Source organism: Nostoc sp. EspVER01 (assembly GCF_034530635.1).
Classification (GTDB): domain Bacteria; phylum Cyanobacteriota; class Cyanobacteriia; order Cyanobacteriales; family Nostocaceae; genus Nostoc.
Genome location: NZ_JAVRCS010000022.1, coordinates 25,042 through 82,712, shown reverse-complemented (window position 1 = coordinate 82,712; position 57,671 = coordinate 25,042). Strand labels below are relative to the sequence as shown.

Annotated in this window: 32 protein-coding genes, 1 other RNA gene and 4 pseudogenes (1 of these 37 running past the window's edge); 23 read left to right on the top strand and 14 right to left on the bottom strand. The window is 40.1% G+C overall.

All coding sequences use genetic code 11. The features are described from left to right. The 13 genes and pseudogenes from RMX69_RS18895 to RMX69_RS18835 all read left to right on the top strand — a co-directional run. Window positions 1–1,776, top strand: a pseudogene (locus RMX69_RS18895) (type I polyketide synthase) (its annotated part extends 924 nt beyond the left edge of the window); the annotation flags it as partial. A 318-nt stretch (window positions 1,777–2,094) separates the two neighbouring features. Further along, window positions 2,095–7,413, top strand: a complete 5,319-nt coding sequence (locus tag RMX69_RS18890; protein ID WP_322638365.1) for a non-ribosomal peptide synthetase — start codon at window positions 2,095–2,097, stop codon at window positions 7,411–7,413. Further along, window positions 7,410–13,283: an SDR family NAD(P)-dependent oxidoreductase gene (locus RMX69_RS18885; RefSeq protein ID WP_322638364.1), complete on the top strand. Its 5,874-nt coding sequence runs from the start codon at window positions 7,410–7,412 to the stop codon at window positions 13,281–13,283. The genes RMX69_RS18890 and RMX69_RS18885 overlap by 4 nt, the downstream gene beginning before the upstream one ends. A gap of 21 nt (window positions 13,284–13,304) precedes the next feature. Continuing rightward, complete coding sequence (locus RMX69_RS18880) at window positions 13,305–14,264, top strand: cupin-like domain-containing protein (RefSeq protein WP_289797491.1); 960 nt, start codon at window positions 13,305–13,307, stop codon at window positions 14,262–14,264. A 65-nt stretch (window positions 14,265–14,329) separates the two neighbouring features. Continuing rightward, window positions 14,330–15,118, top strand: coding sequence for an aspartyl/asparaginyl beta-hydroxylase domain-containing protein (locus RMX69_RS18875; RefSeq protein WP_289797492.1), 789 nt, complete (start codon window positions 14,330–14,332; stop codon window positions 15,116–15,118). Between the two features lie 269 nt (window positions 15,119–15,387). Next, entirely contained in the window at window positions 15,388–16,236 is an 849-nt protein-coding gene (locus RMX69_RS18870; RefSeq protein WP_289797493.1) for an aspartyl/asparaginyl beta-hydroxylase domain-containing protein, read from the top strand. A gap of 71 nt (window positions 16,237–16,307) precedes the next feature. After that, window positions 16,308–17,852: a condensation domain-containing protein gene (locus RMX69_RS18865; protein ID WP_289797494.1), complete on the top strand. Its 1,545-nt coding sequence runs from the start codon at window positions 16,308–16,310 to the stop codon at window positions 17,850–17,852. 22 nt (window positions 17,853–17,874) lie between these two features. Next, window positions 17,875–18,903 carry a TauD/TfdA family dioxygenase gene (locus tag RMX69_RS18860; RefSeq protein WP_322638363.1) on the top strand — a complete coding sequence of 343 codons (1,029 nt, stop codon included), beginning with the start codon at window positions 17,875–17,877 and terminating at the stop codon, window positions 18,901–18,903. Window positions 18,904–18,922: 19 nt separating this feature from the next. Continuing rightward, a complete protein-coding gene (locus RMX69_RS18855) occupies window positions 18,923–23,272 on the top strand; it encodes an amino acid adenylation domain-containing protein (protein ID WP_322638362.1) in 4,350 nt (1,449 codons plus the stop codon). 81 nt (window positions 23,273–23,353) lie between these two features. Further along, window positions 23,354–24,115 carry a class I SAM-dependent DNA methyltransferase gene (locus RMX69_RS18850; protein WP_289797497.1) on the top strand — a complete coding sequence of 254 codons (762 nt, stop codon included), beginning with the start codon at window positions 23,354–23,356 and terminating at the stop codon, window positions 24,113–24,115. Window positions 24,116–24,291: 176 nt separating this feature from the next. Then, window positions 24,292–25,746, top strand: coding sequence for an aspartate aminotransferase family protein (locus tag RMX69_RS18845; RefSeq protein WP_322638361.1), 1,455 nt, complete (start codon window positions 24,292–24,294; stop codon window positions 25,744–25,746). A gap of 38 nt (window positions 25,747–25,784) precedes the next feature. Further along, entirely contained in the window at window positions 25,785–26,012 is a 228-nt protein-coding gene (locus tag RMX69_RS18840) for an MbtH family protein (RefSeq protein WP_094347692.1), read from the top strand. A 574-nt stretch (window positions 26,013–26,586) separates the two neighbouring features. Further along, a complete protein-coding gene (locus RMX69_RS18835; protein WP_289797499.1) occupies window positions 26,587–26,988 on the top strand; it encodes a fasciclin domain-containing protein in 402 nt (133 codons plus the stop codon). 192 nt (window positions 26,989–27,180) lie between these two features. On the opposite strand, the gene sfsA is transcribed toward RMX69_RS18835, so the two are convergent. After that, the gene (sfsA, locus tag RMX69_RS18830; protein ID WP_322638379.1) at window positions 27,181–27,906 is read right to left on the bottom strand and encodes a DNA/RNA nuclease SfsA; all 726 of its coding nucleotides are present in this window, start codon (window positions 27,904–27,906) and stop codon (window positions 27,181–27,183) included. A 239-nt stretch (window positions 27,907–28,145) separates the two neighbouring features. On the opposite strand from sfsA, the gene RMX69_RS18825 reads away from it, so the two are divergent. After that, window positions 28,146–28,814 carry a 2OG-Fe dioxygenase family protein gene (locus RMX69_RS18825; RefSeq protein WP_322638360.1) on the top strand — a complete coding sequence of 223 codons (669 nt, stop codon included), beginning with the start codon at window positions 28,146–28,148 and terminating at the stop codon, window positions 28,812–28,814. Window positions 28,815–28,850: 36 nt separating this feature from the next. On the opposite strand, the pseudogene RMX69_RS18820 reads toward RMX69_RS18825, so the two are convergent. Next, window positions 28,851–28,972, bottom strand: a pseudogene (locus RMX69_RS18820) (DUF711 domain-containing protein); the annotation flags it as partial. A 244-nt stretch (window positions 28,973–29,216) separates the two neighbouring features. On the opposite strand from RMX69_RS18820, the gene RMX69_RS18815 reads away from it, so the two are divergent. Then, window positions 29,217–30,485, top strand: a complete 1,269-nt coding sequence (locus tag RMX69_RS18815; RefSeq protein ID WP_322638359.1) for a tetratricopeptide repeat protein — start codon at window positions 29,217–29,219, stop codon at window positions 30,483–30,485. Between the two features lie 297 nt (window positions 30,486–30,782). Here the strand turns inward: RMX69_RS18815 and RMX69_RS18810 are convergent, their stop codons facing one another. Then, the gene (locus RMX69_RS18810; protein WP_289797502.1) at window positions 30,783–31,619 is read right to left on the bottom strand and encodes a DUF4114 domain-containing protein; all 837 of its coding nucleotides are present in this window, start codon (window positions 31,617–31,619) and stop codon (window positions 30,783–30,785) included. 729 nt (window positions 31,620–32,348) lie between these two features. Between RMX69_RS18810 and argS the strand changes: the two genes are divergently transcribed. The 3 genes from argS to RMX69_RS18795 all read left to right on the top strand — a co-directional run bounded on the left by argS (window position 32,349) and on the right by RMX69_RS18795 (window position 35,346). Further along, window positions 32,349–34,103 (top strand): arginine--tRNA ligase, encoded by a 1,755-nt coding sequence (gene argS / locus RMX69_RS18805; RefSeq protein WP_289797503.1) that lies wholly within the window; start codon window positions 32,349–32,351, stop codon window positions 34,101–34,103. 171 nt (window positions 34,104–34,274) lie between these two features. Then, complete coding sequence (locus RMX69_RS18800) at window positions 34,275–34,838, top strand: Uma2 family endonuclease (protein WP_322638358.1); 564 nt, start codon at window positions 34,275–34,277, stop codon at window positions 34,836–34,838. A 37-nt stretch (window positions 34,839–34,875) separates the two neighbouring features. Continuing rightward, on the top strand, window positions 34,876–35,346 hold the full coding sequence (locus RMX69_RS18795; RefSeq protein WP_289797504.1) for a cobalamin biosynthesis protein: 471 nt from the start codon (window positions 34,876–34,878) through the stop codon (window positions 35,344–35,346). Between the two features lie 4 nt (window positions 35,347–35,350). Here RMX69_RS18795 and RMX69_RS18790 read toward each other — a convergent pair whose 3' ends face one another. From RMX69_RS18790 to RMX69_RS18755, 8 genes are all read right to left on the bottom strand, one after another. Then, entirely contained in the window at window positions 35,351–35,704 is a 354-nt protein-coding gene (locus RMX69_RS18790; protein ID WP_289797505.1) for a phage holin family protein, read from the bottom strand. A gap of 582 nt (window positions 35,705–36,286) precedes the next feature. Next, complete coding sequence (locus RMX69_RS18785) at window positions 36,287–37,276, bottom strand: peptidoglycan-binding domain-containing protein (protein WP_322638357.1); 990 nt, start codon at window positions 37,274–37,276, stop codon at window positions 36,287–36,289. A 91-nt stretch (window positions 37,277–37,367) separates the two neighbouring features. Beyond that, window positions 37,368–38,639: a M16 family metallopeptidase gene (locus tag RMX69_RS18780; RefSeq protein ID WP_289797507.1), complete on the bottom strand. Its 1,272-nt coding sequence runs from the start codon at window positions 38,637–38,639 to the stop codon at window positions 37,368–37,370. An 87-nt stretch (window positions 38,640–38,726) separates the two neighbouring features. Next, window positions 38,727–39,992 (bottom strand): pitrilysin family protein, encoded by a 1,266-nt coding sequence (locus tag RMX69_RS18775; RefSeq protein WP_322638356.1) that lies wholly within the window; start codon window positions 39,990–39,992, stop codon window positions 38,727–38,729. Window positions 39,993–40,157: 165 nt separating this feature from the next. Next, on the bottom strand, window positions 40,158–45,575 hold the full coding sequence (locus tag RMX69_RS18770; RefSeq protein WP_322638355.1) for an AAA family ATPase: 5,418 nt from the start codon (window positions 45,573–45,575) through the stop codon (window positions 40,158–40,160). 634 nt (window positions 45,576–46,209) lie between these two features. Next, window positions 46,210–46,393: non-coding RNA, 6S RNA (gene ssrS, locus RMX69_RS18765), on the bottom strand. 60 nt (window positions 46,394–46,453) lie between these two features. Continuing rightward, window positions 46,454–47,608, bottom strand: a complete 1,155-nt coding sequence (locus RMX69_RS18760; protein ID WP_322638378.1) for a 5-(carboxyamino)imidazole ribonucleotide synthase — start codon at window positions 47,606–47,608, stop codon at window positions 46,454–46,456. Continuing rightward, the gene (locus RMX69_RS18755) at window positions 47,605–48,096 is read right to left on the bottom strand and encodes a pentapeptide repeat-containing protein (protein WP_069070047.1); all 492 of its coding nucleotides are present in this window, start codon (window positions 48,094–48,096) and stop codon (window positions 47,605–47,607) included. The genes RMX69_RS18760 and RMX69_RS18755 overlap by 4 nt, the downstream gene beginning before the upstream one ends. A 753-nt stretch (window positions 48,097–48,849) precedes the next feature. Between RMX69_RS18755 and RMX69_RS18750 the strand changes: the two genes are divergently transcribed. After that, a complete protein-coding gene (locus tag RMX69_RS18750; protein ID WP_176726984.1) occupies window positions 48,850–49,173 on the top strand; it encodes a hypothetical protein in 324 nt (107 codons plus the stop codon). Window positions 49,174–49,543: 370 nt separating this feature from the next. On the opposite strand, the gene RMX69_RS18745 is transcribed toward RMX69_RS18750, so the two are convergent. Further along, window positions 49,544–50,023 (bottom strand): beta-lactamase hydrolase domain-containing protein, encoded by a 480-nt coding sequence (locus RMX69_RS18745; RefSeq protein WP_289800017.1) that lies wholly within the window; start codon window positions 50,021–50,023, stop codon window positions 49,544–49,546. 425 nt (window positions 50,024–50,448) lie between these two features. Between RMX69_RS18745 and RMX69_RS18740 the strand changes: the two genes are divergently transcribed. Both RMX69_RS18740 and RMX69_RS18735 read left to right on the top strand, forming a co-directional pair. Next, the gene (locus tag RMX69_RS18740; protein WP_289797509.1) at window positions 50,449–50,946 is read left to right on the top strand and encodes a GNAT family N-acetyltransferase; all 498 of its coding nucleotides are present in this window, start codon (window positions 50,449–50,451) and stop codon (window positions 50,944–50,946) included. Between the two features lie 119 nt (window positions 50,947–51,065). Beyond that, on the top strand, window positions 51,066–51,674 hold the full coding sequence (locus RMX69_RS18735; protein WP_289797510.1) for a TetR/AcrR family transcriptional regulator: 609 nt from the start codon (window positions 51,066–51,068) through the stop codon (window positions 51,672–51,674). 240 nt (window positions 51,675–51,914) lie between these two features. On the opposite strand, the gene xylB is transcribed toward RMX69_RS18735, so the two are convergent. Together xylB and RMX69_RS18725 are read right to left on the bottom strand one after the other, a co-directional pair. Continuing rightward, window positions 51,915–53,402, bottom strand: coding sequence for a xylulokinase (xylB, locus tag RMX69_RS18730; protein WP_322638354.1), 1,488 nt, complete (start codon window positions 53,400–53,402; stop codon window positions 51,915–51,917). Window positions 53,403–53,898: 496 nt separating this feature from the next. Next, window positions 53,899–54,147, bottom strand: a pseudogene (locus RMX69_RS18725) (IS701 family transposase); the annotation flags it as partial. Between the two features lie 167 nt (window positions 54,148–54,314). On the opposite strand from RMX69_RS18725, the gene RMX69_RS18720 reads away from it, so the two are divergent. Together RMX69_RS18720 and RMX69_RS18715 are read left to right on the top strand one after the other, a co-directional pair. Further along, window positions 54,315–55,325: a CHAT domain-containing protein gene (locus RMX69_RS18720; protein ID WP_322638353.1), complete on the top strand. Its 1,011-nt coding sequence runs from the start codon at window positions 54,315–54,317 to the stop codon at window positions 55,323–55,325. Between the two features lie 13 nt (window positions 55,326–55,338). Next, window positions 55,339–57,671 (top strand): annotated as a pseudogene (locus RMX69_RS18715) (hypothetical protein); the annotation flags it as partial.

Below are 57,671 nucleotides of genomic sequence, written 5' to 3'. Positions count from 1 at the left end.
AGCAGAATCGAACCCGACATGGTCAGTTATATAGAGGCTCATGGCACCGGCACAGTTTTAGGAGATCCGATTGAAATTGCCGCGTTAACTAAATCTTTTCGCGCCAGAACTCAGAAAAAGAATTTCTGCGCCATCGGTTCGGTAAAAACGAATATCGGCCACTTAGATACTGCATCTGGTGTTGCAGGTTTAATCAAAACTGTCCTCGCGCTCAAAAACAAGCAAATACCACCAAGTCTGCACTTTCAAGAACCATCACCCCAGATTGATTTTGCTAACAGTCCCTTTTACGTTAACAACAAGCTTTCAGAATGGAAGTCAAACGGACATCCTAGACGTGCAGGAGTCAGTTCCTTTGGTATTGGCGGCACTAATGCTCATGTGATTCTAGAAGAAGCCCCGGTAGTGCAGCAGGGGGGCAGGGGGGCAGCACTTCGGCTACGCTCAGTGACCGAGGGGCAGGGGAGGAAACATCATCTGTTGGTTGTTTCTGCAAAAACAGAATCAGCATTAGAGGCAGCTACGGCAAATCTGGCTAATCACCTCAAACAGCATCCCGATTTAAACTTAGCTGATGTTGCTTACACTCTGGGGGTAGGTCGTCGAGCTTTTGACTATCGTCGGATGGTAGTTTGTCAAGACCTTGATGATGCAATCAAAGTTTTAGAGACAAAGGATACGCAACGAGTTTTCACGCACTATCAAGAACCAGGTGAGTCAGAAGTTGTGTTTATGTTTCCCGGTCAGGGATCTCAGTATGTAGACATGGGTAGAGAGTTATACCAAACTGAGCCAATTTTCCGGGAACAGGTTGATTATTGTTGTGAACAACTTAAACCTATTTTAGGGTTAGACTTACGCACTATTCTCTATCCCAGCCAAGAACAGACCCAATGGGCGACAGAATTGTTGACACAAACTCATATTACTCAGCCGGCATTGTTTGCGATCGAATATGCTCTAGCACAATTGTGGTTATCTAGGGGAGTATGCCCTAGTGCAATGATTGGTCACAGTATAGGAGAATATGTCGCTGCTTGTTTAGCTGGGGTATTTTCTTTAGCAGATGCATTGATGCTAGTTGCTACTCGTGGACAACTGATGCAGCAACTACCTTCAGGAGCAATGCTGGCTGTAGCACTACCTGAGAAAAAAGTTACGCAGATGCTAGGTGATAAACTTTCCTTAGCAGCCATCAACGCACCAGAGCGCTGTGTAGTTTCAGGCCCAACCGCAGAGATTGAAGATTTACAAAACCGCTTAACCGAGCAAGGGATTGACTCTCGTTTTCTGCATACTTCCCATGCCTTTCATTCTCAAATGATGGAATCTATTATTGAGCCATTTACCAAGTTATTCACAAAAATCAATCTTAATCACCCAAAAATTCCTTTTTTATCTAACGTAACTGGCACTTGGATTACTCCAGAGGAAGCAACAGATAACAATTATTGGGCTAAACATTTGCGGTCATCAGTGCGCTTTGCTGATGGGATTACTGAATTATGTAAACAGCCAAATCGGATTTTTTTAGAAGTTGGATCTGGTCGCGCTTTAAGTACTTTAACTAAACAACAAGCTCAAGGACATTTGGCACTTTGCTCCATACGTCATCCTCATGACCAACAATCCGATGTTGCATTCTTACTAAATACTCTGGGACATTTGTGGCTGTGTGGAATACAAGTGGATTGGTCAGGATTTTATACCAATCAAAAATGTCATCGACTTCCTTTACCGACTTACCCTTTTGAACGACAAAAATACTGGGTTGAGTCTTCTATAAATAATGAGTTAAATCAATTGAATGTAAAAGATGCTCAGAATAATCAAAAGTTAGAGAATGAACAAATTAGTAGTTATAAAAATTATTTAGGAGATAAATCACAACATTTACTTGTTGAATCTAAGCAAAACAATATTCTCCATTTGAATAACAAAAATCAAAAACACGACAATCCTGCCAAAAAAATAATAGATCGTCAAATTTCTATTATGTTTCAGCAGTTAGAACTATTAGAAAAAGATATGTAGTTTCACACAAGAGTAACTGAACTTTTTAGTTCGTAGTAATGTCAAAAAACATAAAACATTATGAATGAAGATTCTCAATATAAAAAAATAATATCGACACTTAAACACATTATTAGTGAGTCATTGGGAGTGAAATCATCTGGAATAGATATTCATACTCCTTTTCTGGCAATGGGTGTTGACTCTCTAATTTTGTTGCAAATTAATCGTGCTCTTCAACAAGATTTAGGTATTAATATTCCTTTTCGCTTATTGCTTGAAGATTTATCAACAATTCATGCATTAGGAACTCATATAGCTCAAGAGCTACCTCCACAAAATCTGATTGTAGAGCCTTCTTTTCAGGAATCAACCTTTAGCCCAATACTACAAGCACATACTGAAAAGACTTCAGATACACAAAATTTGGAGCAAGAAGATGAAAAGTCTGTAACAGATACAGTACTCGAACAGGTAATAGAACAGCAGCTTCAGTTGATGTCTAAACAGCTGGACATTTTACAAAAAGCAGGTTCCTCGAAGAAGATATTACCTGTACAAAAAGCAATCCCATCTACCCCTATTCAGCATCAAGTAGAACAAGCTGCTCAATCTTTAATTAATAACTCTGATTTTTCAGAAAGTTCATCATCGATTCAAACTGAGTCTAATCAACAACTCATCACCCAAACAATTGAGCCTCTTCAGTTAGAATCAAAGACTCTATTAACTCTCCGTCAACAAAAACATTTAGATGCTTTAATTACACGTTTTGTCAAACTTACTCCCGAATCTAAACGACTTACTCAAGCTTATCGTTCCTACCATGCCAATAGCAGGGCGATAACAGGCTTCCTGCCCTCCATTAAAGAGATGTTATATCCTATTCACGGACAGCGTGGAGAGGGAGCCAAACTCTGGGATGTTGATGGCCAAGAGTATGTAGACATTTCGATGGGGTTTGGTGCGCTTTTATTTGGTCATTCACCATCTTTTATCATCGAAGCTATTCAAGAACAAATAAAGCAAGGTATATTGCACGGGCCACAATCGCGTCTCGCCGGTCAGGTTGCAGAGTTAATTTGTGAGTTGACAGGCGCGGAACGAGCAGCTTTTTGTAACGATGGCACAGAAGCGGTGATGGCAGCAATCCGCCTAGCACGGGCTACTACAAGACGCTCTAAAATTGCTTTATTTGCTGGTTCTTATCATGGTACTTATGATGGGATTTTGGTAAGAGGAGTAACAACCAGCGAAGGAACGCGGCGTTCTATCCCCAGAGCTATAGGTATTCCATCATACATTGCTGATGATGTTATCGTACTTGACTATGGGCAACCTGAATCCCTAGAGATTCTGAAAACTCATGCTTACGAACTGGCAGCAGTTCTGGTGGAACCGATACAAAGCAGTCGCCCAGATTTGCAACCAAAAGAGTTTCTGCTGCAACTCAGACAATTAACTCAAGCAACAGGAACCGTATTAATTTTTGACGAAGTAATTACCGGTTTTCGGATGCACCCAGGTGGGATTCAAGGCTTGTGGAATATTCAAGCAGATTTGACTACATACGGTAAAGCCGTTGCTGCTGGGATGCCAATTGGAGTTATAGCTGGCAAGGCAGCTTTAATGGATATCCTTGACGGTGGGATGTGGAACTATGGAGATGGGTCTTATCCTCAAGCGGACACCACAGTATTTGCAGGTACTTTCTTCAAACATCCTTTAGTAATGGCGGCGGCTTGGGCTGCACTCAACTATATTAAAAATAGTGGACCAAAATTACAGCAGGAGTTATCTGCAAAAACAACGAAATTAGCCCAGACTCTTAATAGTTACTTTGAACAAAAACAAGTTCCTATTCAAGTAGTCCATTTTGGTTCGCTGTTTCGTTTTATCGCCTCATCTCCTCTCAAGTTTGGTCAGTTGTTTTTCTATCATCTCTTAGAAAAAGGCGTTTATGTTTGGGAAGGACGCACATTTTATCTGTCTACGGCGCATACTGATGCAGATATTGAACACGTAATTGGGGCAGTCAAGGAAAGCGTAGTAGAAATGCAAGAAGGGGAATTATTGCCACCTGCCCCGATTTCAACAACGCTCAAAATTCCCCTGACAGCAGCGCAAAAAGAACTGTGGTTTTTGGCACAGATGGGAGATGAAGTTTCCCGCGCCTACAACGAATCTAGAACTATCCATCTGCGAGGGACTGGTAATTTATTGGCAGTGCGTAAAGCTGTTCAGGAAATTATCAATCGTCACGAAGCGCTGCGAACTACTTTTAGCCCAGAGGGGGATAATCAACTGATTCATCCCACTTTGACTATAGACATTCCTGTGAGTGACTTTTCAACTTTAGGTAAAAGTCAACGAGAAACACAGCTATCAGAATTATTAGCACGAGAAGCTCAACAAGTTTTCCATTTAGAAAAAGGGCCGTTGCTGAACTGTCATATCGTCAAGTTGCAGGAAGATCATCATCTTGTAATTCTGACAAATCATCACATTATTGCTGATGGTTGGTCAATTAGTATTTTATTACGAGAACTAGCAGTAATTTATTCAGCAGAATGCCAAGGTATTGCTAGCCAACTTCCCCAACCCATGAAATGGAGTGAGTATGCTCTGTGGCAAGTACAAATGCAACAGAGTCCAGAAATGGCAAAAGCTGAAGCTTATTGGCTGAGTCAATTTGCTAGTTCAGTGCCTGTTTTGGAATTACCAACTGACCGGCCTCGACCACCAATATTTTCGTACACTGGAGCGCGAGAAAATCTCAGCCTCGATTTCACTTTGTATAATTCTTTGAAAAGCTTAAGTCTACAACGTGGTTATACTTTATTTACGATTCTTTTAACAGCATTTTTCACCTTATTGCAACGATTGACGAATCAACAAGATATCGTTGTTGGTATTGCTTCGGCTGGACAATCTGCGATCGCAGGTGAATATCTTGTTGGCCACTGTGTTAATCTATTGCCTATACGCAGCCAAGTTATTGGCAACCCAGGATTTGCAGAGTATTTAAGTTCAGTTCAGCAGGTATTGTTAGATGCTTACGAGTATCAAATTTATCCTTTTATTAAACTAATTGAAAATTTAAAGTTACCACGAGATCCTAGCCGCACCCCTCTTTTTACCACAGGGTTTAATCTGGACAAAGCTCCATTAGAGTCCAAGTCTTTAAAACAAGAGTTTGAAATAGCTAAAAATTCTACCAGTGCTACTAAGCTGGATATTAATTTAAATATTCTTCAGACAGACAGTGAACTAGTAATAGAACTGGAATATAATACAGATTTATTTGATACCCAAACAATTCAGCGTTGGCTCGGACATTACGTAACCTTGCTAGAAGGTGTTGTCGCCAACTCAGAGCAACCCCTAAAAGAATTGCCTATATTGACACAAACTCAACAGCATCAGTTGTTGGTGGAATGGAATAATACTAAAGTTGACTATCCTGGTGAGTATTGTATCCATCAGTTATTTGAGGCTCAAGTAGAGCGATCGCCTGATGCAATTGCTGTAGTCTTTGGAGACCAACACCTCACCTATCGAGAGCTAAATAACCGCGCAAATCAATTGGCCCATTATTTGCGTTCACTTGGGGTCAAACCAGAGGTATTAGTAGGGATTTGTGTGGAGCGATCGCTTGAAATGGCAATCGGAATTTTAGGCATTCTGAAAGCTGGTGGCGCTTATGTGCCACTCGATCCAGCATATCCACAGGAACGACTAGCTTTAATATTAGATGATGTCAAACCTTTAGTGTTGCTTACTCAAAAGCATCTAGTTGCGGAACTCCCGACATCTGCGGCTAAGGTTGTATGCCTAGACGAATGCGATCTTTACGCCCAGGAAAGTCAGGAAAACCTCAGTAGCAATGTAATAGCCGAAAACTTGGCTTATGTAATTTACACTTCCGGTTCTACAGGAACACCTAAAGGCGTACTGATTACGCACCAAGCTTTAGTGAATCACAGTATTGCTGCCGCCAAAGCTTATGAACTGCAACCAGAAGATCGCATTCTCCAATTCGCTTCTGTGAGCTTTGATGTGGCAGCCGAAGAACTATTTCCATCATGGTTAAGTGGTTCAACTGTAGTCATCAGACCCAATCGGGTATTATTGTTTGCTCACTTTGGACAATTCTTGATACAGGAAAAACTAACTGTCATCAATTTACCAACAGCCTATTGGCATGAATGGGTGTCTGACTTGACTCAAACAACAGAACCATTACCGCCGACACTGCGCTTGATAATTGTCGGAACTGAGCAAGCTTTACCAGAAAAACTCGCACTTTGGCAAAAACTAGTAGGCGATCGCTCCCAGAGTCACTGTATCCGTTGGCTCAATGCTTATGGCCCGACTGAAGCAACGATTGGTGTCACCATTTATGAACCAGTTGAACCAGTTACCTATCCAGAGAAACAACCTGTTTATTGTGTACCTGTTGGTCGCCCCATTGCCAACACCCAGGTCTATTTGCTAGATAAACATTTGCACCCTACACCTTTAGGCGTACCAGGCGAGTTATATATTGGTGGTATTGGGATTGCCAGGGGCTACCTCAATCACCCTGAACTTACTACCGAAAAATTTATTCCCAACCCTTTTGCTGAAAAATCGGGAATGCGTCTGTATCGCACTGGCGATTTAGCCCGCTACTTACCTAATGGGAATATCGAACTTCTCGGACGCATCGACCAGCAAGTGAAAATTCGGGGCTTCCGCATCGAACTGGGCGAAATATCAGCGACATTGCAGCAACACAATAAAGTACGCGAAGCAGTGGTAATAGCTAGGGAAGACGAGCATGGTGATAAGTATCTAGTAGCTTATGTTAGCCCTCAGCCAGAACAGCCCATCATAAACACTGAACTGCGTGGCTTTCTTCAGGAGAAGCTACCGCAATATATGCTGCCCTCAAGTTTCATTATCTTGTCAACCTTGCCTTTGTTGCCCAACGGTAAACTCGATCGGCGATCGCTCCCTGCACCAGAAACTCTCCGCCCAGAGTTAGAAGCTGCTTATGTGATGCCACAAACTGAGATAGAACAAACTATCGCTACAATTTGGCAAAAATCTCTCAATATCGAGAAAATAGGCATTCACGACAACTTCTTTGAACTCGGCGGTCATTCATTACTTCTGGTGAAAGTTCATAGCCAATTACGCGAAATATTCCCAACCGATTTATCAATGCTTGATATGTTTAGATATCCGACTATTAACTCTCTTGCTGAGTTTTTTAGTCAAACTAAAAATCAAACATCATTTCTTAGTGAAACTAATATTTCAATAGAAAAAATTGCAATTGTTAAATCTCAGCAAAGAAAACGGTTGCAAAAGATGAAGTCGATAATGAGTAATCAAGGAGTTAATGAAAAATGAATATCCCCATAGCATCTGTTGAGCATAATGGTTCAGAAATAGCGATCATTGGCATAGCCGGACGGTTCCCTGGAGCCAAAAATGTTGATGAGTTTTGGCAAAATCTCCAAAATGGCGTAGAGTCAATTTCAGTTTTTACTGATGAAGAACTGTTAGCTTCTGGGCTAGATGCAGCTACACTCAATAATCCGAAGTTTGTCAAAGCACGATCTGTATTAGAAGATGTAGAACTTTTTGATGCTGCATTTTTTGGTTTTAATCCCAGAGAAGCTGAAATTACCGATCCACAACATCGTCTCTTTTTAGAATGTGCATATATTGCCCTTGAAGATGCTGGCTATGACTCAGAAAATTATCAAGGTTCTATTGGAGTTTTCGCCGGGGCTAGCTTAAGTAGGTACTTACTGAATATTATTTTAAACGAAGATATTATTGGATCTATAGATAATCACCAATTAGCGATCGCAGGTGACAAAGATTACTTAACTACCCGCGTTTCTTACAAACTGAATCTACAAGGACCGAGTTTCACTGTTCAAACTGCCTGCTCAACTTCCTTAGTCGCTGTACATTTAGCCACTCAAAGTTTACTAAATGGGGAATGCGATCTAGCTTTGGCTGGTGGGGTTTCCATAAGTTCTTCCAGAAAAACTGGCTATCTTTACAAAGAGGGGGGAATTGGTTCGCCTGACGGACACTGCCGCGCTTTTGATGCTCAAGCACAGGGAACTGTTGGTGGCGAAGGTGTCGGCATCGTAGTTTTAAAGAGATTAGAGGATGCTCTAACAGATGGAGATACTATTCATGCCCTCATCAAAGGTTCTGCAATCAATAACGATGGATCTTTCAAAGTTAGCTATACAGCACCACGGATAGACGGTCAAGCCAAGGTGATTAGAACCGCTCAAGTTCTTGCCGACGTTGAACCTGAAACCATTACTTATATTGAAGCTCATGGGACAGGAACAACATTAGGAGATCCTATTGAAATCGCGGCGTTAACGCAAGCTTTTCGAGCCAGCACTGAGAAAAAAGGCTTCTGCGCCATTGGTTCAGTAAAAACCAACATTGGCCATTTAGATGCTGCTGCTGGGGTAACAGGTCTAATCAAAACCGTCCTGGCCCTAAAGCATCAACAAATACCACCTAGTTTGCACTTTCAGGAACCTAATCCGCAGATTGATTTTGCCAACAGTCCTTTTTATGTAAACACCAAACTTGCCGAATGGACAACAAACGGCATTCCTCGCCGTGCCGGAGTCAGTTCTTTTGGAATTGGTGGGACTAATGCCCATGTAATTTTAGAAGAATCCCCGGTAAGGGAGCAGGGGAGGGGGGGGGCAGCACTTCGGCTACGCTCAGTGACCGAGGGGCAGGGGAGGAAATATCATCTGTTGGTTCTTTCTGCGAAGACCGAATCGGCATTAGAAAAAGTTACGGCGAATCTGGCTAATCATCTCCAGCAATATCATGAGTTGCATCTTGCTGATGTGGCTCATACCCTTGGTGTAGGTCGTCGAGCTTTCGAGCATCGCCGGATGGTGGTATGCCAAGACATGAATGATGCAGTGAAGGTGCTTTCTCCTTTAGATGTACAACGAGTTTTCACTCAATACCAGCAGCCTGCCAATCGTCCTGTAGTGTTTATGTTTTCTGGGCAAGGAACGCAGTATGTGAATATGGGTAGAGAACTCTACGAAAGTGAGCCAACTTTTACACTTGCAGTTGATCGCTGCTGTGAACTGCTGAAACCCCATCTAGGTCTTGATTTACGCCATATATTGTTTCCAAATGAGGCAGAGACAGTAAAGATAACAGAGCAACTACAGCAGACATCTGTTGCCCAGCCAGCATTATTTGTCATTGAGTACGCCCTAGCTCAATTGTGGATGGCATGGGGTATAAAACCAGAGTCAATGATTGGTCACAGTATCGGAGAGTATGTAGCTGCGACTTTAGCTGGAGTCTTCTCGCTGGAAGATGCCCTAATGCTAGTCGCAATTCGAGGACGACTGATGCAGCAACTTCCTAATGGGGAAATGCTCTCTGTCCAACTTCCCGAACAAGAGATACAACCATTATTAAATAGGGAACTCTCTTTAGCTGCAAGCAATGGCCCTTCTTACTGCGTGGTTTCTGGTACAACTGAAGCGATCGCACAACTACAACAACAGCTAGAATCCAAAGGTGTAGGCTGTCGCAGACTGCATACTTCTCATGCCTTTCATTCTCAAATGATGGAGCCAATTCTCCAGCCATTTACAGAACAGTTACAAAAACTCCAACTTCATCCGGCCACAATTCCGTTTGTATCTAACGTTAGTGGCACTTGGATTACTGTAGCTGAAGCAACAGACCCAAAATATTGGGTAAAGCATCTACGGCAGACAGTGCGCTTTAGCGAAGGGATGACTGAGTTACTTAAAATACAGGAACGCATCTTTTTAGAGGTCGGGCCGGGAAGAACTTTAAGTACCTTTACCAAGCAACATCACAAAGATCAACCGGTTGTACTAACCTCAATTCGCCATCCCCAAGAACAACAATCGGATGTAGCATTTTTACTCAACTCTTTGGGGCGGCTCTGGCTTTTTGGTGTCAAAGTAGACTGGTCTGGTTTTTATGCTAACGAACAACGCCATCATATTCCCTTACCAACCTATCCATTTGAGCGCCAACGTTACTGGATTGAACCACAAAAACAGCCAAGACAAACGGCTGTTAATTTAGGTAAATCTCTCGTAGAGGCTTGTAGGCTACAGGCTCGTGCTAGCGTCGCCACATTGGACGAGCAAACTTATTTACTGAATAAACAGTGTTTGGATCGTTTGTGTGCTGCTTATATAAACCTTGCTCTCCAGCGTTTAGGTGCTTTTAGCAAAAATAATGAACGGTATTCCCTTGAGGAGTTGTGTGAGCGATTTAAAATTATTCCTCGCTATCGGCAATTGTTGTGTCGCTTTTTAGATGTACTCGTAGAGCAAGGTCATCTACAACAAGAAAAGGATTTATTTACCAACCTTGTTCCCACTTCCATCGACTCTATTAATACTCTGATAGAAGAAGTTAAACTCAGATATGTAGATACACCCCACGAGCTAAATATAGTCCGAGAATGTGGCGAGAATCTACTAGATGTATTGATTGGTGAAAAAGAACCGTTAGAGTTGTACTTTGCGGTAAAAGACAACAAACCAAAAATTTCAAATCGAGAATTACCTCTGAATACGCATTTAAAAGGGATTGTGCGAACAGGCATGGAACAGTTGGTAAAGTTATTACCACCTGATGTAAACCTGAGAATTCTGGAAATTGGTGGTGGAGGGGGTATTGCTACAACAGAATTGCTGCCTATCTTGCCATCTGAACGCACTAACTACACTTTTACAGATTTAGGTGGTTTGTTTTTGAATCAAGCCAAACAGAAATTTAGTGCTTATCCCTTTGTTGAATATCGTTTTCTAGATATTGAAAAACCGCCAACTGCACAAGGGTTCAACCACCATAGTTTTGATGTGGTGGTAGCTGTGAATGTGTTGCACGTAACCCGGAATATAACAAAAACCCTGGAGCATGTGCGATCGCTATTAGCTCCTGGAGGATTTCTGCTATTGTGGGAAATAACTCAACCACAATTAGACTTCGATCTCACCGATGGTCTGCTGATGAATCCGTTAGAGGATAAAGAACGCAGCCGTGGTAATCCATTTTTATCACAGGAGCAATGGCAAGAAGCACTACACTCTCAAGGGTTTGTTGAGGTAGCAGCTGTCTCGGAAACTGAAACTTTCGGCGAACAGATTTTGGTAGCTCAAGCTGCTGCATCGGTAACTGACTTAGCACCTACAGCATTTACCATCACAAAGCAAAAAGCTACTAGCAAGCAGCGCCAAGACTTATTGGCTAAAAAATCCGATATTGCTGACTGGTTTTACATTCCTTCTTGGAAACGTACTATGCCACCGCAGTCTTTTCAGCCTGGACTTGAGGTAAAGCTAGGATGCTGGTTAGTGTTTGTGGATGAGTGTGGCTTGGGTGAAAAGTTGGTAAAACAACTAGTACTTGAGCATCAAGATGTTATTATCGTCAGGGTTGGAGAGCAATTTCAGCAAAATAGCGAATATCCTCAACGCACATATACGATTAATCCTGAAAAAAAGGATGATTACAACACCTTGCTCAAAGAACTTCGGAGCCTGGGTAAGATTCCAAAAAGGATTGTTCATCTGTGGAGTGTGACACCAAGCAGTTACACCAACTCAACAATTGAAGCTTTAGGCTGGCCGAGCCTATTGTTTTTAGCGCAGACGATGTCTGACGACAAGGCGCTGCGCGTCTACGCAGAAAATAATCAGACAGATGCTGTAGAAATTAGCATCATCTCTAACAATTTGCAGGAAGTAACAGGTTCAGAAATACTGTGTCCAGAAAAGGCACTGGTTCTCGGAACTTGCAAAGTTATGCCACTAGAGTATCCAAATATAACCTGTCGCAGTATTGATGTTGTAGTTCTTGTAGAAAGTGGTCAAGAAGAACTCATCCAAATGCTAATAGCGGAACTTACGACTTCTATATCTGACCAAATTATTGCTTACCGTGGACGGAATCGCTGGGTACAAGATTTTGAACCTGTACAACTACATGAAACCGTTACCGAAAATCTCCGCCTCAGAAAACAGGGAGTATATCTCATCACTGGTGGATTAGGAGGTGTTGGTTTGGTGCTGGCAGAATATTTAGCACAGACTGTGCAAGCAAAATTAATATTACTGGGGCGTTCAGCTTTTCCCGACCAAGACCAGTGGTCTGAATGGTTATCGACTCATGATAAAGAAGATCCTATCAGCCAAAAGATCCAAAAATTGCAGGCGATAAAGGCATTAGGTGCAGAGGTAATGATAGCCAGCGCCGATGTTACCAACCTTGACCAGATGTTAGCGGTGTTTAACAAAATCAATCAGCAATTTGGTGAGATTCATGGAGTAATTCATGCAGCCGCAGTTTACGGCGGAGGGATGATGCAACTCACAACAAAAGAAACTGTAGCCAATGCTTTAGCACCAAAAGTGCAAGGAACACGAGTACTTGAGACTCTATTTCAAGAAAGCAAGCTGGATTTCTTTGTACTCTGTTCATCACTAAGTTCATTTATTGGCACATCTGGAATGGCAGATTATACAGCTGCAAATGCCTTCCTTGACTCCTTTGCTAACTACAGTATCTCCAAACATGGGACATGGAAATTCATTAAGTCTATTAACTGGGATAGATGGAACAGCGTAGGAATGGCCGCTGCTGTTGAAGCACGCCATCAGGAAATCACAGGAGAAAAGTTGACAGCAGGAATGGCTTCTTTTGAGGGTATAGAAGCCTTTAAACGTATTCTCTCTAGTAGCACAGTTTCTCAGGTCATCGTATCAACACAAGATTTTCCCAGCTTGATTAAGCCAAAGGAATCTCCTAAGACCTTGGAGGAAAAATTAGCCCAGCTTAGTCAATCCAAACCAACTCACCCCCGCCCGATTTTAGGAAATGCTTATATTGCTCCCGTTAATGAAATTGAGCGAACCCTTGCTGAGGTTTGGCAAAAACTTCTGGGTATTCAAAAAGTGGGTATTCACGATAACTTCTTTGAGCTAGGAGGAGACTCTTTATTTGCTACTCAATTAGTTTCTGAACTATGCAAAGTTTTCCAAATAGAACTTTCTTATAAAGGCTTTTTTAATGGCCCAACTATCGGTGAATTGTCTGAAGTTATTGTTCAAAAACTGGCTGAACAGACAAGTCTAGAAGAGTTATCTCAAGCTTTAGCAGATATTGAACAACTATCTCAGAATGACGTACAGGCATTAATTACTTCACAAAACTAAGTAAATAGAGATGATATGACTATGCAGTTACCACTTTATTTTTCGGAAATTATTGCATTGAGTTTTTTAATAGTTGCTTTAATTGTTTGTATACGCTTAGTTATCTATTTACTCAAAAGAAGATGGAATAAGGAAAAATACAAGTTAGTATGGACACCCATTGATTTTGTTGAGCGTCGTAGTAACCTTTCATATAATGAGTTTGTAAAAGAGTATGCATCTGTTGGTAAACCTGTCATTATTACTGATGTGCTAAAAGACTGGAAAGCAACAACAAAATGGACTTTAGATTTTTTTAAATCCGAGTGTGGAACAATAAAATGTGCTGTGAAAGAAGATAAAAATGAAATTGAGGGTTTGATGACTATTGCTGATTATATTGATTATATTAATATCGGGAATAGCGACAGACGTTTCTATTTAGCTAACTGGTTTATTTCTGATCATCCTCAGCTTTTAGAGGACTATAAAGAACCAATATATTTTCCAAATTGGTTACAAAGACTACCAAGAAAGCTGCTAAAAAAATATGAATTAGATAACCCTGAACTATTTATAGGTCATAAAGATACATCGATAGGTCTTCACAAAGATCCAAATAATGGTTCTGCATGGTTGGGAATGATTAGAGGGAGAAAACAAATAGTTTTATTTACACCAGATCAAGAAGAACTTTTGTACTCTGGAAAAGTTAATGTTTTCAATCCCAATTTAGATAAATTTCCACTATATGCTAAGACAAATTCAGTAGAAGTCATACTAGAAGCTGGAGAGATTTTATATATTCCACCAAATTGGTGGCATCATGTGAGGAATCTTGAAAACACCATTGCAGTGGGAAGTCTCTTACTAAACGAGTGGAACTCAGAATTGTTTTTTCAATCAATCACTGAAAAAAATCCAATCAAAGGTCATCTTTTACCATTAGTTTTAGAATTTCCGTGGCTTGGCAAAACTTTATTTGCTATTGGCGTTATTTAAACTGCGAAACTTGAGACTAAAGAACTACATCACTAATTAGTTATCGTGTATTTGGAACTGCATTTATGATTGTAAAAAACTCCGCAAAAATCACATCATCTCTTTTGTTACTCAAGGTGTTCAAATTAGGGAGCAAGTTTTTAAAACTTTTATATCCAAAAGAAAATATTCAGCGTATTGATGATGCCATAAAGACTTACATCTCATTCTTGGAGAAATCTGCGACCGATTATACTCAAAAAAAGAGTGATTTTTTATATCCTGGTATTACTCATAAACCCTGGTATGAAACACATGATAATGATGTTTTACAACTTGTGGATGACAGACTAAAAAAAGGATTTAGTGATATAAAAAATGAGTGGTTAGCTTATTTGTCATCTAGACAGAAAGTAGTTTCAATCTACAATGCAAGTGAAATATATTCGCACCTTAAGGATGAAGATTGGCAAGGATACCAGCTGAGGTATAAAGGTAAATTTACAGAGACAGGTGTTGCTCTTTTTCCCAATACAGTAAAGATTTTATCTGAGTTGGAACCTTTCCTATATGGCAACGGATTAGTGGAGTTTCTTGTTATGAAACCAGGAGTTATAGTACCACCACACATAGATGATATGAATATTTCTTTAACATGTCACCTGGGAATTACGATTCCAGAAAATTGTGGTTTGAGAGTTGCTAGTAAAACACAAAATTTAACTCAAGGTGGCATTTTATTTTTTGATAATAGTTTTGAACATGAAGCTTGGAATAAAAGCCAGGAAGAACGAGTCATTTTATTATTAGAGTTATATCATCCAGAACTCACCAATTTTGAAAAGGCTTTATTAAAGCTTATCTCCACCAGTTAATTTCATAATTATATTTTTAAATTTGATATGAATATACATTAAAATTTATATGAGCAGAGTGTGCTAACTGCAAAATAGAAGACTATACCATAGTCGTGCAATATGGATCAGCCTATAAGTCACCACTAACGTGATGAAAAAATAGAAAGCTAATAACTATATAGTCTTTAGATTTATTCATGTCAAAGTGTGATTTGATGAAATTATTTGTGACAGAATACAAGAAGTAAATTTCAATAATTATCTTGGATAAACTTGAGGAATATATTATGGATAAGCAGTCTTTAGAGTTAAGTTTTTTTCTTTTGTTTCTGAAGTTATTAAAATTGTTATCTCCCCAAGGAAATATTGATCGTTTTGAAAACGCACTCAAATCTTATATAACTTTATCAGAGGAATCAACCTCTAACCCTGCTCAAAAAATGAGTGCGTTTTTATATCCTGGCATTACTCATAAACCCTGGTATGAGCCACACGATAATGATATTTTAAATCTTGTCAGTAATAAACTTCAACAAGGATTCAATGATATAGAAAATGAATGGTTAGCTTATATCTCATCTGGATGTAATATTGTTTCTAGGTTTAATGCTAGCAATCTCTTTACATCCCTCAAAGATGATGATTGGAAAGCATACTTGTTATGGAAAGAAGGTAATTTTACACAAATAGGTCTTTCTCACTTTCCTAAAACAGTTGATATTTTATCTAAATTGGAACCTTTTTTATATCCTTTCGGACATATAGAGTTTTATGTGATGAAACCTGGAGTTGTCTTACCACCACACACGGATAATATCAATACTTCCTTAACATGTCATTTAGCGCTCACGATTCCAGAAAAATGTGGTATAAGCGTCGGTGGGAAAACACAAAGTTGGATTAAAGGACGGACTTTATTTTTTGACGATAGCTTTGAACACGAAGCATGGAATAAAAGTCAAGAAGAACGAGTAGTATTATCATTAGACTTATATCATCCTGAAATGACAAAAATTGAAAAAAATCTGTTGCAATTTGTGCTAAAAAAATTCAATTTTTCATCTGAAGAAGATGGAGTAAATAAAATACCAGATACACAGGACATAGAAAAAGTCTTAGATAAGCAAGCACTCTAAAATGTATAGAATTACAACGTTAATCAAGACCAATATTATATTTATTTTGTTGCATATCAGGTTTAACGAATATGAGTGACCTTTCGCAACGGATCGCTGGTCTTTCTCCAGAGAAACTTCAGCTTCTTGCACAACGCCTTCACAAGAAAAAAGAGAACATCTTTTCACAATCGCAAATAGTTCGTCAAAGTCGAGAATCTAACTTATTTCCTCTATCTTTTGCCCAGCAAAGGTTGTGGTTTATCGACCAGTTACGGCCTGGGAATATCGCCTATAATATATCTCAGCCCATGCGTCTTGTAGGATACTTAAATGTGGCGGCGCTAGAGCAAAGCTTTCACGAAGTTGTGAGACGGCACGAAGTTTTAAGAACTACATTCACAGTAGTTGATGGACAACCTCTGCAAGTTATTGCTCCAAGTTTGAGCTTCAAACTACTAGTAGTAGATTTACAAGAGCTTTCTCAAAAGCAAAGAGAAACTGATATTTTACGACTGGCGAGTGAAGAAGCGCAACGGCCTTTCGACCTAACCAAAGGCCCTTTATTGCGAGTTACTTTATTACAACTAGCAGCGGCAGAATATGTATTATTGTTGACTATGCATCATATTGTCGCTGATGGCTGGGCTATAGGTGTGCTAATTCACGAAATTGCAACTTTGTACGAAGCTTTTTCTGTTGGCAAACCCTCACCCTTTTCGGAACTCTCAATTCAGTATGCAGACTTTGCTGTTTGGCAACGACAGTGGTTACAGGGAGAGCGACTAGAAACTCAACTTGCTTACTGGCAAAAGCAATTAGGCGGTAAACTTCCTGTTCTGGAACTGCCTAGTAATCACCCCCAATCGCCTATCCAGACTTTCTCAGGAGCTAGGGAAGCTCTGGTTCTACCCAAAACTTTATCTGAGAAGCTAAAGGCTCTGAATCAGCGCCAAGGTATCACACTGTTTATGATTCTGTTGGCGGCTTTTCAGACTTTGCTGCACTGGTACACCGATCAAGAAGATATCGTTGTTGGTACTGATATTGCCAACCGCAATCAAGCTGAGACTAAAGAGTTAATCGGGTTTTTTGTTAACCAATTAGTGTTGCGTACAGATTTATCAGGAAATCCTACTTTTGTAGAGTTGTTAGAACGAGTCCGCGAAATGACTTTAGAAGCTTATGCTCACCAGGATTTACCCTTTGACAAACTGGTTGATGTTCTGAATCCAAAACGAGAGTTGAACCGCACACCGTTATTTCAAGTCAAAATTGTTTTGGAAAATACTCAAACTCCTTCTTTACAACTTCCAGGTCTAACTATCACATCTTTGAAGGTTGAAAACAAAACAGTGCAGTTTGACTTGTTGTTGGAGTTAAACGAAACGGAGCAGGGATTATTTGGTGTATGGGAATATAACACTGATCTATTTGATCGGGGCAGCATTGTTAGATTATCAAATATTTTTGCAACACTTCTAAATAAGATTGCGACACACCCAGAAACGAAATTAAGTGAACTAAAGATAATTCTCAATGAACTAGATAAGAAGCATAATTTTGCTAGAGAAGAAGCTTATCAAAATACTATCCAACAAAAGTTAACCAACGTTAAACGTAGAACGAGTAGATAATCAGCAAAAAATAATAAAAATCATGACAAAAATTGAAGCTCTAGGTTCTGTGAGACGGAAAGCTGTTAATATATCCACAGAAGAGTTAATTAAAACTGAATTTCTAAAGTCAGATACTAACTTCCCCTTGGTGATTAAGCCTAGTGTAAAGGGAGTTAATCTACAAGATTGGGCTAAGAATAATCGTGAATATTTGAAAAGTGGATTATTAAAATATGCAGCGGTTCTTTTTCGTGATTTCAAAGTTAATTCAATAGAAGAATTTGAGCAAATTATCGCAGCGATTTGTGGAGAAGCATTAGAATATCGCTATCGGGCATCTCCACGAACTCAAGTGGGTGGGAGAATTTATACTTCAACTGACTACCCTGCGGACCAAAGTATTTTTCCTCACAATGAACACGCTTACTCGCCTACGTTTCCGTTGAAAATCTTCTTTTTTTGTGTGAGTCCAGCGGCGGAGGGAGGAGAAACTCCAATTGGTAGTTGTCGAAAAGTTTTTGAGCGCATTGATCCCAAAATACGCGATCGCTTCATTGAAAAGCAAGTTATGTATATGCGTAACTTTGGCGATGGATTTGGTCTTCCTTGGCAAACTGTATTCCAAACTACAGACAAAATAAAAGTAGAAGAGTATTGCCAAAGCAATGGAATTGAGGTTGAATGGAAAGCAGGCGATCGCTTAAGAACTCGACAAGTTGGGCCAGCCGTTCTCAAACATCCTCAAACAGGTGAAATGGTCTGGTTTAATCACGCAACCTTTTTTCACGTTTCTACATTGGAACCAACAATACGCGAATCGTTATTGAAAAGTTTGCCAGAAGAAGATTTACCAACTAACACATATTACGGTGATGGTTCTGCAATTGAACCATCAGTCTTAGCTGAACTGCGAGCTGCTTATCAAGAAGCAATGGTCACTTTTTCTTGGCAAAAAGGAGATGTATTGATGTTGGATAATATGTTATCAATACATGCTCGTCAGCCATTTGTTCCTCCCAGAAAAATTTTAGTCGGAATGGCTGAACCTTATACACCACAAAGTATTTAACTAACACTGAGGTATACATATGCAAGTAGAAAGTATCGAGGGGTTTAGACTTTCACCTCAGCAAGAGCATTTATGGTTGCTACAACAAATCGATCAAAGTTGGGCTTATCGTAGCGATTGTGCAATTTTGATTGAAGGAAATATAGATGTCAATAATTTAGAATTGGCATTGCAAGATGTTGTCAATCGCTATGAAATTCTCCGCACTAGTTTTGTTTGTCTACCTGGAATGACTATTCCAGTACAGGTAATTACAGATAGCAAGGTTATTTTAGATAAAAAATCTGATATAAGTAATTTGAAACCTCAAGAAAAAGAGGAGAAGATTGAGTTACTTTTTCAAAAAATTAAACAACAAAGTTTTGAGTTTGAACAAGGTTTAATTTTACATACATATTTGGTAACTATTTCGTCAGATAGGTATGTATTATTGATCAGTTTGCCTGCTCTCTGTGCAGATAGTGTCACTCTTAATTGTTTAGTACAGGAACTGGCTCTTTCTTACTTAGGAAAGTTGGATGAAGAATTATCTGAAGAACCACTCCAGTATGCAGACTTTTCAGAATGGCAAAATCAAATATTAGAAGCAGAAGAAACGAAAATAGGCAGAGAATATTGGCAACAGCAAGACTTCTCTACTATTGACAGTTTTCAGCTTCCTTTTGAAAGTCATCTCTCGATAAAACAGAAGTTTCAACCAAAATTAGTAAATTCAATTATTACTCCAGAACTGGTAGCTAATATTGAAAGATTGGCTCATAAATATAATACTTCTGCGTCTAACTTTTATCTAACTTGTTGGCTAGTTTTACTTTGGCGATTGAGTGGACAATCTGAAATGAGCGTCGCCAAGGAATTTAATGGCAGAAAATATGAAGAACTTAAAGGAGCATTGGGACTATTTGCTAAATATTTACCACTTAATTGTAATTTAGAAGGTAATTTTAAATTTAGTCAACTTTTACAGCAAGTGCATGAATCTGTAGAATCTATCGACAAATGGCAAGAGTGTTTTACTTGGGAAAAAATATCAGAAGGAGATAATAAATCAGATATTCTGCCTTTTTTTGCTGTGTGTTTTGATTTTACAGAAGAAGATACAAAGCATTGTGCAGGTAATATCTCATTTTCAATTTTCAAGCTTGATACCTGTACTGAACGTTTCAAAATTAAACTTTCTTGTAGACGCCAGAATGATTTTTTGAATGCAGAATTTCATTATGACTCTAACCTCTTTTCTGAACATAATATCGCAGGGTTAGTAGAGCAATTTCACAAGTTAATAGAAAGTGCCACGTATGATCCAGAAGGTTCAATCAGTAAATTAGAAATTTTAAGCGATCGCACCTTACACAAGCTTCTATTTGAGTTCAATCAAACTCAAGCATACTATCCACAAAATAAATCTATTCATCAGCTATTTACAGAGCAATCAGAACGTACACCAGATAATATTGCTGTTGTATTTAACAACCAGCAACTCACTTATGCTGAACTGAATATACGTGCAAATCAATTAGCTCATTCCTTGCAAAAGTTGGGGGTAGGCGCAGAAGTCTTAGTAGGAATTTGTGTGGAACGTTCCTTAGAAATGCTTGTAGGTATCTTGGGTATTCTCAAAGCTAGTGGTGCTTATGTTCCCCTCGATCCACACTATCCTCAAGAGCGTTTAGCTTTCATGCTAGAGGATACTCAAGTATCCATATTATTGACTCAGCAGCATCTTCTGGAAGGCTTACCCAACCACGATGCACAGACAATTTGCTTAGATACAGATTGGGAAGCTATTGCACAGCAGAGTCAGGAAGCACCCGTTTCAACAGCAACTCCCGAAAACTTAGCTTATGTAATCTACACTTCTGGTTCTACAGGTAAGCCTAAAGGAGTTGCGATCGCACATCGTAATCTAGTTCACTCCACAACTGCACGTATTACCTACTATCAAGAACCTGTCAGCAGCTTCTTATTGCTTTCATCCTTTGCTTTTGATAGTTCTATTGCAGGTATTTTCTGGACACTTTGTTGTGGCGGAACTCTACATTTACCAGAAGAAGGTGTACAAAGGGAAGTACCTAAACTCGTAGAGTTAATTTCTCAAAATAGAGTTTCCCATTTATTAAGTCTTCCTTCTCTATATGCTCTAATATTGCAACAAGCAAAACCAGAACAGTTAAATTCCCTGCGTGCTGTTATAGTTGCAGGTGAATATTGTCCGCCAGAATTGGTAGAACATCACTTTCAATTACAGTCAGAAACATCTCTATTTAACGAGTACGGGCCAACAGAAGCAACTGTTTGGAGTAGTGTATACCGTTGTCATTCTCTAGAAACTGGAACGCAAATATCCATTGGTAGTCCCATAGCCAATACAAAAATATATATACTAGACTCTCACTTACATCCAGTTCCTGTTGGTGTTTCTGGTGAAATTTATATTAGTGGTGAAGGTTTAGCCAGAGGTTATTTAAATCAGCCTCAAATTACATCTGAGAAATTCATTCCCCATCCCTTCAGCCAACAACCAGGAATGCGTCTGTATAAAACTGGTGATTTAGGGCGATATCTTAATGATGGCAATATTGAGTTTTTAGGACGTATTGATAATCAAGTAAAGATTCGCGGCTTCCGTATAGAGTTAGGCGAGATTGAAGTATTATTAAATCAACATCAGGGAGTGCAAGAAACAGTAGTTATTGCGCGTGAAGATGTACCAGGAAACAAACGCTTAGTTGCTTATGTAGTTCCCCAGTCAAAATCAGCCACTACAGTTAATGAACTCCGCAACTTTGCGAAAGATAAACTACCAGAATTCATGGTTCCATCAGCTATCGTAATACTAAAAGAATTACCTCGAAGCCCTAATGGTAAAGTCGATAGAAAAGCCTTACCCGCACCAGAGCAAGTCAGGTCAGATTTAATAGGAGAATTTGTTCCTCCTCGCACGCCTGTAGAAGAAACGCTGGCTCAAATCTGGTCAGAAGTTTTAAAAGTTGAAAAAATTGGTATTTACGACAACTTCTTTGAATTGGGTGGACATTCTTTATTAACTACTCAATTACTTGCCAAAGTTAAAGAAACTTTTAATTTAGATATATCTTTACGCAGTTTGTTAGAGAAACCTACAGTAGAAGGTTTAGCGGAAAATATTGATCGAGTTTGTCAAACAGAAGTTAATTACTCAACTTTTGATATCAAAACTGAAACTGTTTTAGATCAGACAATTTATCCTCAAAGTGTTGGTAAGTTTATCTCTGAACCAAACGCTATTTTACTGACTGGAGGCACAGGCTTTTTAGGAGCCTTTTTACTGGCTGAACTTCTGCAACAAACCAAAGCAGATATTTATTGCTTAGTACGAAATTCAAATTTTGAGGATAGCAATAATAAGCTGCAAAGAACCCTAGAATCTTATGGAATTTGGAACGAAAGTTGGAATTCTAGAATTATTCCCATTGTCGGCGATTTATCAAAGCCACTTTTGGGTTTAGAAACCGAAAAAATTCACCAGTTAGCATCTATAATTGATGTCATTTACCATAATGGTGCTTGGGTACATCATATTTATCCCTACTCTATTCTGAAACCTGCAAACGTACTGGGTACACAAGAAATCCTCAGATTAGCTAGTCAAATCAAAACCAAACCAGTACATTTTATTTCTAGTTCTGGTGTTTTATCTTCAAAAGTTGAATCGGGAGTTAAATTAGTACGAGAACAGGATAGCCTGAACGAGAATGAATTTCCCAGCAATGGATATTGTCAAACTAAATGGGTAGCTGAAAAATTAGTACAAACTGCGGCTGAAAGAGGCATTCCTATCTCTATTTATAGACCATCACGTATATCGGGAGATAGTAAAACAGGTGTTTTTAATAGTAATGACTTCTTGTATAAACTGATAATAGGTTGTGTCCAATTGGGAAGTGTGCCAGATATAGATATTAGAGAGAATATAGTTCCTGTGGATTATGTCAGCAAAGCAATAGTTCATTTATCGAAAAAGGAAGAATCTCTCGGTAAAACCTTCCACTTAGTTCATCCCCAAACTCTCCACTCAAATACACTTATAGACCATATTCGCTCATGGGATTATTCAATTGAGCAAAATTCTTATGACCAGTGGCGAGAGAAATTGCTCAATGTTACTCAAGATTCATTAGACCATCCTTTATATTCTTTAGTACCATTTTTTCCCGCAAGACAAGCTCAAGAAGAAAATTCTAATTCAGGATTTTTACAGCTTGATAACCAAAACGTTATCAATGGCTTAATGGGTACTTCCATTACTTGTCCTCCAGTAGACAATCACTTACTCAGCGTTTATTTTTCCTATTTGATGGACCAAGAAATGTTAAAAACTAGACCTTGATAAAACAAACGCAATTTTTAACAATCAGAGAAATACAAAGAAAAACTACATTTTTTTGACTAAAATCAGGAGATATATTGTATGAATACCACAACTCTTTCTGCTAGTTATGATCCTCTTGCACGTGTATATAACGATGATTGGGCTTTAGGAGTTCTCCAAGAGACACTACCAGCTTTAGAAAAATTAATATTACCAAACTTAGCCAAGGATGCACATATTCTTGATCTTGGTTGTGGCACAGGACAATTAGCACAAAAGCTACTCAACAAAGGCTATAAAGTAACAGGAATTGATGCTTCTGAAGGAATGTTACGCTATGCGCGGGAGAATGCACCCGGTGCAGAATTAATTTTTAATGATGTACGCCTTATTGATTTTTCTGCTAATTTTGATGCAGTAATTTCAATTGGTGTTCTCAATCATATAATGACCCTTGAAGATTTGACTAGTGTATTTCATAAGGTTTATCAGACTCTATTACCAAATGGTGTTTTTGTAGTCTATTTGTTTTTGGAAGAGGAATATAAGTTTAATTGGGACGGTAAAGCTACTGGCAATGTGAAAGAAGATTATGCATGGGCGACTCGCAATAGCTACAATTCGGAAGCTAAAGTAGCTTCCATTAATTTGACTATATTCTCACTGATAGAGCAAGCATGGCAGCGTTTAGATAGCACTATTCTAGAGAAATGTTATAGCAAAGAAGAGGTTATATCTGCTTTGGAAACTGCTGGATTCGGCGACATTAGCATTTATGATGCCCATCGAGATTTAGAAATATCTCCGATGCCTGGTAGTACTTATTTTGTCTGCTACAAACCTGTGCAAGTTGATAGGTAATTTTCACATTATAAGCCCATCAATAAAAAACGAAAGCCTGCTAAAGCAGGCTCGAACTTACCTTAGAATTGCAACAGAATATGAGCGAAAAATTCAACCACTTATAAATTTTGCTTTTTAGGATTTTGCACTAACAGATAGATAATTTGACCAGTAAATTAGAAGAGACAAATTTTATGAATTTACCACAAGTTACATTACCTCAACATTCAGACAATCTAACTAAGCTGCTAGCTAAAGCAGGACTTACTAACCAGCAGCAAGAGTACTTAGAATATTTTATTAATAGCTACAGCGATCGCACAAAAACATCAAAGCAAATTTCTCAAAATTCTCGCCTATTTTTATCTGATGATAAAAATTTAGGAGAGTTTAATTTACTCTTGAAAGAAATGTATTATCCCATTGTTGCTAATCGATCTTTGGGTTCCAAAATATGGGATGTAGATGGTAATGAATATGTCGATGTAATGATGGGATTGGGAATTAATCTTTTTGGTCATAATCCATCTTTTATTAAAGAGGCTTTAATTACCCAAATGGATAAAGGAATTCAAATCGGCCCACAATCAGAACTTGTTAGTGAAGTGGCTGAGTTAATTTCTCAACTTACTGGGATGGAACGGGTTTGTTTTAGCAATACAGGTACGGAAGCCGTAATGACTGCTATTCGCATTGCTAGAGCCGTTACAGGACGTAATAAAATCGTGATATTTTCTGGTTCTTATCATGGTCATTTTGATGGTACTTTAGTTAAAGGTAATAATGCAGAAAATAATCAATCTGCAATTCCATTATCACCAGGAGTATTACCAAATTTTGTTAATGATGTTTTGGTGTTAGATTATGCTAACCCAGAATCATTAGAAATTATCAAAACTCATCAACAAGAATTAGCAGCAGTTTTGGTAGTTCCTGTACAAACAAGTAGACCAGCTTTACAGCCAAAGGAATTTCTGTACCAATTGCGGGAATTAACACAAGCAACTGAAATTGCTTTAATTTTTGATGAAATGGTTACAGGTTTTCGCATTCATCCTGGTGGCGCACAAGCATATTTTGGTGTACAAGCAGACATCGCTACCTACGGAAAAATTGTTGGGGGAGGAATACCCATTGGGATAATTGCTGGAAAAAGTAAATATATGGATGCAATTGATGGTGGTGTATGGAACTATGGCGATGATTCCTACCCTCAAACCAAAAAAACATTTTTTGCAGGTACTTTTTGTAAACATCCATTAGCAATGGCTGCTGCAAAAGCAGTACTCAAATATCTACAAAGTGAAGGTTTATCATTGCATCAGAAATTGAATGAACGTACAACACAATTCGTTACTGATTTGAATAATTATTTTACATCTGAAAAACTACCGCTAAAAATGGCTAACTTTGGTTCACTATTTGGTTCTGCATCTGTAGAACTTTCTGACGGGAATTCTACTGCTTCAGTTGCTATGAGCTTATTAAAATATCATCTGCTTGATAAAGGAGTTCACCTTTTAGGTATTAGCGGTTATTTATCTACAACCCATACAGATGAAGATATCAACTACATTATTCAAGCTGTTAAAGATAGCGTTGAACAACTGAGGTCTGGAGGTTTTTTACCTCCCCGTCTTTCTGTCTAATGTTTTAGTTGAGTAATAAAAATTGATTGGAGGTAACAATGAGTCAAATGACTTCAGAAGATACAACAATTTATAAAGTTGTAGTCAATCATGAGGAACAATATTCTATTTGGCCTGCTGAACGAGAAAATGCTCTTGGTTGGACAGATGCGGGAAAAAGTGGACTTAAATCAGAATGTCTGGAATACATTAAAGAAGTATGGACTGATATGAGACCTTTAAGTTTGAGAAAACAAATGGAAGAGGCTGCTAATAAAAATCGGTAGTTGAAACATTTTTGAATAATTGACTTGAGGTAATACAAAAATGAATAGTTGGTGAAATTCAGTAAATAACTTTTAGTAGAAGATGACCAAATCCCTCAGAATTACCGCACAGTATTTTGAGGGATTTACGATCTGTTCTTTTCCAAAAGGTAAAAAAAGGCTAATGCAAGTATATTTAAATTCTCTAAAAACCCTAATTAGTATATGCAGCATGGATTTTGCTATAAATTTTCCAGATCGCTCCTAAATATCTAAAGCTTTATTTATACCAACTAAATACTTTAAACTTCAGTTTGACTAATTTTGTTGGTATTGTTGGCGCTGCTCTGACAATCTTTGGATGCGATCGCCCCATTGCCTCTACCACTGTGTAAAAAAGACCGATTGCATCCAGCAGTGCTTATAACTAATCCACCTGGACGATGTACATATAATTCTTTGTTTGTATAAAAATGTATACAAACTTTTATGATACCAATAAAAAAAATGATTTAACATACGCCTAATGATAGATAGATTTTATTAAATGAATAGTTTAGATTTGTAACAAGTTACACAGAACTAGGTAAAACACATGGCCAACATAATTGACACTGCTACCAACAATGGTTCTTTCAAGACACTAGTTGCAGCAATCCAAGCGGCTGGTCTGGTAGATACACTTAAAGGCGCAGGCCCATTCACTGTCTTCGCACCCACTGACGAAGCGTTTAGCAAGCTTCCTGCTGGTACTGTAGACGCATTATTGAAAGATCCTGCAAAGCTCAAGAAAATCTTGACCTATCATGTTGTTTCAGGCAAGGTACTTGCTGCTGATGTAGTTAAGCTGAAGACAGCTAAAACAGTTGAAGGTTCAGATGTAAAAATTGACGCTTCTAATGGCGTTAAGATCAATGATGCAACAGTTGCAACAGCAGATGTTGCTGCTGATAACGGTGTCATCCACGTCATTGACACAGTTTTGATTCCTGCATAACCAAACGTCAGAATAGTGAATGCTATTTCTGGGGTGATGACTATCTATAGTCGTTTCTTCATTACAGTCTGGTTGAATGTTTTTTAGTAAACATCAACTACCAACAAATCCATCTAGACAGGATCTAGATGGATTTATTGTTTTATGCATGTAGAAACGTTGCAATTGCTAGTTTCTTTTAATTAGCTTTAATCAAATTTTTAGTTTTGCCAAACCCAAATAACGGATACCTTCGGGGGAAATGTCAAAACGGCAAGGTAAGACTTCTAAACCGAGAGCGATCGCATCCCGCAATAATTTACCATATATAGGATCTGTGCAATCGCCAGGGGAAAACTCGATGCAATCACCGCGATTGATAAAGTAAAGCATCACTGCACGAGTCAAAGGTAACAGCGCCATCAGTTCTCGCAAGTGCTTTTGCCCTCTTGTAGTCTCCGTGTCAGGAAATAAAGCTAATCTTCCTTCTGACAAAGTTGTATTTTTCACTTCTAAATAAATCGGGCGTTCCTCATCACTCCCCGTCAAGAAAAAATCCACTCGACTTTTTTTATCTAACCCATAAACTACCTCGCCCTTGATTTGGCTGTAGTCGCCCAATTCTGGAAAAAGATGTTTCGCCAAAGCTATCTTTACCACCCGATTGGGCAAAAAAGTATTTATGCCTACCCAAGTCGGCTCATTGTCATGTACCTGAATTAGTTCTAGAGTGTAAGCCAATTTGCGGTTAAGATTATCGCTTTTGGAAACCTGTACTGCACTTAGAGGTGTCGATACTCCAGTCATTGGCCCTGTATTAGGACAGTGTGCTGTCACTATTTCGCCAGAAGTAAGTTGAACGTCAGCAAAAAACCGCTTGTAACGCTTGAGTAGAATACCGGGATACAAAGGTGGGTACTTGTAAAGCCAATCTATCATTATGGAACCTTGTTGCTGTTTGTAAATATACGTCGATTCTTTGCCCACCAAATCCATATCTGCAAATCTTTTCACCAGCTACTCCGCCCTGCGACAGCATTTGAGTAACTTTACATATCATGGATTGTCAATTTTTGTAGTCAAATTGACAACATAGTAATAAAAAGTAGCATATACTAAGTATTACAAGTCTCCCATAAGAATCTAGGAAAATTTCAACGTGCAAGGAGGTAAATCCTATGCAAAAAGTGTGGACAGCAACGGAATTAGAATATGCTTTTCTATTTACTCTTAGAAAGGTAAATTCTATCAGTCTAGAAGGTTTTAAGGCATTTTTTAATAATATGCCTCTTGACCCTTATATCAAAAACAATTATCGTTATAGAAGATTATCTCGGTTCACAGTCTCTGGAAATGAGTTAATCAAATTACCTCATGGCGTCTTCTTTCAAAGTAAAGAGTATAATCGATTAGCGGGTGATATCAAAAGAGAGTTTGCAGAATTAGATGATGCACTCATAGAACTTGATATTTTCAAAAATCTTGTTTTAGCATTTAGCGATTCTTGTAAACTTCATCCTGAAGCTGAAATCGGAGTTCATCAAATTAGAATTAGTTGTTCTCCAGATAATTTTGGTAATCCAGCACCAGAAGGTATCCATCAAGATGGCACTGATTTTATTGGCATATTCTCAGTAGATAGAGAGAATATTCAGGGTGGAGAAACACATCTGTATACTGCCAAAAAAGAAAAGCCTGTATTTAGCAAAATTCTCAATCCGGGAGAACTACTATTAGTTAATGACCATGAGTTTTTCCACTATGCCAATCCTATAAAACCACAAACTGAGGCTCAAGGAAATTGGGATGTTTTTGTTCTGACTTCTCCCAGCTTGCTTTCAGATTAATTTTATTGGGATAATTCGTTTCTTAAATTCTGAATTCTAGTTAACCGTAAATATTTTACAATCTACGAGATATGGGGAATTGAATGTAGTCATTTCCCCAATTTTTTATGAGGAATTGGGCAGAATCTAGCTGACAATGGTTTATTAAACTTGATGGCTCAAGTTTAATACATAGGCATAAACTGCTGAATCATTACACAAATTTTATTAGTGATATTTTCACTAAACTGAACTCCAAAATCTGGATGTGTACAATATTCCATTTATCAAAACTTAAGGTAGTGTGTTGTTTTTATTTCACAAAAAGTATGAAATATACTTAAAATATGAAGGCGAGTACATAGATTAGGCTACAAACAAGCCTGCTGAAATTCAATGAACTGAATCAACCAAACAAATGCCATGAATGACGAATTTTACAATAGGGGATTGGAAAAGGCTAGGCGAAAAGATTACGCGGGAGCAATTGAGGAATTTAACCATGCTTTACAACTGACACCTTACTTTAGCGAAGCTTATTTGCAACGGGGTTTAGCACATTATGACTCAGGCGCAATTCTGAAAGCTGTTTCAGATTATACCGAAGCCCTGAAGCTGAATCCTGACAGTGTAGAGGCATATTATTGTCGGGGATTGGCTAGGGTAGCGCTGAAAAATTTATCGGGGGCGCTAGATGATGTTGAACGTGCGATTCGTCTCAATCTCAATTATGCTGCTGCTTATAATCTGCGGGGAATGGTGCGGCGCAAACAGGGTTATATTCAAGATGCGATCGCTAACTTTAAAAAGGCTGCACAATTATATCTAGAGCAACAGGATAAAGAGAATTGTCGTCTGTCTTTGGAACGAATTAAACAGCTACAACCACAAGAATTACCTGCCCTTCAGGAATCGCGTTCCAGCAATACGCCAATTTTATCCACCAATGATTATTTTACGCAATTATTAGAAAAGGCTGAAAAGGGAGATACCCAAGAAGCACTCGCCGATTTAAACTGGGTATTAAAAGCAGATCCACAAGATGCCCAAGCTTACTGCTGTCGTGGGGTTGTGCATTATAAAATGGGTAATTATCGAGAAGCGATCGCAGATTTTAATCAAGCATTACGACTAAATTTTCAAGATGCCATTGTCTATCGCAACCGAGGTAAAGCCCGTTCAGTCTTGGGAGATCATCAAGGTGCGATCGCGGATCTTAACCAAGCAGTCCAGATGCAACCTGAAGATGTCTTAGTTTATATTGCCAGAGGTAATGTCTATCGGGCAACGGGTAATTATCTTGGCGCAATTCAAGATTATACCCAAGCTTTGCAAATCAATTCTGATGAGGCTCAAGCTTACTACAATCGCGGCATTGCCTATACTTGCTTAGAAGAAATACAAAACGCCGTAGAAGATTATCAACGGGCGGGGAGTATCTTTTGCGAACAAGAAGACTGGGAAAATTATCAACAAGTCTTAAATAGCCTAGAAAAAATTCAGAAATTTAGTCCAGAGTCAAAAAAGCAAAAATATCACCTGCTACGTCAGCGACTTTTACGAATGGTTGGGGGATACTGGGAAATTGCCGAACGATTGATTCAGCAAAACAAAGATTATCATCCTGGGATGTCAGACGAGTGGTATTTGCAAAAAGTGATTGATGATTTAGAACGCGATCGCAATAGATAAAATTTGAAGAAGAATGCAGAATTCAGAATTCAGAATCAAGACGCTTGTTCGCCCTTGGGAGAAGACTCGCTTTCCGCCAGTCATACAGAATACCCAACTGAATTCTGACTCACCTCTCCTGCCGGAGACGCTGCGCGAACGACTGCGCTCGGCGACCACCTGACTCCTGAATTCTGTTCGATAAATGCCACTACAAACGTAAAATCACCCGTACATTATTGATACGGGTGAAAATGCGATCGCTTGTTATTTTCCAATCAAACTAAATACACCTTATATTTAGCACCGCTTCAAAGTTTAGTTAGAAGTGCGGCTTTGACGGCGACGGCGCAATCCAAACATACTAACTGCTCCCACGGCAAACATTGATAGAGTTACAGATGGTTCAGGAACGGTAGCACCAATTAACGCTCTAACATTTGCCTCACCGATATCAAGAACGACGACAACATCATTAAAGTCGCGATCAGAACCTTCGTTCCACTTACCAGTTGCAGAATCTACCCCTGAAGCGTATAAACCTCCGTATAAATCCTCGAATGCCAGGAGGATGTAGTTGTTGTAAGCATAAGCAACTGTGTGCTGTAGTCCGTCAGCGTTAGAAGCAGTATCAGTACCAAAGATATTGGCAGAGGTACCACGGTTCAAACCATCAGCTCTTAACCAGAAGTCAAGTTGAGTACCTGCGGTAACATTACCAACTTTGACCCCATCACCTAGTTTTAATGCGTTACCACCCCAGTCACCACTAACACATCCATTTCCTTGACAGGAAATATCATTAAAAAGCAGCCCAGACTTGTTAGTAGTTCCTGTAGCTTCAAAGGCTAACTGATTTCTATAACCTGCACCCTCATTGATAAAGTAAACAGAAACATCGTGGTCGTATTTTAGGTTTAATTTATTGGGGTCTAATTTAAATTGTCCGCTGTTTGGAAGGGCAACACTTTCTGCTTGGACAAATTGTTGAAAAGGAGCGTCGTTAAAACCAGTTTGAGACTTATTATATACAGTTGGTTGAGTCCAAGAACTATTCCAATTAAAATCAGCAGCAGATGCAGTTTCTACTTTGGAAACTAATCCGGTTAATGTAGCTGTAGCGGCAATCAAGGCAGTGAATAAATTAAGTTTCATATTATGAGCCATTAAGTAGGAAAGACAATTTAGATAATGCTTTTTGAGCAGATATCTCTCTTCAGTTGTCTCTTACTTCTAACAGCTAGACTTCTGCAACGTCAATCTGTTTATTTACTTTTGCTAGGATATTTAAATAGCTCTTTATCTAAAGTATTTTTACGGGAAAAAGATATTTTAAATCTGGTAGTACACTGTTATTAGTACTTAGTAATTAAACTTATACATGATTAAAAATTAATGAATAATATATACTTTTTATAAAGATCAGATATGCAATTCCTATAGTGAAAAGCTAAAAGCTTAATCTATAGGAGTTTTTATTTAAATGAGGTAGATAAGTAATGGTGTGCCGTCATCCGTATCAACTAAGCCTTGGCTCAGTTAATACGCTGCTATACAAATAGAGATAATCTCCGTACTTACGTTGGGAAACGTAGTAATCTATCAAATCAATGAAACCTGGGTAAATAAGTTTAGTCTTTGTTTTAAGCGCTAAAGTGTTTACTACGTACTACGCTTTAGTTGACTTGATTAACTAGCAGTAGTCTATCAAAATCGACTTCGGTATCGTCAGAATCTAGAAGTTATGCCGAGGATGGGAGACAATTTAAGGGGGTTGTACCTTAAAATGACAGTCTTTGCTTAGGCTTGATGAATATCTTTTAAGGTTAAAATAATCAAGCTTTTCCAGAGCTATATTCCCCCTTTCACAGATAAAATCTATATATGAACGCTACACAAGAAAAATTAAAAGCTCAGGTAGAGCAGGCTTTAATCGCTGCTTTTGGCGCTGAATTGGCTGGAGTAGATCCAATTTTGGTTACTGCTAGCAATCCTAAATTTGGCGATTATCAGGCGAATGTGGCTTTATCCCTGAGTAAAAAGTTAGGAAAGCAACCAAGAGCGATCGCAGGTGCGATCGTTGAGAAACTAGATGTATCCGAAATCTGCGAATCGCCGGAAATCGCTGGGCCAGGATTTATCAATCTCAAACTGAAAACAGCATACTTAGAAGCACAACTAAATGCGATTCAAGCCGATCCCAGACTGGGAGTTCTAGCCGCGAAAACGCCGAAGCGAGAAATTGTGGATTTTTCCAGTCCGAATATAGCTAAAGAAATGCACGTTGGACACTTGCGTTCGACGATTATTGGTGATTCCATCGCCCGAATTTTAGAATTTCAAGGACATGATGTACTGCGGTTAAATCATGTAGGTGATTGGGGTACGCAGTTTGGGATGTTAATCACCTATCTGCGGGAAGTTTACCCAGACGCACTTACCACCGCTAATGCTTTAGATATTGGTGATTTAGTCTCTTTTTATCGCAAAGCCAAATTGCGGTTTGATGCCGATGAAGCTTTTCAAGAGACAGCACGCCAAGAAGTCGTCAGATTACAAGCAGGTGCAGAAGATACACTCCATGCTTGGAAACTGTTGTGCGAACAGTCGCGGCGGGAGTTTCAAATAATTTATGAGTTGCTGGATATCAAATTAATTGAACGCGGAGAATCTTTCTATAACCCTTTACTATCTGGGGTTGTAGAAGATTTAGAGAAATCTGGATTACTGGTAGAAAATCAAGGGGCAAAATGCGTTTTTCTGGAAGGGTTTACAAATAGAGAAGGTGAACCTTTACCCTTAATTGTGCAGAAATCGGATGGCGGCTATAACTACGCCACAACAGATTTAGCATCTCTGCGCTACCGGATTCAGCAGGATGAAGCAAAGCGGATAATTTATGTAACCGATGCTGGACAAGGAAACCACTTCGCTCAATTTTTTCAGGTAGCACGCAAAGCCGGATGGATTCCTGATGATGTGGAATTAGTCCATGTTCCCTTTGGGCTGGTGTTAGGAGAAGATGGTAAGAAATTCAAAACTCGTTCTGGTGATACTGTGCGGTTACGGGATTTATTAGATGAAGCTGTTTCTCGTGCCCATGCTGACCTAAAAACTAGATTACAAAAAGAAGAACGCCAAGAAACTGAAGAATTTATTAATGAAGTTGCTAGGGTAGTTGGGATCAGCGCAGTTAAATATGCAGACTTAAGCCAAAATCGCACCAGTAACTACATCTTCAGCTACGACAAAATGCTGGATCTCAAAGGTAATACTGCACCCTATATGCTGTATGTTTATGCACGGATTTATGGGATTAGTCGTAAGGGTGATATTAACTTTAAAGAGTTGGGAAATAATGCCGTTTTGTTGCAGCATGAAACAGAATTAGCACTAGCAAAATATTTACTTCAACTGGATGAAGTTATTAGTAGTGTAGAGCAAGACTTGTTGCCCAATCGTTTATGTGAGTATTTGTTTGAACTCAGCCAGAAGTTTAACCAATTCTACGATCGCTGTCCTATACTACAAGCGGAGGAACCGCAACGAACATCTCGCTTGATTCTGTGTGATTTGACTGCTAGAACTCTGAAGTTGGGATTATCTTTATTAGGAATTCAGGTATTGGAGAGGATGTAATATTTTTTTTAACGCATAGGCGCTTCTCTACGAGACGCTACGCGAACGCCTTCCCGTAGGGTAGGTACGCTAAGGTAACGCTAAGGTACGCAGAGTAAGAGTTGAGCTGATTTTTTCTTTGTGTACTTTGCGGTTTTTTAATTAGAATTGCTGGACTGGAGGCGATCGCAAATGGTACAGACACCATCTAAAAACATAACTTTGGCAGAGTTTCTAATACTACCAGAAACGAAACCCGCTAGTGAATACATCAATGGTCAAATTATTCAAAAACCTATGCCACAGGGAAAGCACAGTATAATTCAAGGTGAAATGGTTAGCACTGTTAACTTAACGGTCAAACCGAAGCAAATTGCTCGTGCTTTTCCAGAATTGCGCTGTACTTTTGGTGGAAGGTCAATAGTGCCAGATGTTTCTGTGTTTACTTGGCAAAGAATTCCTCGCGATCAAAATGGTGAAGTTGCCAACGTATTCCAAGCAGCTCCCGATTGGACTATTGAGATTCTATCGCCTGACCAAAGACAAACGAAAGTTACAAAAAATATCCTGCATTGCCTGAATTTTGAAACACAAATGAGTTGGTTGATCGATCCAGAAGAACAAACGGTATTTGTGTACATTCGCAATCAACAGCCAGTCATCTTGGATGAACTAGAAGACTTGCTTCTAGTGCCAGATTTTGCAAGTGAGTTGAGGCTGACTGTAGGAGATTTATTTGGTTGGCTGTTGGAGTAAACCAAACCCTAGTGAATTGAGTAAGGAAATAGGCCAAGTGCAACAGATTTTATGGGTAGGAATCGGTTGTAAACGAGGAACATCATGGGAGTTGATCGATCTGGCAATTGAGCAAGTATTTCGAGAAAATCAACTTTTTCCAAGTGCGATCGCAGGTGTTGCTACCATTGACACTAAAGCCTCGGAAGTTGGCTTAGTCAAACTTTGTCGCCTCCGCAATTTGCCCCTAAAAACCTTTTCTGCGGAAATCCTTAGTTCTGTCTGTGTCCCCAACCCTGCCACAATTACCGACGATAAAGTAGGTACACCTAGCGTAGCAGAGGCAGCTGCTATTCTTGCAGCCTCTCAACTCACATCTTTGACTGTTTTCCCCTTTACAAACATAGAGGAATTGCCAGCGAAGTTTTTAGTTCCTAAACAAATTTTCCAAATACAAGGGCAACCAGGAGTGGTAACTCTTGCTGTTGCCCAAGCTTTAAATATTATTAGTATTACAAAAGTTCCTTAATTTTCTAGTCAACAACTCTCAAAAAATAGTTAATGATGCTAGAAACAATTGCTAGTACAATTGAACCTAACAAAGCAGGTAAAAAGCCCTGAATCTCAAAACCAGAACCAGGTGTTAGGATACTTGCCAGCCAAAGGGCTAAGGCGTTAATCACCAATGTAAATAAACCAAAGGTGAGCAAGGTAATCGGAAACGTCAAAATCTGCAAAATTGGTCTAATAAATGCATTAACCAAACCAATTACAAAGGCCGCGATTAAGGCAGTCACAAAATTCTTGATAAAGAATCCTGGAACGATATTAGCAGTAATGAATAACGCCACCGCAGTACCGAGCCAAGTTAATAAAAAGTGTTGCATAAGTTTTTTTAGAGAATTTAGCTGTAAGTTTAATTAATTTCACTATTGGCAGTTGTGATTTGTAACACGATCGAGTGTTGTTGTGCTTGACTCCTATAGCGGTTCTCGTTTGGGTGCAGTACAGTTTTGACCTCTCTCCAAACCTCTCTCCTAAGAGGAGAGAGGCTTTAAATCTTACTCCCATTCCCTTGCAGGGAAGGGGGTTAGGGGTTAAGTCTGTATTGGACTCAACTGCAAACCGCTATAAAGTTGCCATCATCTTTTATCAGCCTAAAAGCAGTATAATTTTTCAGTGCTACTAAGAGAGATGCTTCTAATCGGTATATCTTTATCGTATTGTAGGATGTACCGCAGTGAACTACCCACGCTGACCTGAGTACAGTTTAAGTGAGAGACTTAGGGTGATTTAGTTAAATTCATAAATTCTATGAAGCGCAAAACCCCTACAGAGGTTTATAGAAGTTGAAAAACCTCTGTACCTTGGGGATTTCCAAAAAAGAAATAAGTTATCAGAACTTCGGAGCATTTCGTCCGCACTTTTGCTTATACGCAAAGGAGACGTTGGCTAGGCTCATACTATGCCTAACGCCGCAAAAGAACCTCCCAAGTTGAGCCGCCAACTACGCCGTCAGGTTCTAAACCATAGCGTTTTTGTGCAGCTTTCACCGCTGCTTCGGTTGTCTCGCCAAAGTCTCCATCGGCATCACCCTTCAAGAAACCAAGCTTTCTCAGTTGTTGTTGCAACTTAACAACTTCAGAACCTCGTAATCCTATACGCAAAATTGGCAAACCTTCTGAGGTGTATTGAATACCAGGAGTTCGTTTAGTAGTTGTGTTTGACTGAGATCGAGTAGTTGATGTAGTACGTGGCGGCGTTTTCTTTGTGCTAGAAGTCGTAGTTTTTCTTGGAGTAGCAGGTCTTGGCTCAGGGTTGGTCGTAACCTGGGTTACAGCTTTTTTTGGAGTAGTAGGTTTTGGTCTAGTCGGAACTTGTGTTACAGCTTGCCTCGGAGGGTTAGGATTGGGATTTGCAACGTTGGTGAGGTTACTAGCCTGGGTTGGAACAGGAAAATTTGTCGCTGAGTTAAATCTTGGCTGGGATGAAGGGACGGTTGATGCTGCTACTGGTTGATTAGGAAAAAGTCGTTGCCAAGTGCTGGCATCAACAACGCCATCTGGATTCAAGCCAGCTGCTTGTTTAAATCGGGAAACAGCACTAGCTGTATTTTCACTATAAATACCATCTACTGCACCAGAATAAAAACCCAAAAGTTTTAGAGCTGCCTGAAGTTCAGATACACGTTCGCCTTGGCTACCAACTTTCAGGCTAGGACGGTTAACACTATCTTGAGGATTAACTTGGGCAATTTTTTGTGGCGCTGCTATTGATACTAGAGTCGTTGAGGCAATCAAGAGAGGCGTAGCGGAAAACAAGAGTATTTCAATGGCTGATAAAGATTTAGACCTCTTTGGCCGCCAATCCTTTTGCCGTTTTTCCATTTTACAGCGATTTACAGTTGGATATAGTAATTTTAAGTAACTCAAAATACTTGCTGTCAGGCTGCGTTGCATGGAATTTACTCCCAGAAGATTCTCATGCTAATGGTACAGCCGCTTGGTCTAAAAAACAGCTGCTTCATTTACTATGTCTCAGACGGGCTATTTACGCGATCGCACGATTAATTGCTTCTTCTTGACCAACTAAAGACAAGTAAGGCTCTTTTAAATATTTACAAGCTGCGGCGATCGCATCCTGGGCACTCACCGCCGCAATCAATTCTTGAAATCTGGTGTCAAAATCAATTCCTAATCCCAAAATTTCATACCAGCCGTATATTTGAGCAATTTGCCCGTTTGTTTGTTTACCCAAGGCATATTGCCCCAGAATCTTATTTTTCGCAGCTTGCAGGGCACTTTCAGATACTTCAGTGGTACATAACAAATCTACCTCTGTACGTAGTCCTTCCAGGGCGATGCTGGTATTCTCTGGCGCTGTACCCATGTAAACTACAAATGAGGCTGGAAATAGCCTTGTGGAGTAAAAGGCGGATACTTCGTAAGCTAAACCGCGTTTTTCCCGTAATTCCACAAACAAGCGGCTAGAAAGCCCATTTCCCAAGTAGGTACACAACAATTTCAGGGCGGCGTAGTCAACAGAATTCACCGATGTTCCCAAATAACCAAGCATCACGATTGATTGTTGTGTCTGTATTGGCTTTAGTTTTACCTGCGGTTCTATCTTAATCTCAGGTAAATTCAGTATTGGTAATGCCTGAGATGGGGATTGCCAATCACCAAAAACTTCTTCCACCAACGCTGTTGCATCTGTGGGTGTGACTCTACCAGCAATGCTAATTACTACATTATCTGGGCGGAAATAAGTTTGATGATACTCCACTAAATCTGCACGAGTTAAGCTACTCATGGTGGATTCATCTCCCAGCACTGACATAGAGTAGGGATGATTTTGGTACATTACCTGCCGCATTTGTTCAAAGGCGACATTGAACGGTTGCTCTTTTTGGGAACGAATATCTTGGAGTGCTAAACGCCGTTCTAGTTCCACTTGAGTTTCAGGAAAAGTTGGCGATCGCAAAATCCGCCCTGCCAATGTTAAGATTTCCCCAAAATCGGATGTTACGGTTTTGAAAGATAGCAAAAAATAATCAGTGCCAGCATCCGCACTCAAACTCGCCCCTACAGACTCAACTTTTTCTGCAATTTCCAAGCTAGAAAGTCCATCGCATCCTTTTGTCATCACTGCCGATAACAAATGCGCCAACCCTGCTTGCTCCCGGTTTTCATTACAACTACCTGCACGCACAAAGATTCGCGCCGCAATAATGTCCGCAGCCGGATTTTCTGCCACCAGCACGACAAGGCCATTGTTCAATACAGTGCGATGGATGGGCGATTTTTGCAGCAAGGTTGTCATTTATAGTTTGTCCTTTGTCATTTGTCACTTGTTCTTCGTCATTCGTCATTCGTCTTTTGCTAATGACTAATGACTAATAACTAATGACTAACACGGTTTAAGTATAGTAACCGCATAATTCTCCAGCGATAGATACTGTTTAGCTAATTTTTGCAGTTCTTTGGCATCAAAAGACTGAATCTGCTGGGGATATGTCACAGCTAATTCAGCTTGGGCAATGGTATTGTAATACCCATAAAGCCCTGTAAGTTGATTTGGCGTTTCGGTGGAAAACGCATACTCGTTACATAGAAGTCTGCGTGTGCGCGCCAGTTCTTGTTCGCTAATTCCTTTAGTCTGCAAATCATCCAAATGAGCGCAAATTAAGGACTCAACTTCCTCTAGATTTTCTGGTTCTAACCAAGCAGTAATTGTAAATAAACTTGATTCTCGTTGTAGAGAAAAACTACTGCAAATTCCCTGTACCAATTGCAAATCTTCGCGCAGATCGCGCACTAAACGCGAAGTCCGCCCTTCTGCCAATAATACCGACAAAAAATCTAAACCATAGCCAGTACGGATATCTTCTACTCCGGGTACTAGCCACGCCATCAACAATCGCGCTTGTTCTATGCGTGGTAAACACAATTCTTGACGATGAATTCCGGCGATCGCTGGCTTTGTCACTTTCTCCAACTGCGGACAATTCGAGGGTTCGGCAAAATCAGCAAATGAATGATTTACCATTTCCCAAGCTGGTTGCTGGGCTATACCCCCGGCAATTACCACTGTCATATTTTCCGGCTGATAGTGGGCATGGTGAAAACAGCGCATTGCTTCTGGTGACTGCTGCATCAGTTCTTGCTCAGTACCCAACACCGAACGCCCGTAAGGGTGATGCGGATAGATGCTTTGAATCAGCGCTTGAAATCCTATCCAATCAGAATCGTCTTGACAAGAGCGAATTTCCTCTAGCACTACATCCCGTTCCCGGCTAAATTCATCTTCTGGAATTGCCGCATTGAGTAGTAGTTCTCCCAAGTAGGGAAGAGTATCTTTTAAATAAGGGGCAGCTGTGGTGAGTGAATAATGAGCATAATCATAGCTTGTTGCTGCATTACTCACGCCACCCCGGTTTTCCACTTTGGAATCGAACATTCCAGGGGGTAGTGTCGCCGTACCTTTAAAAATCATGTGTTCTAAAAAGTGCGCCATACCAAACCACGGTTTTGGCTCTAGGCTGGCTCCAGCACGCACCCAAACATCCGCCACAACTACAGGAGTGGTGGGAATTTCTTGATGAATAAAAGTTAAACCACTCTCTAGTCGGAAGACTGAGGCTGGAAATACGGTATTAGTTAGTTGTTTTAACAATTTTTGTAGCTTTAACCACAATTTGACGCAATTGTGTCATCTTAACTCTGAACGATATCTAATTTAGAATCAAATTATACAGATTTGAAGAATTATGCTATTGCTGTTCTCCACATTACCGAAAAATTAGACGCGTTATGCATTGAGAGAAAAATCGCAAATTAGTTAAAACACTGGAATCTCAATGACAAATTCTGTTCCTTCACCAAGCACAGAATTGCAACTCAACCGCCCATTATGAGTTTCCTCGACAATCTGACGAGCGATCGCTAATCCTAATCCTGTTCCTTTCCCAACTTCTTTTGTTGTAAATAGGTGGTCAAATATCCGCGTTCTAACCTCCTCTGACATCCCCTGACCGTTATCTTTGATGCGAATTGCTACCATGTTTTGCTCACTGGATACTTCGGTTTTAATTAGTATTTGGTGATGATTGTCTTGCGCTTGGGCAAAAGAAAGCCCCTCGCAGGATGTATCTAAGGCATCAATGGCATTAGCGAGGATGTTCATAAATACTTGATTCAACTGTCCTAAAAAGCACTTAACTGGTGGCAATTTTCCGTATTCAGTGATAACTTCAATTGCTGGACGTTTTTCGTTAGCTTTGAGGCGATACTTCAAAATCAACAGGGTACTCTCAATCCCTTCATGGAGGTTACAAGCAACTTTTTCGGTTGTATCGGCTCTGGAGAAGGTGCGGAGACTGATACTAATATCTTTGATCCTTTCTGAAGCCACCTTCATTGAGCCTACTAGTTTTGGTAAGTCTTCAGTCAAGAATTCTAGGTCAATTTCTTCGCCATGCTCAATGACTGCGATCGCCGGATTGGGATGATGTTGTTGGTAGGATTGGATATGAGCAAGTAAGTCTTGGATATAATCTTCGGCATTGTTGAGGCTGCCTTTGAGAAATCCAATGGGATTATTAATTTCATGTGCCACCCCAGCAACCAAATTACCCAAGGTTGCCATTTTTTCATTTTGCACCATTTGTAATTGGGTATGCTCAAGTTCTTGTAGCGATCGCTCTAACTCTTGGGCATAATTTTGAGATTCTTGATAAAGACGGGCATTTTCTAGAGAGATAGCAGCTTGAGTGCATAGCAGTTGGATTACTTCGGTGCGATCGCTTGTAAATGCACCAATTGTCAGCGGATTTTCGAGATATAGCAGCCCGATGAGTTTACCTTGATTTAACATCGGCGTACACAACACACTCTTAGGTTGTTGCTGTATGAAATATGAGTCGGCGATAAAATCAGTTTGTGCGGTTGCATCATCCAGCACAACAGTTTTTAAGCTGCGTTTGACATAGTTTAGCAGTGTAATGGGAATGCCTTCACTGGTTGACAATGGTGCAGATACCAGACTGACTCCTTCGTTGATGGTGGCTACAGCTTCAACCACTAAGTTGTTTTTTTGGAGTACAAGTAGAGCAGCTTTTTGTGCCCCAGCATTTTCCATCACCACTTGCAAAAGGGTAGTGAGTAATTGCTCTAATTGAATTTCACTGGAAAGAACTTGTGCGGCTTTAAAGATGGTGGCAAAATCAAGGGCTTCCGAGATACTGCTGCTAGAAAGATTTGTGTGGATGGTTTGATGTGGAAATGATGATGCATCGACGGTTGAACTCAGTTGCAAGCGATGATGCTGCCCTTGTAAGATGGGAGCCAGGAGTCGAGGATAGCGTTTTTCTAAGTCTTCAGTTTTGGCTTTAGCGCCCCAACGAGCGTAGCAGTAATAAGCTTCTTGCATATAAACTTGGGCGATTTTTTCTTTGCCCCAGTCGAGATAGAACTTGGCAGCTAGTTCATTGCTCAAGGCTTCTTCTTGGATATATTCGTTTTCTTTCGCTAGAGTTATGGCGCGATCATACAATTCTATTGCTGCTATTTTTTCGTCCAAAACTCGATGGCGTTCTGCTTCCACCAAATCAAATTTGTGCTGGAAATTCATCGGTGCAAGTTTGGCTCGAAACTGCAATTTTTCTTGATTTTCGCCAACCTTCAAAAGTAATTGCTCCTGTTGAGATGGTTCAGCCGTTGGATAGATAGCCAACCGAGATAAAGAATCGTAATAGTAGAAAACGGTCACAGATAACATTCCTGCGCCACCATTGAGGTATTGCTCTCCCTGATTTCCACTCTCAACTGCCGCCGAAAAATTCTCAAACAAATAACTGAGTGTTAACTTACTTAAGAAAAATATATGGAGTGTTAATTCATCCTTTTCTTGGAGAAGCGCAGATAAGAGTTCTTCTTGACAATCTTCACCAATCAGGGAGTCTGGATAGTCGCTATATTCAGTGAGATTTTTAATGGTTTGAGAAACGATATTAGACCAATTTAATAAGCGTTGATTTTGGGCATAATTAGACTCGTAAGCTTTGATATCTGCTAAAATAATTTCCAAAACTTCTGTACCACTTAAATAGACATAGAATAACTTAAAAATCATCGATGCCAGCACATGAAAAAAATCGCCTGTCTCTAATCCAAAAGTATGGGATTCCTGTAATAACCTAATTGAGGTGCGAATATGTTGTTTATTAAATTGATTCAATGCACCCACCTTAAATAGAGTCATGCTTTGAACAGATTTTGCTTGAAGTCTATCCACAAGCATTAAACCTAGCTGGCCAAATTCGTAGCCTGATTCGAGTTGGTTACAAATATTAAGTACAATTCCAAAATCTGCATATCCTGGTGCAGAAAGTGGTGCATTGCCGTATTTAAGAGATAAATTCACCTCTTCGCAAGCAATAATTGGGAACAGATAAGGGGCCGTTTGGTGGATGGCGGGAGCAATGCTAGCCATAATCCGTAAAGCAACCAAAGCTTTGGTATCATTCATCAATGGCAAATCAACTAAGCCCTCAATACTTCTGCCAGCCAAGGTAGAGAGCGTGTTGACTACAGATTGCTGAATGTCTGGAGGTGTTACTGATTCAGGTAATGTTACCCCAAGTTGAGCGAGAAGTTCACGCCCAATTGCGATCGCTTTGAATGATTGATTCCGCACCTGATAAGATTGGAGTTGCACTTCATAAACTTTCACTCTATCCAGTAAAGTGGTTGTTTTTTCAATCACTACTTGGATCGCAGATTCCATCTGGTCAAACTCGTTATTCAGAAAAGCAGCTTCGGCAGCTTCTTCGTATAAACTTCGAGTCAATTCGTATGCAATTTTCCAACTATTAATCGGTAGCAGTTGCATTCCAGAATAGAAGTAATGAATTGCTGCACCATAGGCGGTAGCTTCTTTCGCTTTTCGACCGGCATTCAGATTTAACTGAGCTAATTGTTGACGTTCAGCCGATTGGGTAATTAGCAGTATTCCTCGATTTAACTGACTGACAAGCTCAAAAATTCGCTCCTCTTGCTGTGATTCAGAGGTATTTTGTAAGAGTAATTGACCAATTTTAAGATGGGTAAATTGTTTCTCTGCATCTGGAATTAGAGAGTAAGCCGCTTGCTGCACGCGATCGTGTAAAAATTTATAGATAGGGACTTGAAAATTAGAATTTAATGGGTTTGAGTCAGAGTTATTATCACCATCTTGAAAAAATTTATAAACTTCACTAGTAGGTAAAACTAACCCTTCTTGTAAAGCTTTCCATAAAGATGCTGCCGTTTCGGTTTCCGATTGTTCAGAAACAATTGCTAAGGTTCGCAAATCAAACTGGTTGCCAATACACGCAGCTAATTTCAACACATTTTGTGTTGCGGCTGGCAACTTCTGCAACTGTAGCGCTACGAACTCTACCACATCATCCGTAAGGGCAAGTGCCTTCACAGCAGCAATATCACATTGCCAGTAACCTTGAGCAAAATTAAAAGTAATCAGTCCATCTTCATATAATACTTTGAGAAAGTGCGTTGCAAAAAATGGATTTCCTTGAGTTTTTTGATAGACGAGTTGCGTTAGTGGTTGAGCAGTTTTACTCGAACAACTCAAGGTATCAACTACCAATTTATTTAAACTAGCTTTACTTAACGGGGCTAAAGTAATGCTGTGAATCGTCGCATTGGCTTTGCGAATCTCCGCTAAAGTCAACATCAACTGATGCGCGGTAGATACTTCATTATCTCGATAAGCCCCAATTAAAAGTAAAGCTCCACTTCCTAACTCGCTCATCAACAACTGCATTAATTTCAGTGAAGCAGAATCAGCCCACTGCAAATCATCGAGAAAAATTACTAATGGATGTTCTTTTGTGGTAAATACCTGAATGAACTTTTGAAAGAGTAAATTGAAGCGATTCTGGGCTGCACTTGGTGAAAGTTCCGTTGCAGGTGGTTGTTGACCAATAATTTGTTCTAATTCGGGAATTACCTCAAGAATAACTTGCCCCTCATCCCCCAGCACTTGTAAAATTTTATTTTTCCAAGTTGACAATTGGACATCACTTTCACTCAGTAATTGTCCCATTAAGTCTCGAAACGCCAGCACAAAAGCGGAGAAGGGAATATTCCGATTAAATTGGTCAAATTTGCCTTTGATGAAGTAGCCCCGTTGCCGGACAATAGGTTTGTGAACCTCGTTAACTAAAGCAGTTTTACCAATACCAGAAAAACCAGCCACCAGCATTAATTCTGTTTGGTTGTTGGTAACGCGGTCAAATGCTTTTAGCAGAGTTTCAACTTCATGCTCACGCCCATAGAGTTTTTCTGGGATAATAAAGCGATCGCACACATCACGTTGAGCAATAGGGAAACTGACAATTTTCCCCGTCTCTTTTAGCTCATGTAAACAATTTTCTAAATCATATTTCAGCCCAAATGCGCTCTGATAGCGGTCTTCGGCATTTTTCGCCATCAATTTGCTAACAATAGATGAGAGTACAGGCGCAATTTGTGGATTAATCTCATGTACTAAAGGCGGAAGTTTGGCAATATGACAATGTATCAATTCCATCGATTCGTGCGATTGAAATGGTAATTGCCCTGTTAGTAATTCGTAAAAAGTTACACCCAGAGAATAAAAATCAGTCCGGTAATCAATCCCCCGATTCATCCGTCCAGTTTGCTCTGGAGACAAATAGCCAAGCGTCCCTTCAAGTACATTAGGACTCATGAGGCTTTGAGTTTCTCGTGGCAATAGAGATGCAATACTAAAATCTATTAACTTAACTTCTTTAGTTTCTGGATTAATTAAAATATTGGCAGGTTTAATATCTTTGTGAATGATCCGATGACGAATTAGAATATCTAATGTATTGCACAGTGCGATCGCAATTTGTAAAAACTCCATCAGAGATTCTACCCTTCCCCCCACTCCCCATTCCCTACTCCCTACTCCCCATTCTTTAAGAGAAATTCCCCCAAAGTCTTCCATCACTAACGCATAGCCATTCTGATAGGGTTCCAGACTGTAGGTTTGGATGATTCCAGGTAGATTCAAATTTTTGGCGATGGTGAACTGATTGCGAAACTGTACCAATTCGCTGAAGCTGGGATAAGCAGTTTTCATCAGCTTAATCACCACAGATTTTTGGTCAGTTTCTCGATTAGCGCGATAAACCAAGGTTCGAGAACCGTTGTAGAGTTCTTTGCTAACGTGATATCCGGGAATGCTGACCATAGGGCTTAATTCTTGAAACCTCAGTATTTAGGTTTCCCAAAAATATGGCAATCTTTACTGTGAGATCGCTTATTTTAAACTGATTTAATTGAAGAAGAATACAGAATTCAGAATAAATCAGTGGCGGGTCTGAATCCCCCACTGAATTGCTGCACTACCAAATTTTCAATTTGGTAGGGGCTTTAAACTCAGTTATTCAGACGCGACTCGAAAATACTTGCTCTAAGAGGGTGTTTGAAAAGTCTCCTCGTCGGTATCAAAACGTTTTCGATCCCCCTAAATCCACGCCACTTGCTCATGGGGGAAACCCCCAAGACCGCAGTGGCTCCCCTTAAAAAGGGGGACTTTAAGGATTTTCCCCCCTTTTTAAGGGGGGTTAGGGGGGATCAACCAGTGCTTAAAATCACAGCTAACCACTTTTCAAACATCCTCTAAGCGTACTCCTATGGAGAAGCAAGCTACGCGTTAGCGTCTCTGAAAGAGAAGGCTTTACGCTGCGCTATCCGCTTTTTCGGTCAGAATTCATTCTGTTAGCGATAGCGGGGCGTTTAGCCCATTCTGACTCCTGACTCCTGAATTCTGTTCCATTATTAAAGCCCCCAAATTCTAACTGATTTTGGGAGCAAATAATTTTAAGTTCACCGCGACGCCGTTTTACCTAAGTTTATGACCTGGGTTTATCCAGGTGGGAACCTAAATTCCTCGTTTAAAGTTTCCGGGTACATGCCCGGTATACTGCCACGAGAACAGTTGATTCCCTTGTCATTAAAGGCATAGATCAAAAAACTTGATGGCAGTCACCAACGTCGTAGTGCAACTCACTCATTATAGCTTTTCAAAAGATGTTGTGTGTTCAACATCGAAAGTTTCTGCTCAATTTACCTGGGATACCAGATAGATTCTATGGTGTGGGCGATGGCACTTGGCGATTCTCGATTTTGATCGTCCAGCAAAACGGTGACATGACCTAACTTTCGCCCAGGACGTGATTCTGTTTTCCCATACCAGTGAACGTGCGCCTGGGGAATCTCCGCTATTTGTTGGCGTTGGCTTTGGTAGTCGCTGTGAGAATTTTCATACCCCAACAGGTTGACCATTACAGCACCAGCGCACTGTAAAGCTGGATTCCCTAAAGGTAAACCACAAACCGCTCTCAGGTGTTGTTCAAACTGAGAAGTTTCGCAAGCGTCAAGAGAAAAATGCCCAGAATTGTGGGTACGGGGCGCAATTTCGTTTACCAGAATTTTGCCATCAGCACTGAGAAATAGCTCAATTCCAAAAATTCCTACTACTTCTAGGCTATTTAATAGAGTATGTGCGATCGCTTGAATTTCTGCTACTTGATTGGGTGTAATCTCGGCTGGCGCAATCACCCGCCGACATACTTGTTGTTCTTGTTGGGTTTCCACTACTGGATAAGTGATAATTTCTCCCTCTACAGAACGAGCTGCAATTATTGCTAGTTCTCTTTCAAAGGGGACAAATTCTTCTAACAAAAAAAGTGAGTGATTGAAAGTTTTTGTTGTGCTTTCATCACTTAACTTTTGTTCTAAAGTAGCAAAATCCTGAATTATGAAAGTACCTTGGCCATCATAACCATGACGGCGGGATTTCAAAACTACTGGAAAACCTAGATATTCTATTTTTGATTGGAGATTTTCTACCTCCTCAAGGGCGAAAAATTGAGGAACTGGTAAGCCCAAATCCCGTAAATAGCAACGCTGATGATATTTATCTAAAAGAGGAGCTAAAGCTTCTAATCTCGGACGGAAACAAACACCTTGCTGTCCTAAAATAGATAAAGCTTGCAGGTTAACAAATTCGTTTTCAAAGGTGATAACATCGCATTTTTGAGCTAATATTTCCGTAGCATTTGCATCATCAACTGGTGCGAAAATAGTTTCCTGAGCGATTGACACGGCCGGGTCGTGAACGCTTGGAGTTTGTACTACTAATTCTACTCCTAGCTTCTGTGCTGCATCTGCCATCATCCAGGCTAGTTGTCCGCCACCAATTACACCAACACGTTTCATTGACATCCTAGAGAATCACGAGTTTGCACGCCTGTTTTGGAATTCACACCACTGGCTTTTTCGCACAGTTCTTTGATTTGTGCCCTATCCAAAATTGCATCTGTAAAATCTGCACCGTCTATATTTACATCATTAAAGATGGCGCGGAGCAAAAGAGCTTCTTTGAAAACTGCATCGCTCAAATCTGCCTTAGTCAAGTTTACCTGATCGACCATTGCATTCGTTAAATCCGCTCCGTGGAGATTTGCTTTTGTCATCACCGAAGCGCTCATGACTGCTCCTCGTAAGTCAGCATTTGAAAAGTTAGCCAGTTCCATATTGGCGTTAGAAAACTCCGCTGCTTGCAAGCTTTCACCAGAAAAATCGCGTCTTGACAACTCTGCATTGCTAAATGAAAGGGGATGAGTCCAGTCTACTGCCAATGCGGGATCAGCCACGCACCAGATAATAATTCCGAGAAGGAACGCCAACCCTTGGCGCCAAAACATATCGAGAGCTAATTTGGTGTCTAATCGCTGCATTTTATTACCGCATTTGAATATTAGTAAGACTGGATCATCCTAATTGAGACTCGCAGCCTGACTACTGGACTTGGAGAACGTGTATTTCCGTTGCTTAATATTTTGTAACGCAAAAAGAGCATCAGCTTCTCACCTTGAGCAAAATTATCCCTGCTACTTGAGGTAGAGAGCGGCAATCTGCGATCGCACTAAAATTAAATATCACGACAATAGATTGCAATGACTAAGTATAAGTTACCTGTCACATCAAGCAAGTTTTAGCAAAACATAGACCCAGAGCATAATCTATCGCTTTTGATGCAGATAAAATTTGAGATTACTAACTCTAAAGGAATAGTTTAGCTGGATAAAGCAATCCTTATGACTAGCTATGTCTACAACTTGTTGATTTGTTCACAATTCTTCATTCTTAGATTTGAATTTCAGGATATAAAGAGTTTTATTGAGCAGTAATACTCACCAACTTATTTACGTTTCTTGACTTTCAATTTCTCAAGTAAAGTTTATTGTCTTTTAAATTCAACAGACCCGATCAACTGTTAGTCTTTTAATTAATGAAAGCAAGGTTTGAGCGTAATCATAAGCGTCTCAATTGCTTAACAAAGCTTAAAGGTTGGATAATTAGCGTTAATTTTATAGCGATTAATTAGTTCTTCAGGAATCTCCAAGAGTTTACATTCACCAAGTACACAACTTCCACAAACCAAACTCCGAAACCCGATGATGAATCATTACTCACTTCAATGGATTGAGGCATGGTGCCAAGAAAATGGCTGGACAGATTTATTTGTCGAACGACGTAACAACTTCTGGGCTTTCCCTCCGGGTGGGGTAATGCCAGAACCAATCCCAGTTCATGTTCTTAGATTGATTAAAGCCGAAAAAGGACTGACTATTGAAGAACGACTGTGGTCGATGTCAGCAGTAATTGGCACAATCCTAGCTATTCTTTTTACCTTTTGGTTTCAGTCGCCGATGCCATTAGTTTTAGCTTTCGCTTTGAACGCCGTTACGGTGGCTCAATTTGAACTTGAAGATGCCTAAATTCTTATTTTTGGCTTTGCGATTAAAGACTGCTCTTGTCTAATTTTAGTAAGAGCAGTTTTTAATTTTTAAGAAGAAAGAATTCAGGAGTCAGGCGTCAGGAGTCAGAATTGAATTCTGTACGACTCGCTACCGCTGCAAATCAATAAGCTATCCGCAGCGGGAACGTAGAGAGCATCTTAATTCTGAACCCTTCTTCAATTATTTGTATATAGCAATCCTAAATGAGTTGTGAAAATGCGCGATGTCCAGATACCCGACTTCTCGAAGAAGTCGGGTATCTAATTTTTCACGAATGATTTAGGATTGCCATAGCAGCCTTCTAGTCTATTCGGACATAACAATTAGAAATAACTAACATCCTCTAGGATCAGCTAGCAGGTACAGCTATTTTACTGTGTTTGCTAACGTAGTTCACAAATAATTGCTTTAATCGGGGACTAACGCCAGCATGTTCAAAGAATCCAAAGCCGAGATTTCTTGCTTTTGCTAAGGTTTCTTCTGGCGTTAATCCTTCCTGGATAGCGATACTCAACAACGCAATTCCAGTCGATCGCATCCCGGCGGCACAATGCACAACTGCTGGTTTCGGGATTTGTTCGAGTGTTGTGAGGATTTTGGTAATCACCTCTTCATTCAAATTTTTGAGATCCACCTTGAGTGGAACATTTTGATAATACAGCCCCAATGCTTCCGCTATTTTTTGCTCATCCTGAGAAAATCCTAGTTCATCAGGCGATCGCAAATTGAGAACAGACTTAAAACCCTCTTGAATAGCTTGCTCAAGCTGTTTTGGTATGACTTGTCCTGTTGTTGTCAAGTTTTCGTTAATTTGTATGGCGTTGATCACATTCACTCCTTCTAACTTTCTAGATGTCTTCCAGCTTGCTAAATACTCTAAGAGAACAAGCTTTGAGAAGATATTCAAAATAAACACAACAAAATTAGCCAAATATCACAATATATTGCTTGATTACTTCAAAATTTGTCTTTTGAAGTTGGTTATTTTATTGCTTTATCCATAATATACGGTTTATCGATAGTATTAGTGGTGATTAGAGCTTATTATACTTTTCATCGATAAAATTACCGTAGATTATATTTCAGGAGTTATACTATTGGGCAAGTTGGGGGAGCAATTGGATCGAGATTTTCGCGAACAAGTGTATAAATAGAACAATTCTTCTTTTTAAACTGGGCAAATAGTCCAAGACTAAAATTTTCATTCATACTGCTTTCCCCCTGCCCCCTGCCTCCAACCCCAGCCCTGAACCTATGAGCGCTAACGAAATATCCCTTCGACCTGCCCAAGAAACAGATGCGTGGGTGCTGAGTGCAATTCATATTGCTGCTATTAAAGCTCTACCTGCAACTTTCTACACCCAAAAAGAACTTTTAGCTTGGCGCAATTACCGCGATAAACCTGATGGTTCAAATATCTTGAAGAGTATGAAAACAGAATCTTTTTGGGTTGCGATCGAGGGTGATGTTGTTATCGGTTTTGCTAGTTTCATTGTTGATGAACTAATCGGGCTGTATGTGCATCCTAAATATCAAGGTAAAGGGATTGGCCGTGCTTTAGTTCAACATTTTTGTGACGAAGCAACTGAGCAAGGCATAGATAAGGTAATTACAACTGCTAGCCTTTATGCTGAAGGGTTTTATTTACGACTAGGATTTACTGCCATCCAAAAAGCACCTCATTATTTAAGAAGTGGGATATTTGTTCCAGTTACTAAAATGAGTAAAACATTAGCTACCACACCAAAATAAATTTGAGAAGGTAAATATTTTCAATAACTTTAAAAATGTTGGCATAAACACTATTTTCATCAAATTACGACCACTTTTTCTACATAATCTATGATGAAAGTAAGTACTTGCCAGCATAAATGCATAAAACCATCCGTTCCTCAACTCTCACCCGTACACGTTTGATAGAAGCCGCCTTGCAGGTATTTGCCAGTTTAGGTGTTCAAGGAGCAACTACCCGTGAAATAGCTCGTGTTGCTGGTGTGAATGAGGTGACTTTATTTCGCCACTTTGCTAGCAAAGAACAACTTCTGGGAGCGGTAATGAAAAATGCCTTAGCACTCCAGACAGAAGCTCTTGCACACCCCGAAGCGTGGACACAGGATCTAAAAATTGATTTAAAACAGTATGCCCATCTTTACAATACTATGCTAGAGACACAGGAGGACTTAATTCGTACCTTCATTGGAGAAGCCAAACGTCATCCAGAGGCAGCCAAACAAGTGATTCAAGAAGCTGCCAAGCCCTTAGCGGAAAAACTAGTGGCTTACCTGCAATCGAGTCAGAAGCGAGGCACTGTCCGAGCAGACCTCGATCCATTTCCGGCTGTCGATATGTTTACAGGAATGCTGTTAGCTGGAATGCTATGCCGCAGTGCAAAATTCAATTCCAGCAACTATAGCTGTGAGGACTATATCGAAACCTGTGTAGATATTTTTGTGCGTGGTATCAGTACTACTCCCCTTTAAGGTTGATACAAATAGGCAGGAAGGGAGTAGGGAGCAGGGAGAAAGGGGAAAGAGTTAGAGACAAATTATTGTTTCTGAATTCTTCTTTAAGTTCAACCGATATAAATACCAGCTTATTTATTTATATACATAAAGATAAAAGTAGAGCGATCGCCACTAACTAAAAGCGCTTGTTGTTTTGCCAACACTTGTTTGCGTAAATCTTCGGTAATTCACTCTCACTTTAAGATAATTTAATTATCAACGCACAGCTTTCAAGGTATCGAAAAGTAACTTATAGCGCTTAAAACCTGCTTCATACAAAGGATTTGGCTGTGGCTGTACGACATTACTAGCCTGCGGTAAAATGTTGAGTGCAGCTTCTAAATTGGGATAAACACCAATCCCCACCATTGCCAAAATAGCAGCTCCATAAGCAGCTCCTTCTTCAGCTTTGGGAGCAATAAGTTTAGTTTGCAGAACATCTGCCAAAATTTGTAACCAGATGTGAGAGCGTGCGCCTCCACCCGTTGCTAAAAGTTGATCGAGGGGAGCGATCGCACTAATTACCTCCAATGCTTCTCGCAAGCTAAATGCAACCCCTTCCAGCACTGCACGAGTTATATCTGCTTGCGTATGAGCTAATAATAAATTCACGAAAGCACCACGAGTATCTGGATCGAGGTGGGGACTGCGCTCTCCTGCAAGGTGGGGTAGAAATAGAACACCACGCGCCCCAGGCTGCGATCGCTCTGCCATATCCATCAACTCGGTGTAGGATATATGCGGTGCAAATGTATCTCGATACCAACGCAGAGAACCACCTGCCGCTAGCGTCACTCCCAGCAGATGATAGCCACCATCCACATGGCAGAACAAATGTACCCGACCTTCTGGATCGGGAATTGGGCGATGTCTACGACGGGCTACGCCTACGCACGGTGCAAAGATCACTCCTGATGTACCGATACTCAAACTACCCCGGCTCAGGTTGCTTGATGAGATGCCCAAACCAATGGCTGCTGCGGCATTGTCACCTCCACCTGCGACTACGGGTAATCCCACAGGTAATCCCACACGGGCAGCTATCTCTGATTTTAACCGTCCAGCGATCGCGGTAGATTCGATGACTAGGGGAAACAACGCTGGTTTTATATTGAGAGCATGGAGAATATTTGTATCCCATTGCCGATTCGCCAGATTCAGACAGCCGATACCAGAGGCATCAGATGGTTCTGTCACTGGCTCACCCGTTAGCACATATCCCAGATAATCCTTTGGTAAAAGAATTTGCCACAGCCGAGCATAGGCTTGTGGTTCTTCAGCCCGCAACCATAAGAGCTTTGGCAGTTGAAACCCCGTAATTGCCGGATTTCCAGTCCGCTGGATCAACTCGTGACGGGGAATAGCAGCTTCTATCTCAGCAACAGCTTTACCTGTGCGCTGGTCATTCCACAAAATTGCTGGTCTGATTGCTTTGCCTTCTGCATCGAGAGGAACCATACCATGCATTTGTCCAGACAAACCGAGTGCGATCGGTCGATGTTCATCTAGCTGTTGAGTAACATCTAAAAGAGCATCCAAACTTGCTTCAATCCAATCCGATGAGTTCTGTTCCGTCCAACCGGGTTGTGGAGTTAACAGGGGATAGCTTCTGGTTGTCTGAGCGATAATTTGTCCTTGTAGATTAACTGCGATCGCTCGTACTCCTCCTGTACCCAAGTCTAAGCCAACTACGATGTCACTCAATTGCTCCTCCAAATTCTTAATCGTGATATATTCCTACACTGAACTGCAAGCATTACTGAGTAGGCTTATCAGCGGCTCTGGTTATTGCTTGATATCATGTCCGCTTGATTACTTACTAAACCCCAAGAACCCCACCCCGCCAAAGCTGCGCTTTGTCTCCCCTCCCCGCTTGCGGGGAGGGGTGCAATGACTGTGGAAATCATAACTAATTATGCGGACATGATATGAGACGTTAAATTTTCTCCAACATCTGCCAATATGGCAAGACTTAATAAGTTTTATTATATTTACTTTATTAAGAGGATATCAGAGAAGTATCAAATATTTCTTCATCCCCCCTAATCTCCCTTAAAAAAGGGGGGAATAAGAGTCTTAAAGTCCCCTTTTTAAGGGGGATTTAGGGGGAGATATAAGGGTTAGATGTATACAAAAAAACTTTTCAGACATCCTCTAAGATTAGGACTTACAAATTGACAAAAAATAGTACCCATGTATACTAAACAGAACAAGTCTTAGTGAGATTGTTCACAATATACTCGCGCACCACTAAAAATTCATACTAATTGAAAATTGTATTTTCAGAACACATTTTCTCTCAACGAACAAATGCTTGAAGTGAACAAAATATGTGTGTTTTAATTGCATGGCTATCTCTAACCATGAATCGACAAATACCACATACTTGTTTTATCGCTCTGTGAAAACTTTCAATTCTCCAATGAGTATCAGGAATTGTCACAAATTTTCCGATACCTGCTTTTGACGACACTCATTTTTAACTGCATTATCTTAGCAATCTGTCAATGCGTAAGTCTTAAAAAACAGCTTTCCGGAATTCTTAATTTTAGCTTTGGAGTAACATTTATCCCTTTCCAATCTGGCAGGGTTTAATACATTCATCAAGGGTGGGAGATGGTTAAGGAACAAGCTACTCAGCCACAAAAAATTTTGATTCTGGCAGCAATTCCCCACGGTTTGCGCTTGGATAAAGAAATGAGAGAAGTTGAAGAATGTATCCGACGTGCTGTAAGACGAGATATATTTGATGTTGATATTAGAACTGCTGTTAGACCCCAGGATATTCGCAGGGCGATCGCAGAAGAAAAACCCACAATCGTGCATTTCTGCGGACACGGTTTAGAAGATGGAAGTTTATTGTTAGAAGATAACGGGGGACAGAACAAAGTTGTGCCACCAGAAGGGCTGGCATCTCTTTTTGAGTTACACGCAGATTATGTAAACTGTGTGCTACTAAATGCTTGCCACTCTGTCAAATCTGCTGAGGCAATTAGTAAATATATTAATTATGCCATTGGCATGAACCAGGAGATTCAGGATCAATCTGCAATCCAGTTTGCTCAAGGTTTTTATGATGGATTGGGTTACGCAACTTCAAAAATTCAAGATGTATTTCCAAGAGCATTTCAGGAAGGTTTAGTGGCGATTAAACTAGAAAGCCTTTCCCAAGCCGAGATTCCAGTTATCAAAACCAGAATAAATATAGATAAATCACAAAAACCAAAGGAGATTTCTTTAATGGAGGCTATTTCCCTGATTATTACTGCTTTAGTTGCTGGTGCTGGTGCTGCTGCTAAGGATACTGCTGGAACAGCCGTTAAAGATGCCTATCAGGGGTTGAAAAGCTTGATTAAGAAGAAGCTTGAAGGTGATGTTCTTGGACAAGCGATGGTAGATGCTAAACCAGAAGAAATCAAGCAAGCTGAAGGTTTGTTAAAAGATAAAATTACCAAAGCTGGTGCTGATCAAGATCAGGAAATAGTTAAAGTGGCTCAGGATTTACTCGAAAAACTTAAAGAACAACCTGGGGAACAGGAAATAATTAATCAAACTCAAACCAACACAGTGAGTGGAAACACTGTCAGTGGAAATTTGAACTTTTCACCAGTTCAACAGAAAAATTAAGGATACCAAAATCATGAGCGAGTCAATTCCAAATGATTCATCTCAAGAACAAGAAAATCTATTCAAAGATAATAATGTTGGCCGTGACTTAACTTTCGCTCCTGTACAGATCATAAACTACTACTATCGAGAAGAAGCAATATTAGTACCTGCTGATTATAAGGACTCTGATAGTAAAAATATCCCTTGCCCTTATCGCGGTTTGTTTCACTTTAGTCCCAATGATGCGGAGTTTTTCTTTGGACGTGAGGTATGTACAGGAGAACTTTTCGCAGCAACTCAAAGCTGCAATTTTATACCAGTTTTGGGTGCTTCTGGAAGCGGCAAATCTTCGATAGTTCTGGCGGGACTGGTGCCCAAACTTCAAAATGAAGGTCACTGGCTATTTACTCACTTCCGTCCCGATTCAGATCCTTTCCATGCCCTGGCTTTGGCGCTAGTTCCACTTTATACTCAAGATTTGAATGCTACTGAACGGATAGCTCAAGCTCGTCAGTTAGCAAAATACTTGCAGAATAGGGATGTGCTTCTAGCTGATGTATTTGGCCAGATTCACCAAAATCATCCCACGCATCAGGTCTTGCTAATTGCCGATCAATTTGAAGAAATTTACACTCTATGTACGGATCAGATAATTCGCCGTAGTTTCCTGGATACTTTATTAGCTAGCTTTCCATCTTGCCCTTCTCAATCACACTACAAGCATATACTTGTTGCAACAATGCGGGCAGATTTCTTGGGAAATGCGCTACTGTATCCCCCTTTTGGAGATTTATTAAAAACTGATATCAAGCTTATTAGGTCAATGAATTATGAAGAACTTGAGCAAGTAATTGTTAAGCCTAGTGAAAAGTTGGGAGTCACTTTTCAAGAGGGATTGGTAAAACGCATTTTGGATGATGTCGAGTCAGAACCCGGTAATTTACCTCTGTTGGAGTTTGCATTAACCCAATTGTGGAAACGGCGAAAGGGAAAACAGTTAACTCATGTAGCTTATGAAGACATTGGTGAGGTAAAAGGTGCGCTAGCTCGTCATGCTAATGAAAAATATGGTAATTTGACACCTCATGAGAAGAAAAAAGTACGGCGAATCTTCATCCAATTGGTGCGTCCGGGGGAAGGAACAGAAGATACGCGGCGATTGGCGACGAAAGCCGAATTGGGTGAAGCAAGCTGGGGATTGGTGAAACAATTGGCAGATGCGCGATTAGTAGTTACCAGTCGTAATCCTGAAGATCAAGAAACAGTGGAGGTTGTCCATGAAGCGCTGATTCGCAATTGGAGTCAATTACGAGAATGGATGGACACAGACCGTAGTTTTCGCGCTTGGCAAGATTGGGTGCGGATAGCAATCAATCAATGGAAACAGACGCAGCAAGATGAAGGGGCATTGCTACGCGGTGCAGCATTGGTGGAGGCGGAAGAAAAGCTGAAACAACGCCAAGAGTATCTGTGCCAAGAGGAGCAAGAATTTATCCAAGCTAGTGTAGCACTGCGCGATCGCGAACAAAAGGAGCAAGAACGCAGAAGGTGGAGTGAGGAAATCAATCAAATTAATTTGTTAGCTCAAGTTTCTGATGGATTTTTGTACAAAGATAAACGTAAAGCGGTCAAATCAAGTGTAATGGCTGCTGAAAAAATGCTTGGTTTACTCTCGCTAGGTGCAAATGTAGATGCAAATACCCGCACTCAGGTAGAACTGGCATTATTAAATACAATTCATAATGTTGTCGCACCCAACACTTTGGGAGGACACGCAAACTCGGTGAATGGAGTCAGCTTCAGCCCCGATGGCAAGGTATTGGCTTCTGCTAGTTCTGATAATACGGTGAAATTGTGGGATACCTCTACATGGAAAGAAATTCAAACTTTAACTGGGCATACAAACTCGGTAAATGGAGTCAGTTTCAGCCCCGATGGCAAGGTATTGGCTTCTGCTAGTTCTGATAAGACAGTGAAACTGTGGGATATCTCCACTGGTAAAGAAATTCAAACCCTGAGTGGACACATAAACTCGGTTAGTGGGGTGAACTTCAGCCCCGATGGTAAGCTGTTGGCTTCTGCTAGTTCTGACACCACCGTGAAACTTTGGGATATCTCCACTGGTAAAGAAATTCAAACTCTGAGTAACTATACAGAAGAGGTTACGTGGGTGAGCTTCAGCCCCGATGGTAAGGTGTTGGCTTCTGCTAGTTCTGACAGCGTAAAACTGTGGGATATCTCCACTGGTAAAGAAATTCAAACCCTCACTGGGCATAACAACCCGGTTAATGGGGTTGGCTTCAGCCCCAATGGTAAGGTGTTGGCTTCTGCTAGTTCTGACAGCGTAAAACTGTGGGATATCTC

What these genes read in the sequence shown, in the direction of transcription:
- argS (WP_289797503.1), top strand. Translation starts at nt 32,349, where the DNA reads ATGAACGCTACACAAGAAAAATTAAAAGCTCAGGTAGAGCAGGCTTTA.
- RMX69_RS18850 (WP_289797497.1), top strand. Translation starts at nt 23,354, where the DNA reads ATGAATACCACAACTCTTTCTGCTAGTTATGATCCTCTTGCACGTGTA.
- RMX69_RS18870 (WP_289797493.1), top strand. Translation starts at nt 15,388, where the DNA reads ATGGATAAGCAGTCTTTAGAGTTAAGTTTTTTTCTTTTGTTTCTGAAG.
- RMX69_RS18875 (WP_289797492.1), top strand. Translation starts at nt 14,330, where the DNA reads ATGATTGTAAAAAACTCCGCAAAAATCACATCATCTCTTTTGTTACTC.
- RMX69_RS18800 (WP_322638358.1), top strand. Translation starts at nt 34,275, where the DNA reads ATGGTACAGACACCATCTAAAAACATAACTTTGGCAGAGTTTCTAATA.
- RMX69_RS18885 (WP_322638364.1), top strand. Translation starts at nt 7,410, where the DNA reads ATGAATATCCCCATAGCATCTGTTGAGCATAATGGTTCAGAAATAGCG.
- RMX69_RS18760 (WP_322638378.1), bottom strand. Translation starts at nt 47,608, where the DNA reads ATGAAACGTGTTGGTGTAATTGGTGGCGGACAACTAGCCTGGATGATG.
- RMX69_RS18770 (WP_322638355.1), bottom strand. Translation starts at nt 45,575, where the DNA reads ATGGTCAGCATTCCCGGATATCACGTTAGCAAAGAACTCTACAACGGT.
- RMX69_RS18845 (WP_322638361.1), top strand. Translation starts at nt 24,292, where the DNA reads ATGAATTTACCACAAGTTACATTACCTCAACATTCAGACAATCTAACT.
- RMX69_RS18880 (WP_289797491.1), top strand. Translation starts at nt 13,305, where the DNA reads ATGCAGTTACCACTTTATTTTTCGGAAATTATTGCATTGAGTTTTTTA.
- RMX69_RS18750 (WP_176726984.1), top strand. Translation starts at nt 48,850, where the DNA reads ATGATGAATCATTACTCACTTCAATGGATTGAGGCATGGTGCCAAGAA.
- RMX69_RS18825 (WP_322638360.1), top strand. Translation starts at nt 28,146, where the DNA reads ATGCAAAAAGTGTGGACAGCAACGGAATTAGAATATGCTTTTCTATTT.
- RMX69_RS18720 (WP_322638353.1), top strand. Translation starts at nt 54,315, where the DNA reads ATGGTTAAGGAACAAGCTACTCAGCCACAAAAAATTTTGATTCTGGCA.
- RMX69_RS18780 (WP_289797507.1), bottom strand. Translation starts at nt 38,639, where the DNA reads ATGACAACCTTGCTGCAAAAATCGCCCATCCATCGCACTGTATTGAAC.
- RMX69_RS18865 (WP_289797494.1), top strand. Translation starts at nt 16,308, where the DNA reads ATGAGTGACCTTTCGCAACGGATCGCTGGTCTTTCTCCAGAGAAACTT.
- RMX69_RS18790 (WP_289797505.1), bottom strand. Translation starts at nt 35,704, where the DNA reads ATGCAACACTTTTTATTAACTTGGCTCGGTACTGCGGTGGCGTTATTC.
- RMX69_RS18835 (WP_289797499.1), top strand. Translation starts at nt 26,587, where the DNA reads ATGGCCAACATAATTGACACTGCTACCAACAATGGTTCTTTCAAGACA.
- RMX69_RS18815 (WP_322638359.1), top strand. Translation starts at nt 29,217, where the DNA reads ATGAATGACGAATTTTACAATAGGGGATTGGAAAAGGCTAGGCGAAAA.
- RMX69_RS18735 (WP_289797510.1), top strand. Translation starts at nt 51,066, where the DNA reads ATGCATAAAACCATCCGTTCCTCAACTCTCACCCGTACACGTTTGATA.
- RMX69_RS18740 (WP_289797509.1), top strand. Translation starts at nt 50,449, where the DNA reads ATGAGCGCTAACGAAATATCCCTTCGACCTGCCCAAGAAACAGATGCG.
- RMX69_RS18855 (WP_322638362.1), top strand. Translation starts at nt 18,923, where the DNA reads ATGCAAGTAGAAAGTATCGAGGGGTTTAGACTTTCACCTCAGCAAGAG.
- RMX69_RS18840 (WP_094347692.1), top strand. Translation starts at nt 25,785, where the DNA reads ATGAGTCAAATGACTTCAGAAGATACAACAATTTATAAAGTTGTAGTC.
- RMX69_RS18785 (WP_322638357.1), bottom strand. Translation starts at nt 37,276, where the DNA reads ATGCAACGCAGCCTGACAGCAAGTATTTTGAGTTACTTAAAATTACTA.
- RMX69_RS18860 (WP_322638363.1), top strand. Translation starts at nt 17,875, where the DNA reads ATGACAAAAATTGAAGCTCTAGGTTCTGTGAGACGGAAAGCTGTTAAT.
- RMX69_RS18755 (WP_069070047.1), bottom strand. Translation starts at nt 48,096, where the DNA reads ATGTTTTGGCGCCAAGGGTTGGCGTTCCTTCTCGGAATTATTATCTGG.
- sfsA (WP_322638379.1), bottom strand. Translation starts at nt 27,906, where the DNA reads ATGATAGATTGGCTTTACAAGTACCCACCTTTGTATCCCGGTATTCTA.
- RMX69_RS18810 (WP_289797502.1), bottom strand. Translation starts at nt 31,619, where the DNA reads ATGAAACTTAATTTATTCACTGCCTTGATTGCCGCTACAGCTACATTA.
- RMX69_RS18890 (WP_322638365.1), top strand. Translation starts at nt 2,095, where the DNA reads ATGAATGAAGATTCTCAATATAAAAAAATAATATCGACACTTAAACAC.